A 57,010-nucleotide genomic window follows, 5' to 3' on the forward strand; every position below is an offset into this window, starting at 1 on the left:
GGTAAATTAGAGAGCCATAAAAGCAGTTGAGCCCGATTGAATTTCTTACGAAACACCTCATGCCCATGCTGGTCATGTCCGATACAGTGAAATGTACGTCTACCTAGATCGATGCCAAGAATATGTAAATTGTCCATGATGGAACACCTCAGTGGTTTCGGTTTCCTCAAGCTTAGCCACTGACGTCGCTAGGGGTGAGGTTGGGGCGGACCATATCATTAGAGTACCCAGAAATGCCTTTTGTTCTTTGGTGTGGTCCGGGCGATTGTAGGCGCTCCCGGCACCGACAACCTAAAAATTCGTCCTGAATTTTTCCCTGGGGGAGAGGCAAGCCTCGAACTTCTCATTTCTGCTTTTATAACACACGCCAAAATCTATTTAAACTAATTGTAATTCAATGTCTTACTGTCATTCCCGCGCAGGCGGGAATCCATGCGGCAAGTGCAATTCTGTGGTTTCTCTGTACTGGGTAAGTGACCGATGTCGCTTTTCTCACAAGCGTATGCGTCGCTGACTTTTTGGGGTTAGTCATAAAATACAAGAAAAGTATGACATATCAGTTGGTTAGCAGAAGTAGATTGAGTAGGATACACGACATGGTGTCGTATATTTAACTGATGGGTTTATATGATATGTGCACTTAATTGAATTAAATCAAGTGGTTAGATTAGTTTTGTCTGAAAGGGTTACACGACAGAATTATGTAAAACCATGTCGTTGAATAAAATGTTATGTGACAAGGCTCATATTCTGAGCTTTTGAATCTTTAAGTTCTAATATCTGACCCTCATGTAAGTTATGAACTAAAACACAAAAAAGAGTTTATTATGAGCCAAAAATCAACCGATAATTTAATTCGTCTAGTCAAAGCTGGCGGTAACCTAACAATCGACGTTAGCGATAAATCTACTGACAACGTTATTCGTATAGCTAAAACAGCTGTCGCACAAAAAAACAAAATTACTTTTACTGGTATGGATAATAAGTCTACAGATAACGTAGTAAGAGTAATTAAGGCAGGTGGTGAATTCGTACACATACAGCTGTAAGTATCACATAACAAATAAGGAACGTGTCGCGCAGCCGACACTTCTATCCGGGTGTTGAACAAGCCCGGACAGCCTTAATAACCAAATTGCTCGATTGGGATTCGGTGGAGATTGCGCCCGCGGTTTTCTTCAGGGCGAGCGCAGCCGGGAAGTGACCACGGTGTGTTTCACTTCAATGGGTTACCGCCTGAATTCGGTCTTGCGTTGACATTCTCCTCGTTGATGATGCTACGCCATTCTCCTTATTGTGTTTGCCTTCCGGCTATCCCGGTCGGGTGATGCCGACGCAGTGCATTGCATGCTGGCAGCATGGGCAGTCCCGTGTTGCTTTCAGTGGCTCGGTTTTCACAGGCTGCTGCCATGTTGGCAAGCTGAACAACATCTGTTGGATGGTGAGCCGCAGTGTTCGTGCGCTGCCATGCAGCAAGCCGTAGTCCCGCACCCGTTGCAACCCTTTTGGCAGCACATGCTGCAAGATCAGCCACAGGAACTGCACGACCGGCAGGGTACGTGTTGCCGGTTGCCGGGTCTGGCTGTCGGTATAACGGAAGGTCACCTGACGGTCATTGAACCGGATAATATCCTTGTCGGGCAGAACGCCACGGTAGAGGTAGCGCGACAGGTATTCTGTATAGCCTGGAGATGACGTGTCGAGCGAATGATATCAACCCTTATTACTACTTCCGGCATCTGTTTACAGAGTTGCCAAAACGTTCGGTGGGCGATGATATGTCGGCCTGATGCCTTGGAATGTTGATCTGAGTGGCATCGAGTAGGGCTTCACTGCTTTATTGAGCACTTACGGAAATTGGCAAATGTCGAGAGAACTTTTGAGCGTGATATTGTTTTGTGGATCAACACGTTGCATTGGTGTTCTTCACCGTGGATACTGAAGCTATGTTTGGCTAAATCAATGCCATAGATAGAATGTGACATAGTAGCCTTCGGTAATTTTGTAGTCAGACTTACCTAGTGTGGCAGAGCCTGATGAGGGGGAGTCCATGTCATTCGTTATACGAATAGAGGTAGTCTATGAGCTTTCTGATCTATTTAGATCAAAATACTTTGAGTAACTTACGTCAACGTAAGCTGAAAGAGTCTAAGAACGAACTGCTTGAGTTGTTTAAATATGTATTAGGATCCGAACAAATAACAGTTGTATATTCTCACGTCACCTTGGATGAGATTCTGCAAATATCGAAAACTGAGTATCGACAGGAACATCTCGATGTATTGAATGAATTACAAGCAAAATATATTGAGCCTTTGGGCCGGAGTTTAAGTCCTTATTCTCCTGAAGTAGTTTGGCGAGCACATATTGACAATAAGCAATCGAATATTGACTTGGGCATAACTAATCTAATGGAGGTTAGTCAGCTATCTTCTCGCAAATTTTCTGGACTCCCTGTCGATGAGAGCTTCGCTGATATCAATGAAAAAGTTATATCGAGTTTGGATACGCTACTTAGTAACTGTGAAAATCAGCTTTCATCAATTGATATCGCGAGCTTAGACGAACCTTTCAAAAGTTACTTTTCTAATATGCAGGGTCAAATGGACAAACTCAGAGCTAAAGCTGCCACGTTACAGGCACCAGCTATTGCCAGTGACCAGCAACTTGGACCACAGCCTTTCAGAGACATTCCTGAAGTTAAAGCATTGGAGCTAAAAGCTCTTAATGTTGAAAGTGTTGTAAGTGCGATAGAAGCGACATTTAAAGTTGAGAACAGTAACTTCAATTTGGCTGACTATTTCGAGGATACTCCTCAAACTGCTGTCGCACGAGCTTATAGCTTAATGAATTGGGCTGGCTACTACGCAGACGATTTCACTAAATTAAAAAAGAGTAAAGATCGCTTCAATGCTTCTCACAATGATATGCAGCATGCTGTATCTGCTTTAGGTGTAAGCTTCCTTGTTTCTGATGACAAAAACTTCGTCAAAAAAGCCAAAGCATGTTATGCATATGTGGACTCTTCAACAGTGGTATGCGAGCCAAAGGAGTTCATCGAACAACATTGCAAATTCGTATAACAAACGACTATGGCGTCAATCATTAAAATTATGCTGATTTTGCATCCCATAAAACGTCGCTGCGCACCTTAACGCGGCTACATGGAGTTAATTTGAAACATCAGTCATCTTCGGTTTTAAGTATCGTGATATGTCGAAGAATTCTGTCGCGCTTGAGTTCGGTGCTTCATTCAGCATGGTTTGATGCACGCCAGACATTCATTCGATGTGGTGATTTACTGTTCCAATATTATCTTGCGGGCATAAGGAAAGATGGCTATTCACAGTAATGTTATTCTGAGGAGAGGCGCCTTATCGATAGAAAAGGCGCCTTAGCGGGGCTAGCTGGAGTGTGACTCTAATGCTGGCATTATCACTTCCTGGACAATTTGTGTGCCTTCCGGCGTTGCCCAGCTACCGACCAGTTCAGCAATAAGCTGATTGGTACTGGTGAGGACTACGCCGGCTTTCTCCATCCGCCGCAGCGCCATCTCATCCCCCATCTTGCTGGGGGAGCCGCCTGCATCTGCCACTACCTGAACATCATAGCCTTCAGAAACTAGGGTTAAAGCGGGATATACGGTGCACACGTCATTGGTGACACCGGCAATGATGATTTTCTTGCGACCTGGCGCTTTGGTTGCTCTGGCAAAGTTCTCATCATCCATCGCATTGACAATCCCGAGCCGTTTGATGCGTTCAGCAAAGGCCTGCGGTAATTCTTGCGCCAGTTCTTCCATCAATGGGCCCTGAGCGTGCTCTTCCATGCTTGAGGTGAATACGACAGGCATATTTAGGATTTTTGCAGTTTTAGCTAGCATAAGCGCATTGCGTTTCATTTCCTCTTGTGAAATTGACTGGACCCAGCTCATGGTGCCAACCTGGTGGTCAATGAGCAGCATAGTTGCATTGTCGGCTGTAAAACGTTCGAAACTCATGATGATGTCCTCTTAAGCCTGGAGTGGTTTCCCACTGAAAAACATAACTTTTGCACAGTTGTCGTGTGCGGTTAATGTGATCACTTGTTGTGTTGCTTTTACCGGGAATACAGGAAGCTTTTGATCTTCCAGATGGAATGTTTGCCCATTGACTGAGATGGCTCCGAAAATGGGCATCACAAAGGCATTGTGGCCGCCAGGAACCGGCACCTCAATGGTTGCGCCCTGATCCACCGTGATATCCAACAATGTGACAGCCGTTGGGGTGATCAGCGGTGAGGTGATGTCACCATAGCTTCCTACAGGTACCCGGATGCGGGCGCCGGGTACTTTGACTGACGGCACAGTTTCAGCTTCCAGAATGAAAGGTTGTGGCGCCATGTTCTTTTTATCGTCTGGCAGATCGATAAAAATTTGCAGAGAGTGGACGGTCTTATCGGGTTCTGCCGGGATCTCCTCGTGTACAATGCCGCTGCCGGCGGCCGTCCAGTGCAAGCCGCCTGGTTTTATCAGGTTACGGGTTCCCAGTGAATCCCGGTTATCGATCCCTGTTTCAGAGTCTAAAAAAGGATATGAGACTGCTGATAATCCGGCATGTGTGTGGGGTGGAAATGTAGGCCCACTCATCCAGGCATGGTCCACCCCAATAAACGGGTCGAGCAAATTCGCTTCATCTCGCAATGAATAGGCCCGGAACTGGCTGCCATGGGTGATAAGCCGGGATGATGTAATAACAGGCATGTTGCACTCCTTATTCACTGTACACAGGATAGTCGATATAGCCGCCTTCGTTCCCACCATAATAGGTGCTTCGATCAGCCTCATTCATCGGCCAACCAGCTTGTAACCGCGCCACAAAATCTGGATTGGCCAGAACCATTTCCCCGTAGGATTCTAAGTCCGCCAGGCCGGAGGCGATGTCATCACCGATTTCGTCACGTGGCCGACTGGGACGGTTGACAATCAGGGGGTGCTGCCAAATTTGTCTCAGGGCATGGAGCAGCGGTTCGTTTCCTAAATGCATGATGTGCAGGTAGGCCAGACCCAGTTTATTGAGCTCCCCGACCAAATACCGATAGAGCGCCGGGCCTTCTTCTCCTTCATCGAGTCCCCAGATAGCCGTCCCCGGAGAAAGACGGATGGCGGTACGATCCGCGCCGATTTCCTCAACCACAGCTTTAGCGATCTCAATGGCAAAGCGGGCACGGTTTTCGATAGACCCGCCATATTCGTCGGTACGGGTGTTGGCACTTGGGGCCAGGAACTGCTGAATAAGGTACGCATTGGCGCCGTGGATCTCGATGCCATCTGCACCCGCTTCAATAGCCCGTCGCGCCGCATAGCGAAAGTCTTCAACAGTCTGACGTACCTCGTCGGTGCTCAGAGCTCGCGGGGTTGGGATGGTTTTCATCCCGGTGGCGGTAAACATCTCAGCGCCCGGTGCAATAGCTGAAGGGGCGACGCCTTGACGATGATGAGGTGTATTGTCCGGGTGCGACATCCGACCGGCATGCATCAACTGAATGAAAATCCGGCCGCCCTGGCGATGGACTGCTTGAGTAATTGTTCGCCAGCTGGCGACATGGGCGTCTGTGTAGATCCCCGGTGTGGCTATGTAACCCTGGCCGTCTTCAGAGGGTTGGACCCCTTCACTGACAATCAGGCCGATACTGGCGCGCTGGCTATAGTATTCTGCCGCCAGCTCACCAAGGGTGCCGTCGAATTGGGCGCGGGATCGGGTCATGGGGGCCATGACGAGGCGGTTGGCCAGTTCGTAGCGGCCCACTGTGACAGGCTCAAAGAGTGTGTTCATCAGATTGTCCTTCTTTTATCGATGATATGTGCCGTGTTGGCTGTAACCTGATCGCAAACCAGACACCGCAGAGGGTTAAAAAGAGGTGCAATCAATCGTTGGACATAGTATTGATGAGTGCATAAATGAAATAAATAGGTAAAAATGGAAATGATTGATGCGGTGATGGAGCAATTAATGTGGAACTGCTGAATGATATGGCACTGTTTGTTGAAGTATGCAAAGTGATGAATTTTCGCCGTGCGGCGGAATCTCTGGATATGCAAAGTTCAACATTATCACGTCGGATCAGTAAGTTAGAAAAAGAGATCGGACTTCGCTTATTACACCGGACCACACGCAAAGTAGAGCTGACCGAAGCGGGGCAGATTTACTATGAACGCTGTAAGCGGATCGTCGACGAGGCCAGGATTGCACATGAACAGTTGGGGGAAATGCTGGCTCAGCCAAGTGGCTGGTTGCGAGTGTCGGTGCCGGTCGACTTCGCGACGATTTTTCTAGCGCCTGTACTGGTCGAGTTTGCAAGTGCGTATCCTGGGATCAACATTGAACTGGATATGACGCCCAAGCATGCAGATTTGGTGTCCGATCATGTTGATGTTGCGATTCGTATGGGCGAGCCGCCAGACTCGACCCTGATCGCGCGCAAACTGATGCAGTTTCAATCGCAGCTATTTGCCGCACCGGGGTATCTGGCGCGGGTAGGAGAGCCTGATCACCCGTCACAGTTGGTTCACCACAACTGTGTTGATTTTCCGAAGTCTGAAGGATGGCGGCTGCAAAAAGTCGATGAGGTGGTCGAGGTGAAGGTCGGCGGGCGATTCATGCTGAATAATGTCGGTATGATGAAACGTTTGGCGACCTTAAATCAGGGGATTATCCAGATTCCTGCCTCAGCAATTGCTGAAGAGCTGGAACTGCAACTGTTGGTACCGGTGCTTCCCGACTGGTTCGCAGTACCCTTACCGGTTTATGCTCTGACCGAAACGCGGTTGTTACCGGCGAAAGTTCGGGTATTTCTCGATTTCTTGCGGGACAGGCTTGATAGTGTAGTTGTCTAATGCCCCAGATAACATCAAAGAACAAAAGGTGTTTTCTGGTTACTCTTTGCACCAACAAAGAGTAACTGGCGCGCGTCAGACAATGGCGAGAGAAGCGCCGGACTCAAGCGCGACATACTTACCCAGCCTTAGAAATCGTACTCGCGGTATGGATTCCCGCTTGTCGCGGAAATAACGGGTTGAAAAGTACATGGCTGGCACAATCTCAGGGAAAAATTCAGGACGAATTTTTAGGTTGTCGGCGCTTGGAGCGCCTACAACCGGCCCGAACCACGCCAAAGAACAAAAAGGTGTTTTCTGGTTACTCTTTGCACCCACAAAGAGTAACTGGCGCGCATCAGACAATGTTAAGTGAACCACCAAACTCAAGCGCGACATACTTCTTACCCAGCCTTAGAAATCATACTCGCGGCATGGATTCCCGCTTGTCGAGGCAATGAAGGTGAAACCCTCCCAGTTCCCCAAAGCCTTTACCTCAACCGACTATGCTTATAACTTAAGGACAGGAAAACAGAACGTTTTTTAAAGTGTGCAGACAGGCATGTTTGGCATACCGAACAGACAAGGAGGAGAAATGAAGGTCTTAGTCGCAGGGGGCAATTCGGTGCTCGGATGTTATGTGGTCCGGCACCTGATAGATCACGGTTATCAGGTCTTTGCGCTCAGTCAGCATCCTGAGCAGGATAACCCGCTGGCCATCCCGCTAGCCGTAGAGGATGAATACATGGCCGGGAAGTTTGATGCTGTGATCTGTTGCGCCCGGCCTGTCATGGCACCTTATGCGCAGGAAAAGCAGGCACCGGATTTTTCGGTGTTGATGGACAGCATAGAGCGCTTTGCAAAACCGGATGCCAGAAAGCTGTATACATCGGGTATTGAAGTGTTTGGGTGCGCCGATGAATGTTCACCCGATGAACTCCAGTTTGAGCCTCTGTCGGCGGCAGAAAAAGAGGTACCGGTGCTGGAAAAAGTCATAAAGCTGGGCTGGACGCCGGTTTTTGTGCCTACTCTGGTGTACGGTGGCCACGAATGCCCGATTCATACTTCACTCAACCGTCGCGAAAGCCTTCGCATTCCTGTTCTTATCCCGTCTTCCGGCTTGTATTATGCGGCCCATCTTGATGATCTGGCGGCTTTTCACGTGACCTTAATTGAGAAGGAGACACTGGCACCGTTTTATTTTCTGGCAGAGGAAAAGCGCTACAGCCCTGAAAATCTGGCGGACTTGCTGGTGAAATATGGCTGGGCAGAGGGCGTGAAATGCTTGTCATTGCCCAGTTTTCTCAAACAATACGGCCAAGAGGTGCTGGAGGTGGAAACCATGAATGTGAGCGTGCCGATCAGCCCGGATTTCGAACCGCGCCACAGCCTGTCATCCTACCTGTCGCAAACGCGGATCACGCCTGCCCATGATCACCCATAGTGGCTGTTTCACCCGCGCAGCAAAGTGATGCCGGTGATTTGTAAACACGTGGATTTTTGAGCGCCTGATAGCGGCTTAACAACGGGGAAAGTATTATTGTGTCTTTTGTTACTTGTTGAATTGACTTGATTTAATTTTCTTCTGTCGTAGTGTGTGGGCTTTCGTTTGATGCGGTTAAGAGAGGCCCTATGCGTTATCCTTCCCCACTGGTTCCTGGTTGTACAATAGCAGTAACAGCATTATCGGCAGGAGTATCTGAAGATTTTCATGTGCGCCTTGATCTGGTGATCCAGGGCTTGCGTGACAGAGGCTTTAAAGTGCTGGAAGGGCACTGCTTACGGGAAAATGCCGGTCATGTCAGTGCACCTGCGCCAATGCGGGCCAAAGAGCTGATGGCGTTTTTGCTGGATGATCGCGTCGATGCCATCCTGCCGCCCTGGGGAGGTGAACTGGCGATGGAACTGTTGCCGTTGCTGGATCTGAACTTACTGCGCCATGCCAAACCTAAATGGCTGATTGGCTTTTCAGATATCAGCACCATATCGTCTGTCTTAACGGCTCGCTGCGGTTGGGCCAGCCTGCATTGTGCGAACCTGATGCAGCTTCATCCTGCTGTGGCGGATCCGCTCAATAGCGCGATTTTTTCTTTACTGAGCCTGCCTGCCGGCGAATCTCTTACGTTACAGCAATCGTCCTGTTATGAGGTAGCCTCGGCCAATTACGCTAAGGATCCCGAGGCACAGTTCGCTTTCACTCAGCCAACGCAATGGACGGTTTTATCAGCAAATGATACAGCGGAATCGGTCGTGTTTTCAGGCCGTCTGATTGGTGGCTGTCTGGATACCATGGGCCTGATATCAGGTACTGAATACCTGAATCTGCCGCAGATGAAAGCACAGTATGCTCAGGACGGTTTGATTCTGTTTCTGGAAAACGCCGAGTTATCGCCAACTGCGATGGCCCGCGTGCTGATGGCAATGAAATTCAATGGTGTGTTTGACGCGGTCAACGGGGTGATGTTCGGCCGGGATGGCTCGCCGCTGAGTCACGGCAAATCACTGTCACATTCTCAGGTTATTCAGCAAGTACTGGGCGATCTTTCTGTACCTGTCATTCTGGACGCTGATATCGGCCATCTGGCACCGAACATGCCATTAATGAATGGCGCAGTTGCAGAAGTGCAAATGACCAATGGCAAGGCTTGGGTGCAGCAGACATTGAGATAATACACAAGAGTGGCAAGTGACTGATACTTCGTGGCTAGCCATAGCGTCTATACTCTCAGGAACGGATTTACAGCCAACAGGTAAACCTTGATGCTATGAGAGAAGACAACATGGCCGTGCTGTATCACCATGTGCGCACGGCTTTATCAGACGAACAGTGCCGCGCCCGGTATCTTGAAGAAAAAGCGGCCCGTCTGCTTGGATTGCATTCCGCTGTCATCGCAGGCTTTACCGTTCTGGTATTTATTGCTTCTTCTTTGTTTGTTCCGCCTCAGCATGCCATCGCCTGGCTGGCTGTTATCGCCGTGACCGTGACCTATCTGGGTTTGATATCTGCCTGGAGTTTTCTGTTTCGCCTGCTCAGGCCGGCCGATGTGTATGGTGTGCATTTACCCAACAGCTGGCTGGAAGAAATGAAGCAACAAGGCGCAAATGACAATCTTCACCTGGCCGTGATTCGCTGTTACGAAACATGGCAGTTGTTATATAAGAGCAATCAGCATAAAAACGCGCTGCTGACCAAGGCCTACCATGAAGTTGTGTTCTCAGCCTGGTTAATTGCGATCTCTTTACTGCTTTTACTGGCGGCCAATTATCTGGTTGCTTAAGTTTAAGCCATGGCTTTTGCCTGCAACCTGGCTGCTTTTCTGAAATTTTCGCTTAACGCAGAAAAAGTTAGTGGTAAAGTATCTGCCTGACCGAAGGCAATGAGTGCCGAGTATTGTGAGCATCAGGAGGGATGATGCAGTTTGTTCATTGTACCTATGAAAAACATGGCGAAGCCATTCTGGCTATTTTCAACGATGCCATTCTTAACACCACCGCACTTTACGAATACCAGCCCCGTACGATGGACATCATGCAAACCTGGTTTGCCACCAAAACGGCCAATCAGTTTCCTGTGATTGGTATTGAAAATGATGCCGGTGAGCTGATGGGGTTTGCCAGTTACGGCACCTTCCGCGCATGGGCTGCGTTTAAATATTCTGTTGAACACTCTGTGTACATTCATCCGCAGCATCAGGGTAAAGGCCTGGGGCGCAAGCTGATGGATACCCTGATTGAGGCGGCCCGCGAGCAGAATTACCATGTGCTGGTTGGTGGCATAGATTCGACAAACACCGGCAGCATTGCCTTGCACAAAAAGCTGGGATTCGAATATTCCGGCACGATAAAGCAAGCGGCCTATAAATTTGAGCGCTGGTTGGATCTGGATTTCTACCAGCTGATACTGGATACCCCGAAACAGCCTGTTGCAGGGTAAATCGTGAGATAAGGACATTGGATGTTATTTAACAGCCCACTCAGCCTCGAAAAAGCACATCGACTGATCGACCTACTGAGTCTCCACACTGACAGCCATGTTATTGATATTGGTTGCGGGGAAGGGGAATTTTTACTGCGTCTTGCCAGTGCGACAGGGGCACACTGTCTCGGACTGGATATTTCTGAGACCTGTATTGCCGCCGCGAATGCGAAAGCAGAAGCCTTGGGCTTGGCTGATCGCGTGACATTCGAGGTGGCTGATGCCAACGACTATCCGTTCTCGACACAGTATGACGTGGCTATCTGTATGGGATCGACCCATGCGTTTGGTGAAGGGGATGCGGGTTATCCGGCAGCACTGACTCAAATGCAGCAATGGCTGAAACCTCATGGTCAATTGCTGATTGGCGAAGCATATTGGAAGCAGCCACCGGCCCAGGCGTATCTGGACTTCATTGGTGAGCCGATTGGTATTTATTACGATCACCAGGGCAACATGTTGGTGGCGGAATCTCACGGCCTGGCCACTGTGTATGCGGCCACCAGTAATCAGGACGAGTGGGATCATTTTGAAGGTTGTTTTCGCCTGAAAGCAGAACGTGCTGTGATGGTCAATCCAGAGGATGACAAAGCGCGTCAAAAGCGTGATGCGGTTCGTGAGTGGAACGCTCATTACCACCAGTTTGGCCGCGACACGATGGGGTTCGGTTTCTATTTGTTCATCAAGGACAAGGGTTAATCTGAACCTGTGGTATAAGCACTGGCTGACATTATGGCCAGTCGCTTAGTCAGATCTGGCTTGAGAGGAGAGAGGGATGGCAGTGGCAGAATCACATGCTCTGGTTGTCGAAGGCGGCGCGATGCGCGGTATTTTTGCTGCCGGTGTGCTGGATGGCTTTCTTGAGCAACACTACCGGCCATTTGATTTTTGCATCGGTGTTTCGGCGGGTTCCACCAATCTTGCAGCCTGGCTGGCAAATCAGCATGGCCGTAATTACAAAGTGATCACAGATTACTCCTGCCGTCCTGAGTTTATCAGTTTGCGTAAGTTCATCCGTGGCGGACACTGGCTGGATCTCGACTGGTTGTGGCAGATCACTATCGATGAAATACGCTTGGATCTGGATGCTTTTGACGCGCAACCCATTCCTTTGTACGTGGTCACTACCCAAGTCTCGAGCGGAGAGGCCGTTTATACCCAAGCCACGGCAGATAATCTTGAACAATTGCTAAAAGCTTCTTGCTCTGTGCCGGTCGCGTACCGGGATTATCCGCTGCTGAATGGCGATGCCATGACGGACGGTGGGGTGGCAGATTCTATTCCTGTCATCAAAGCCTATCAAATGGGTGCCAGAGAAATCACGGTGATTTTGTCACGCCCGCTGGGCTACCGGAAGAAAACCAGCAAAACGAGCTGGTTCCTCCGCCGTATGCTGGCAGATACCCCTGAGCTGGCGCGGGTGATGATGAAGCGTGCCGACAATTACAATAGCGCCATTGCGTTTATTGAGAACCCGCCTCAAGACTGCCGTATTCATGTTATAGCACCGCCGGCAGAGTTTGATGTCGGCCGTATTACCACAGACAAAAAACGGTTAGATACCGGCTATCAGATGGGATTAGCGGCGGCACTCGCCGGACGATAAGCCTGTACAGAGCACACAGTTAACAACGACAGGGACATCATGATTTTTAACAACTTTGCACCGGCAACATTAGCGGAACAGTTTCAGCTTTCTTCTCAGGCGGCAGACTGCCTGTCGGCTTATCTGGTGACTTTACCGGAAGCTGAAATACCGGGCATTCCAAGTGTCAGCGCAGATTATTTCTGTGCAGACAAAGACAATGCTGACATTTGTGCCGAACTGGTACGAAAAGGAGAAAAGCAAGCCAGCTGCAGTATGAAATACTGGTATCTGGCTGGTGGTGCAGAAGAGCCGGAGCCAATGCCGCAGGTCGGCCATTTGCAGGTGGTCACGGACTGGGAGGGCGTTCCGGTCGCGATCGTGCAAATTACCCAAGTGGCAGAAGCCCGGTTTAAAGATGTGACCGCTGAGTTCGCGGCGGCTGAAGGAGAAGGTGATAAGTCGCTGCGCTGGTGGCGTGATGCCCACTGGCAGTTTTTCAGCGCCGAGTGCGAAGAGCTGGCTATTGAGATGAGCGAGGACACTGTGCTGGTGCTGGAACATTTTCGAACCGTTTGGGCGAAACCTGCCTGATCGCAGCGGCAAATTGCCTTAAGCCGCGCTGGCATCAAGCCTGATATCAGTGGTTTACTTTTCTGCTCTGCTATCTTTATCACAGCGGGTAGATGTATTTGCCCGCCATTTTTGCCAGCTGATCTCTAGGGTTGTTGCTGATACGCGCACGAGACTGTCTGGCAGGTCAGGTGATTCCACTTCACGGCAGGGCAGGCATGAAAACACACTGGTTAAATCGTTGGGAAGCGGTAAGGAGCAGTTTCTGGTTTGTCCCTGCCATGATGGTGATTATTGCCATCGGACTGGCCCGGATTATCGTTACTCTGGATCATCAGCTGGCGCACTTCTCTCTGGTTTTGCCTGATATCGGTTTCTCGGGAGGCGCAGAGGGAGCACGCAGCGTGCTGTCGACGATTGCAGGGTCCATGGTGACAGTGGCCGGGGTGGCTTTCTCTATCACAATAGTGGCACTGACGCTGGCTTCCTCTCAGTTTGGTCCCCGCTTACTGCGAAATTTCATGCGCGATCCGGGCAATCAGTACGTGCTTGGCACTTTTATAGCGACGTTCATCTATTGTCTGCTGGTCTTAAGCAGTGTAACCCATGCCAACGGCGATGAGTTTGTTCCCCGCATTGCGGTCAATCTGGCTTTGTTACTGGCCCTGTTCAATGTCGCGGTTCTGATTTATTTCATTCACCATGTGGCTACCTCGATTCAGGCGGATAATGTCGTCAATGGGGTGTATGAGGAGCTGAATCAGCACATTGAGCATTTTTTTCCTGATGAGCTCGGTGAATCGGATCCTGAACCTTTGCAGGGCGATAGCCATTCAACCGGTATGTATCATCATGTGGTCGCGGCAGATTGTGAAGGCTACCTGCAAGCCGTAGACAGACAGTGTTTATGCCAGCTTGCGCAGCAGTTTAATTGCCGGATTGTGCTGGGCTACAGAGCCGGGGAGTTTGTCGTCAAAGGGTGTTCAATCGCTGTCGTGCAGTCTGACACTGAGCCGGAAGACGGTCTGGATTCAGAGCTTCTTGATTGCATGATTGTCGGGAAACTGCGTACGCCGGAACAAGATCCTGAATTTGCTGTTCATCAATTGGTGGAAGTGGCGGTCAGAGCATTGTCACCGGGTATCAATGACCCCTTTACTGCCATGACCTGCGTCGACAGGCTCAGTGCTGTACTTTGCACGCTGACTGGCCGGTCATTTCATTCGGCGCGCTGGTATGACGATGACGGCCAGTTGCGGCTGGAAGAACGGCCTTTGACTTTTACCGGGATACTCAACGCCGCTTTTGATCAGATCCGCCAGCATGGCAAATCCGATACGGCAGTGACCATCCGGTTGCTGGAAAGCCTTGGCCGGATTGCCAGTTATTGCAGAACGAGCGAGCAGCAGGATGCCGTTCGTCGTCAGGCAGAGATGATCCTGCGATCCAGTCAGGATAGCCTGAATGAACCACAGGATCTGGCAGACATTGAACAGCGGTTTCAGGCGATACAGGATGAAATGCGTCAATACTGAATAAGGTTATTTCAATGCTGACTCGTTAGCCAACAGCCATTTTCGCAATAATCCCGCTAGCTGGGCCTGCTCGTCTTTATCTAAGGCCGTCAGCATCTGATGCTCATTGGCAACATGGGCAGTGACGGCTTTGTCGACCAGTGCCTGTCCATCTTGTGTTAACGACACCTTACAGCTGCGTCTGTCATCGTCACTCGGCTGCCGGTAGATCAGCCCTCTGTCGGTCAGCTTATCCAGCCGGGCTGTCATCGCCCCGGAAGACAGCATCACAGTGTGATAAAGCTGGGTTGGGGTCAGGGGTTCGCCGGCTCGGCGCAGCGAGGCCAGAATATCAAACTCAACCTGGCTCAGTCCGTAGCCTTTGAACACGTCATTGATACTGTCCGTCATTATTCTGTGGGCCCGATACATGCGGCCAATGATCCCCATAGGAGAACAGTCCAGGTCTGGCCGGTGTTCCTGCCATTGAATCAATAGTTTATCGACATGATCTTGCATAGGGTTGTGTTTGTCCGTTCTTCATTGAGTCAAAAATATGTCATTAACTTTTCGAAAAAGATACTTGATTAAAAGGCAAATAGCCACTAATTTATCTTTATGCAAAGATATTTGATATAAAGATTCTTAAAGGGAAGTGAAATGAACTATCTGCTCGCGTTATTAGTGCCCATGCTGTGGGGCAGCACCTATGCTGCCGTCAGCCTGTTTCTGCAAGATATGTCTCCTTACTGGGTGGCTGTATGGCGGGCTTTACCTGCCGGACTGGTATTGCTGCTGATACGACCTAAGCTGCCACCGCTGAGCTGGAGCCGCATGACCTTGCTGAGCTTTTGCAATATTGCCGCATTCTTTGTGTTACTTTTTATCGCTGCTTATCGTCTGCCTGGCTCTGTCGCCGGCACGTTGGGGGCAACGATGCCGTTGCAGATGATGCTACTGCAGTGGCTGGGTGAAGGTAAAAAACCGGACCCTCGCTCAGTGGCGCTAGCAGTGCTGGGTTTAATCGGGGTGGGCTTATTGCTGAACCCGTCTGCAGATTTGGATCCGATTGGCACCCTGGCCGCTCTGGCTGGCACAGCACTGGTCTCTCAGTCCGCCATCTGGATGAAACGCTGGCCGGTTAACGATGCGCTGAGCTTTGCCGCCTGGCAGCTCGTACTTGGCGGCATGATGCTGATTCCCTTCGCTTGGTTTGTGGCCGGCGCGCCGGTTGCGCTGTCTGTGGATGCTATACCCGGCTTGTTGTGGCTGGTATTGCTCAATACCGCGTTTGGTTACTGGGCTTGGGTACGTTCAGTGAAAAAACTCGGGCCGAATGTGATGTCGATGTTCTCATTGATGAACCCGGTTACTGCGGTCTTGCTGGGTATCGGACTGGTCGGAGAAAGCCTTGGGCTCTTGCAATGGGCGGGTATTGGTTTGATTCTGATGGCATTGCTGTTCATGAAGAAACCCGCCAAGCCAACCCGGACTGCCGTTTCTGCATCGGATGAACAACAAGAAAAGCCTGGCCCGGAGAAGGAAAGTCACCAGCAGAGCAGTCCTTCGGCCTCTGTCAGGCATTAATCGAAAATACGAAAAATCAGGCGGGCAGATAGCAGACTAGGAATAAGAAGCGGCGCTGGCCGCTTCTTTCAGTTTAGTCCCAGCTGGCGACGGTACTCGGCTTCAGTGGCGTAATCGTGCGAGTCAGCGCGATCAAGAAAAACGATGCCGTTTAAGTGGTCCAATTCATGCTGGAATATCCGCGCGATGAAGCCGGATAACTCACAGCGGACTTTTTGCCCATCAAGCTGTTCGTAACCGACACGTATTTGGGTGGAACGCGGTACCAGCGCACGTATACCAGGAATGCTCAGGCAACCTTCCCAGTCTTTTTCTTTCTCTTCGCTCATCCAGTAAATCTCAGGATTGAGCATCAGCGTTGGTGCCATGGCCGGTGCGTTTGGGTAACGGGCATTCGGAGAAGAGGCAACGATAAAAGCACGCAGCGATTCACTGACCTGCGGGGCTGCAATACCCACACCCTGGTGGCTGAGCATCAGGGCTTCCAAGTCCGTAAAAAAGGTGGCGTATTCTTTCCATTGGTCAGTCGACAGGGCTTTCGCCTGCTGGCGTAGTATCGGATTGCCTAACTGCGCGATGATCATCCTTGTTCTCCCTTAGCCGTCTATGGATGGGTTATAGCGTTATCAGCCATGTACTGCAAGTATTCCCTTTTTATATTCCGGAATGACACTAACAGAACGCGGCTAAGCAACTATGCTTATATCTGGGATTCATTTACCTATAATTGTTGGCCGCAACTGTGAGCCACCCACTTTGAGAGAGTATGAGATGGACAGAAAAGCATTTGTAGAAAAGCTCAGCGCACAGATGAAAGAGATCAATGCAGAAATCGACAAGCTGGAAGCAAAAGCTCAGCATTCCAGTGCGGAGCTGAAAGAAAAATACCGCGATGAAATTCAACAGCTGAAAACCAGAAAAGCGGAGGCGGAAAAGAAACTGGACGAAGTGAAACATGCCAGCGAAGAGGCATGGGGAGAATTACGGCAGGGCGCCGAAGAAGCGTTTGATTCAATGAAAAAAGCCTTCAAGGCCGCCTGGGATAAATATAAATAACTTGCCCGACGGGTGCCGGGCAAGTGTAGTTACAGACTGACTTTTTTCAGCGCAACGGCATTCATGCAGTATCGCAGTCCGCTGGGTGCCGGGCCGTCAGGAAAGACATGACCAAGATGGGCATCGCAGACAGCGCAGACGGTTTCAATGCGCTGCATGCCGTGCGAGGTGTCCATCAGGTAATTGATAGCATTGACGTTTACCGGTTGGGTGAAGGATGGCCAGCCTGAACCTGAGTCAAATTTTTCCCCGGCGTCAAACAGCATGTTGCCGCAGCAGACACAGGCGTATTCCCCCGGCTCGAACAATTCACACATTTCCGACTTAAACGGTCTTTCCGTGCCTTTCTGGCGCGTAATGTAATATTCATCGTCAGTCAGTTGCTGGCGCCATTCATCTTCGCTCTTTTCAACGCGGCGGGGAGGCACGATATCGCCTTTGGTTGCGTGTTCAATAACTTTTTCCCAAGTGAGCATGTCGTTCTCCAACTAACTAGATGTGGTTTTATAGATAGGGCCATAGGTCAAAAATTTCAAGATAAACCGCCCTCTAAGGTATAGACCTGAGAAAACCGCATATATTAACCTTATTTTAAATGTGTGTTTAATGCGGCCAGACTTGGCTATAATGCCGCGCTTATTCACTTTTGTATGCCGCCTGTAGGTGCAATCGTAGTAAAAACTGTGAATGACGAGTCTTTTGGCCAACCGGTATCCGCCTGAAAACTGGCTTGCCGGGTATTGCTGCGAGAACCCGTCGCAGGGTCAGCAAACGCTACCCGTTTATGTATAAAACAATGCTCTGGATTTACGATCCAGTCCGCACTGAGGAAAAACGATGTCCCAATACGTAGTTTGTGCACTGTATAAGTTTGTTGCACTGGAAGATTTTGAAGCCCTTCGTGAGCCACTACAGAACCTGATGGAAGAGAATCAGGTTCGCGGTACGTTACTGCTTGCTAAAGAGGGTATTAACGGCACAGTTGCCGGCAAACGCGAAAACATTGACGCCCTGCTGGCCTGGTTTAAGACGGATTCTCGCTTAACAGACATAGTGTACAAAGAGTCATTTGACGATCATCAGCCGTTCAACCGCTCTAAGGTTAAGTTGAAGAAAGAGATAGTGACCATGGGTGTAGAAGGTATTGATCCTCGCCATGTCGTCGGTACCTATGTGAAGCCAAAAGACTGGAACCAGCTGATTGCTGACCCTGACGTTTTCGTCGTTGATACCCGTAATGACTATGAAATTGAAGTGGGTACTTTCAAACGCGCTGTCAACCCGAAGACAGAGACTTTCCGCGAGTTCCCTGAGTACGTGAAAGAGAACCTGGACCCGGCTAAACACAAGAAAGTGGCGATGTTCTGCACCGGCGGTATCCGCTGTGAAAAATCCACCGCTTACCTGAAAGAGCAGGGCTTTGATGAGGTTTATCACCTCGAAGGCGGCATTCTGAAATACCTGGAAGAAGTCCCTGCCGAAGAGAGCTTGTGGGAAGGTGAGTGCTATGTCTTTGATGGCCGTGTCACGGTAAATCACCAGCTGGAAAAAGGCTCTTATGACATGTGTAACGCCTGCCGTTTGCCGATCACAGAGCAGGATATGCAGAGTGTGCAATTTGAAAAAGGCGTTAGCTGCCCGAAATGTTTTGATAAACACTCTGACGAGCAGAAAGCCCGTTTTCGCGAGCGTGAGAAGCAGGTTCAACTGGCAGCAGAACGCGGTGAACAACACGTTGGCGGCGATGCCAAAAGCATTATCGAGGCCCGTCGGCAGGAAAAGCTGACACGCAAGAAACAGCAGCGCGAACATCGTTAACTGCGTTAGAAAAGAACACATCCCCGGGCAGTCCTGCCTGGGGAAAGCCTTTCTCTGGTCTGTAAGACCATAAAGCGCTCATCCGGCCAAACAAAGTACAGTACTGCAACCTCTTTCCTTGCCAGCCTGCTACCCCCCTCAGAGACGACTGTTAATTGCTGCCCGCCAAAGTCAATGCGGCTTAGTATTGTGTTGTACTATCGTGTTGTACTATCGGCAAAAATGGGCTGGCTGCTGCAGCGGGCGCAACATTTGATTACATAAATTGCACAGAGAAATCGGCAAGATGCTGCTGCCGGTGAAACCATTTCGTGCCGGAAGGAGTCCAATAACCAAAGTCGAATGGATAAAGCAGGAGGCGCTGGATGGAAACTGTCGGTCTGGGCGGAAGTTGCCATTGGTGTACCGAAGCTGTGTTTCGGTCGTTGAAAGGCGTTGGCGAAGTAGATCAGGGTTGGTTGTCAGCTCAGGGGCACGAAGAGATGTCCGAAGGAATTTTACTGCGCTTTGACCCTGCCAGGATTGATCTTTATACCCTGATTCAGATCCACCTTTATACCCACAGCTGTACGTCGAACCATGCCTTGCGCCACAGGTACCGCTCGGCTGTTTATGCGTTCAGTCCTGATCAGCAACGTGCCGCGCAGGTTTGTCTCAAAGCCCTTCAACCTGAATTCGAACAACCTATTTTAACCCAGGCCCTGCGCTTTGATGCGTTTCAGCCATCACGGCATGAAATTCAGGATTATTTTTACAGCAACCCGCAGAAGCCGTTTTGTCAGATGCGTATCAGTCCGAAACTCAGCATTTTACTGAGTCAGTTCAGTGATCGCGTTGACGATAAAAAACGGCATGTGCTGGAGCAGTTGCCTGTCGATATCAAGTGACACTAAAAACCGGGCAAAGCACAGATTCAGCCGGTTTGTAATGAGCGGCGCCAAAGGTTTTTTATATATTATTGCTTGACCTCAAGTTAACCTGAGGTTCTATCGTGGCGTTACTTATTTGATGCAACGGAGCGATTAAATGAAAAACCTTATCGATCAATATCTGCAAAGCCTGGCTATTAACGAGCCGCAAATCAGCCTGGAATGGCTGCAATCTCTGTTAGCTGCCCATTTGGCACGTTATCCGTTTTCCAGTACCAATGTCATTCTGAAGCATGATTTAAGTCTGGAACCAGAGGCTTTATTAAAGCGCCTGATAGTGCAACGCCGCGGCGGTTATTGTTTCGAGCACAACAAGGTCTTATTTTTGGTGCTGAAACAGCTGGGCTTTGATGTCCGTCCTCTGATTGGCCGTGTGATGCTTAACGGTAATCCGGACAATGGCCGTTCTCACCGCTTAACCTTACTCACCCTGCGCGATAAGCAGTATCTGATCGATGTCGGGTTCGGGATCATGAACCCAAGACAGATTATTTCCCTGGATACCAACCTGCCTCAGCCTGATGTCAGATACCAGTACAGCGTGGAATCCGACAACCGTGGCGGTATGTTGGTGATGGCCACAAACTCTGATGAAGTGGTAACACTGTATCGTTTTGATTTTGCGGAATACCTGGAATCAGATTGCACAATCAGCCATTTTTACAGTCATCAAGCCCCTGAGGCTGTATTTGTGAATCATCTGGTGGTATCGCGGATTCTTGACAGCCGGCGGTATCTGATCCGAAACCTGACCTACTTTGAATATGATGATAAGACAGGGCAGGAGAGAGCGGTGGATATCAGTGACGCCACCATGCTGTATCAGCTCTTGACCACGCAATTTAACTTGCAGCTAACGGAACAGGATGCTGCCACCTTGTATTCACATCAAAGGGTTAAGATACGTCAGCAGCAGTAACAGCAGCACAAGCAACAAAAGCCGGGGGCAGAATTCCAGATAAAGCTGGCGCATAGCCATGATAGCTTTAGAATGAATGGTTAGAAATTCTTTCAAAAGCCTCAGTCAGGAGAAATGTGTGGGCGCTATTTTGTATTACGTTCATGATCCTATGTGTAGCTGGTGCTGGGGTTATCGTCCTGCTTTTCAGCGGCTCAAAGCTCAGTTACCGGCTGATGTGGAAATTCGTTGTGTGTTGGGTGGTCTGGCTCCCGACAGTGATCAGCCCATGCCGGAAGAGATGCAGCAGATGTTGCAGCTGACCTGGCGCCGGATAGCCAGCCAGCTGGGGACAGAATTTAATCATGACTTCTGGACACAGTGCCAGCCGCGCCGGTCGACGTACCCTGCCTGTCGGGCTGTTATCGCCGCAAAAAAACAGGGACAGGAAAATGCAATGACAGAGGCAATTCAGCAGGCTTATTACCTGCGGGCAATGAACCCTTCTGACTACCAGACCCACGCCAGGCTGGCCGCTGAGCTGGGTTTGGACGTTGCGCGTTTCATGACAGACATCACCAGCGCTGAGGTTGACGCATTACTTCAGGAAGACATAGCACACGCGGCAGCATTGGGTGTGTCTGGCTTTCCTTCTCTGGTTCTGGAAGTGGAAGGCCAGCGCTGGCCGATTGCGGTTGCCTATCAGAATGAACTGACCACACTGAATGACATCAAGGATAAGCTCAAATGGGCAAACGCCAAGTCGGTGATGAAAGGGTGGTTTGTGAAAAAAAGCTAGCCGTTTATGAATCACATGATGGCAGCGCAGGCTGCACATCATGTGCAATGTCATTAAAACGAATAGGCCAGCCCTATACTGTACAGGTTCTGAGTTTCTTCATAAAAATCAATATTAGACGTCAGATTGTCAAACCCAGCCCGGGCAACGGCACTGGCGTTTCGCCAGTTAAACGGGGCCAGGTAGATCAAGGTCGCGGAAAAACCGTATTGGTTGTCATCCCGGACCTGGTTAAAAATGGGATGGGCCTCGTCATAGTCAATCCATGCCGTGCTGGCACCCAGCATCACAATATAGCGGTCGATCCGTTGCCGGGCTGTCAGCTCAATACCATAGCGATTGTTCGCTACTGCACCACCTTCCGCGCTGTCATCGATATAGTGAATTTTCCAGTCAATGCCAAACTGACGATTCAAATCCAGTTTTTGACTCAGTGCAGCATAGAAAAGATCGCCTTCGCGTTTAAGTGTGTCTTGCGACACCGTGCTGTAGGTGGAGCCGCTGCGTTCATCCTCGATTTTCCGTTTACCCGCGGCCAGCTCTAACGACACATTGGTTCCCGCAATGCGGTTGTAGTCGAGAACCGCGCCCCGGATAGAGCGTTTGGTTTCCTGCCTTGGTGTTCCGGTCAGAAAAGGGTCATCCCACACTTTGTTGTCAAAAAAGCCGGGAATAACGCCAATGCCTAAGCTGGAGCCGTCGCTCAAATACTGTGTAAGGCCCGCCTGCATATAGAAACTGCTCGCCATCCCGCCCAGCGCCGATTTGAAATACAGCGCGGTATTTGGCGCAACACCAAGCTGTAAATCCCACATCGGCAGGGGCAGGGTTTTTTCTTCGTTCGTGCCGGATTCGTCCAGCGAATCGAGTACGGATGATTGCTCGGTACTCAGGTGGGAGTCGTTCTTAAACCAGCCCAGGTTAATACTGACATTGCCTGAAAGTCCAGGTTTGACAGTGCTCTGAGCGGAAACGGAAAAAGCAGACAGTGTCCCAAGAATGAGCACTGTCTGTCGAATAGTTCGTAGCATGGCCACTTCCTGTGAAAAGCATCGGTTAATGTTTCTTTTTGTTACGCTTTTTGGTCTTCATTTTATAAAGATCCAAGCGTCGATGCTTTAGGTTAGTGACAGAGCCTTCGTTGTGCAACAGTTTTAATTTTGACAAGTCGACATCGGCGAAAATAATCATTTCGGTATTGGCATTGGCTTCCGTAATGATCGCATCGTGCGGAAAATACACATCGGAGGGAGAAAACACCGCAGACTGGGCATATTGGATGTCGACATTATCAACCCGGGGAAGGTTGCCGACACTGCCTCCCAGCGCGACGTAACATTCGTTTTCAATCGCCCGCGCCTGACCACATATACGTACCCGCAGATAGCCGTTTTTGGTATCTGTCCAGAAAGGGACAAACAGAATCTGGACTCCCTGATCGGCCAGCAGCCTGCCCAGTTCGGGAAACTCGACATCGTAGCAAATCAGAATACCAATCCGCCCGGCATCGGTGTCAAAGACTTTGACTTTATCGCCTCCGTCTATCACCCAGTCTCTGACTTCGTGCGGCGTGATGTGAATTTTATATTGCTCGTCAATGTCCCCGTCTCTGTGCAGCAGGTATGAGACGTTGTACAGCTTGTCTCCTTTCAGGTAAGGCATACTGCCGGCAATGATGTTGATGTTATACGTGACAGCCAGCTGAGAAAATCGCTGACGGATTTCTTCAGTGAACTGGCTCAGGTAGCGAATGGCCTCAACCGAATCTTTGTCTCTGGCTAACCCCATCAGCGGCGCATTAAAAAACTCAGGGAACAATGCAAAATCGGACTGATATTTGGAGAGCGAAGAAACAAAAAACTCGGCCTGATTCATCAGGTCGTCGACCGACACGACCCGACGCATGTGCCACTGCACTATGCCCAGCCTTATCAGTGTTTTTTCGGTTTGATGGATCGAGATATCTTCTTCGTAGAAAATATTGTCCCATTCAAGCAGTGTGGCGTAGCCTTTGGACTTCGCATCTTCAGGCAGATAGCGGTTCATCAGGCGTTTTACGTCGAAATCATTGGCAAGCTGAAACGAGAGTATCGGGTCGTGAATTTCGCGGCGTTTGACCTTGGCAATATACTCAGAAACATGCATTTCATCGGCGTATTTGTGATAACCCGGAATACGTCCGCCGGCAAGTATGGCTTTGAGGTTGTTGGCCCGGCAGAGCTCCTTACGGGCTTCGTATAAGCGGCGCCCTAAGCGAAGGCCGCGATAATCCGGATGGACAAATACGTCCAGCCCATACAGCGCATCCCCGTTCGGGTTGTGGCAGGCCACATTGTTGGCATCGACTATATCCAGATAGGTGTGGTTCAGGGAATAGCGGTTGTAGCTGACTTTAATGGTCAGTGCAGCGGCAATGATCTTTCCCTTGTCCTCAATGCAGATTTGCCCGTCGGGAAAATGTTTGACCAGCCCTTGTATGGTGGATTTTGGCCAGGCACCGCCAACATCAGGAAATACCAGATCTTCCAATGCAGCAAGTTGCTTGAAATCGGAAGGCTCAATGGTGCGCAGATTTAATAAAGTGCTGTTGTTCTCATCCATAACTTATTGTTTTTCATTGTTGAAACCAGTGCTATAAAGTATGGAACATCCGTTAGGATTCGCCAGTGAACCGTATCCTGACAGTGAGTGAACACAATTTTATTAGGGATCGGCCATACTTTAGGTCTGATTCTTCATTCATATCACGACGCTTGGAGGAAATATGAAAGTGAATGTCGTTCGTCGTTATGCCTCGGTGTGTGCACTTGTGGTGTCCATCGGGCTGTTGCCTGGCGTGGCCACTGCGGCCCATCACGAAAAAGAAGAAGCAGTGACATCTGCAGAACAGGTGAACAAAGAGACGCAGGATTTGCTGGAGTCACTGAAAAACTACTCCGCAGAGCAAAAAGACGAAGCCATGAAGGCGACGAAAGAAGGCATCGACAGCCTGGATAAACATATTGAGCAGTTGCAGACCCAGATAGAAGATGACTGGGACAATATGGATCAGGCTGCCCGTGAGAAAGCCAGAGCAAGCCTGAAATCAATGCAGGAACAGCGGGTGAAACTGGCTGAATGGTATGGCAGCATGAAGAGCAGCTCGGCCGGCGCCTGGGATCATGTCAAAGAAGGCTTTTCTGGTGCCTATGACAGCCTGAGTGAAGCCTGGCAAAAGGCCAGCGAAGAATTTTCTAAAGAAGAGAAAGAGTAACATTAGCGCTGCGCCTCTGCGAACGGGGGCGCATTTTTCATTGTGACGTTTTTCCCGTCATTTTTGCCAGAAACCAGAAACCAGAAACCAGTAACCAGAACCAGTAGTAAGTTGCCTTCTGCTATGGGGTCGCAGGCAGGGTGTTGGCTGGCACGGCTTGCAAGCCGGCAGCTGATATGAGAAAGTTCGTCCCGTTGTGGTCATCGGTTTAGCGTAAACCGATACAACCCGCTTCGTATAACCCCACTGATAGGGTGTGGGGGTCTCTACCAGAATCCGTAAAATTCTGATTACGAAGAGTTAAGTCGATTAATCGCTTTTCTCTTTGTCATGGTCAGAATATCCCATTCTCCTTTGCTGCAGAAAAGCTGTTAATCATCCCAGTCAACGTATTGAGAACCTGATTAAGAGCACCTTATGACATCCTTTATTACTGGCTTACCAAAAGTGGAATTACACCTGCATATTGAAGGCTCACTGGAACCTGAGCTGATGTTTGCACTGGCCGAGAGAAACCAGATCGCGATTCCGTTTAACTCACCTGATGAAGTGCGTGCGGCGTACCAGTTCCACAATTTGCAGTCTTTTCTGGATATTTATTACCAGGGCGCAAACGTGCTGATCCACGAGCAGGATTTTTACGATTTAACCTGGGCCTACCTGCTGCGCTGTAAAGCCGATAACGTGGTGCACACAGAGATCTTCTTTGATCCGCAAACCCATACCGGGCGTGGTATTGCCTTCGATACTGTGGTGCTGGGCATTCATCGCGCACTGGAGCAGGGCAGGGAAACTCTGGGTATTTCCAGCCAGCTGATCATGTGTTTCCTGCGCCATCTCGATCAGGACTCAGCGTTTGCCACGCTCAGTCAGGCGCTGCCGCATAAAGACAAAATCGTGGGCGTGGGGCTGGATTCCTCTGAGCAGGGCAATCCGCCGGAGAAATTCCATGCGGTCTTTCAGCAAGCGTTGGCAGAAGGTTTTCTGACCGTAGCCCATGCCGGTGAGGAAGGGCCATCGGAAAATATCACCCATACCCTGGATCTGCTGGGGGCGACCCGGGTGGATCACGGTGTCCGTTGTGTTGAAGATGCTGCGCTGGTTGAGCGTTTAGTGCAGGAGCAGGTACCGTTAACCGTGTGCCCGCTGTCGAACTTAAAACTCAAGGTGTTCGAGGAGATGAAAGATCACAATATTGTCGAGCTGTTGCGCAAAGGTTTGTGCGTCACCATCAATTCGGATGACCCGGCGTATTTCGGCGGTTATATGACCGATAATTTTCAGGCGGTGGCCGATGCACACCCAATGACGCAGGAAGAGATCGCCCAGTTTACCCTCAATGCGATTCAGGCCAGTTTTATCTGCGAGGAAGAGAAGCAGCGTTTAACCCGAATGACACTGGATTACCTTCAAAGCGAAAAATCATCCGATAACAGCCAGTCATAATATCACTATGGCCAAGTGGCTCCCTGCGCTGGTAATGCAGCGGTTGGGAGCCGCTTTTCAATTAGCGGACTAACTCGCCGGATAGCCAGCTTAAGATTTCGCGCAGCTTGTCATCGCTCAGGTTGAGCAGGTTGTCACCGACATACCATTCGAGGAACGATTGCTCAGATAAGGCGGCTTGTTGCGGATTTCCCAGCCAGATTTTCTGCTCTGTCGCCAGCCTGTCACGAATGGCTTTGGCCTTGTCGGCGCTGACCGGCAGGTACAGATGCAGCATATTGGCCTGAGGCGCTGTCGGATTGGGCGTTAACAGCGGGTAATCTTTCAATAGGCGGTAGAGTTGCTGAGTCCGCTCGAATAAGGCTGGCATCAGCGCCAGGCGCTGATCAAACTGCATAGCCGCGGAGACAGAGTAAGGCGTACGATGATATACGTTACCGCCCTGGCGCCGCATCCAGAGGCGAGCCTTTTCAATGAATTTTCTATCGCCCAGCAGCATAGAGCCGCCTAATCCGCCAATGCCTTTGTATAAAGAGACATAAGCTGAATCGAAACCTTCTGCAATCTCGCTATACTCACGGCCATACCAGGCTTTGGCTTCCCACAATCTGGCACCGTCCATGTGCAGATGAATACCCTGCTCGCGACAATGGGCTTTGATAGCGTTTAAATCATCCCATTCAGGCAGCTGACCGCCAATTTCGCGCATGGGAAGTTCATACAGTACGGCTGCTACATCGTCCGGCCATTCCTGCAGATCGGCCAAAGACCAGGTTTGATAAGGGTTACCGACAGGCAGAACGGTAAAGCGTTGCTGCAGCAGATAGCCTTGCGCTTCATGCAGGTAAATATGACTGGAGGGATGCATGGCCACAATAGGGTTTTTGCGTGCGATACAGGCCAGTTGCAGTGCGGTAGGTTGGGTCATCGTGCCCGTGATAACGAACAGACCGTCTTCGTAGCCCAGAAGATCGGCGATTTTGGTTTCAAACTGCTGCAGATCATCGCCCTGACCGTAAATATCATGTTTGACCTGATTGTCCTGACACCAGTCTGCCATTTGCCGGAAGATCTCGGCCGGAGACATTTCATGGTTGCCGGGGACAGACAGAGTGCATTGAGAGCGTAATTCCGTGCTCATAATAATCCTTGAAATAAGCCACTTAATTTTAATTCGTTGTCAGGAGTTTATGGTGGCTGATTCCCGTGCGCAACAGATTTCATTGACAGTTATGATGGCGCTCCGCGCCGGGAGCCTTATTAGCCTGTTTAATATTCAAAACGGGAAAATTCGCTTTCAATCGATGCATACAACTCAGATATCCAGGCCGGGGAGGTGTCGGATACAGGGCGGATCGGGTTTTTACGCGGATCATGCGGGGCGATCACCACTTCGACATTGTCTTTGCCGATTTTCTCCACCAGGGTAAACAGCTCTTCCACCGCACTGTCTCCGATAGCAAGACAACCAATGGAGTCGGCTTTGCCATGAATGAAAATATTGGAGCCCGGTGATTGCCGGCCTTCGAGTGCGGCGTATTTCAGATCGAAGTCGTTGGGATAGTTAAGCTTCATCGACAAGTGGAAACGACTGTTCGGGTTGAGGCCGATGATTTTGTAGATCCCCTCCGGCACCTGACGGTCGCCTTCCTTGAGCTTTGGTCCCGCTTTGCCGCTGGCTGCCGTGACAGGGTAACTGTAGACAAAATGGCGCCGGCCTTGCTGATCATACGCCCATAGCTCCAGTGCTTTTTCTTCTTTCAGGCCAAGCAGCGCAATTTTCTCAGGCGGATAACTCACACTGGCCTGGCGAAATCTGTATTTAAGCCGCATTTCCGACAAGTGGCCGTAAGTGGCTAATACATCATCAACGGTTCGCTTACCCAGTGCAGAGGGAGCGACAGAGCTTGAAACGGACTGTCCATGAGCATGAGAGATCATCAGTAAATATACAGTGGCAAACAGGGCTGAAAATTTAAGAGTGCGCATAATTCCCCAACGTCATATCTCGTCCGTTAAACGAAAAAATGTTGATTACATTATCAGCAGTGAGCTGTCAGTGTGTCAGATCACAGCGGCTGGAAAGTAAAATCCTCAATAACGCCATTGATGTCTGCATTCAGCACGTAATCAAGGTGCATGTTCCCTTTTTGCTGATAGAAGCTGATTCGGTAACCTTTATCGCCGTGGTTATTATCCACACGGTAATGGCTGGTCACCCGGGTACTGATCGCATCGCCCCGGACAATGCCGTTTACTGCCGGAGACGTGGCAATGATGTACGTCAGCTGATTTTCTTCTAAGTTATTGAATTTTATATAGGCGTAAGTTTTCTTTTTTACCAGTTGGCCATTTTCCAGAACATTGCCGTTGCTCTCTGAAAAATAGTAACCTTTCAGGTTAACTGTAGACTCAAACCCGATCTCAGGATCTGGCTGGCCCATAGATGCACAGCCTGATAACGATGAGAGAAGAATAATAGAGAGTGCCTTTTTCATACTCACCTTGATTTTTATAATGATGCAAAAGGGTCAGAAACCCTCAACCAATGACAGTATCTAATGGCGTCAGAACGCTGTGTGTCATTAACTGGTTATTGCAAAATGACAGGTAAGCGGAAGGTTTAAGCGGGGAACCGGTATCAGCGTACTCTTGGCAGGCAATAAGCGGCAGGCAACAAACGGCAGGAACAGCAGGCAGATACTGTCAGCTGTATATATACAAAGCAGCGAATATTGCCCTCAGTGCTTCTCAGCCAGCACAGGCTAAAGCAGCATATCTTTCGCACAATAAATGCTGTTGATACCGGGTGCGCTGTAGCAGCTCAGTTTGTCTTGTAATATGGCTGAAGGTAATGCGAATCCGGTTTGACCGTTTACCTTAATGGTGGTTTTGTTCGCGTTGATGTGATGCGAGATTTCAGAACCGTTACTGAGTGTCCAATAGGTATCAAAATCGCTGGTATTGGCACAGACCGATATGGAGCAACTGACCGGGGTTGTCTCACCGTGCTCAAACACAATGCATTGCGCTTGCATTTCACCGCAGCCAGCATTTGCCGTTGCTGATACCATAAAGCCACACATCAGGGTGAGGGATAAACAGGTAAAGCCTTTCATAATCCACCTTACTTCGCTTCGTCATTAGTCTGTTCTTGGGGCGTGTTACTGAGGCGACCAAAGTGACGAGAGGATGCAGGTTTTTTCGGCTGGCGCTGATTTGCGCCTAATCCGGGTGCTGAAGACAGGTGATTTATACGCCTGTCTTCAGAAGCGGTGTTGACAGAAAAATGATCGCAGCTGTGAGAAATTATCGCTGGAAATTACGATGCTCCACATCGCAGCGGATGACAGATTGTTCGTCGATCAAACCGGCTAAGTGCTTGCGGCTTTCCAGGTAATGCGGTGTCAGTTTGTGCGCCGCAAGTGCGTCTTCACTGGTATAGATTTCATACAGGTAGAAGCAGTGATCGTTGTCCTGAGCTGACAGCACATCGAACACCAGGCAGCCTTCTTCATTCTCTACCGAAGCCCTGGCATTTTCCTTCATGATCGAGAGATATTGGTCTCGAAACCCTGCTTTGACTGAATTTTTCACAACAATACAAAACATAGAGTGCACTTCCTTTTTGTCGGTTTGAGGAACAACTCGTTCTTCGTTTGAATATCTTGCTCTATATTGTATACAATGAATTAAATTATTGCACACGGAGCGGCTGGATATGAATGAGAGACCAACACCTTTGAACGGATTACGACATTTAGCACTGGCGGTGTATCCCTTTGAGGATTGTATCCGTTTCTATACCGAGATACTGGGTATGGAAGTGCTCAGAAAAGCGAGCGATAACCTGATTTACCTGACCTGCGGTAATGATAATTTGTCGCTGAGCAGGGCGTATGAACCACAGGAGAACCACAATCAGTCACTGGATCATTTCGGGTTCATAGTGGACAGCAAGGAAGAATTGCAAACCTGGTTCGAATTTCTCAAAGCCAAAGGCGTACCGTTATTGGATACACCGCATGATCACAGTGATGGTGCGCGCAGTTTTCATTGTACTGATCCGGCCGGCAATGTTGTTCAACCGATTTATCATCCTGCCATTTCAGGTCAGCGCCTGCGCTAGAAAAGCGATTTACCCGGCGCAATCGGTATGATCGCGTCGGGTGGAGGGGTTATTTTTGATTCAGTAAATAATCCAAAATTTCAACAATTTGCGCTGGATCTGTCGCCCAGGCGTTGGCGCTGGCATCCACTTCTTTGAGCGGGTGGACAATGTCTTCGCTGTGCAGTGTGATGTAGGGCTTATTCAGTGCAGCACAGTATCCGGCGTCAAACGCGGCATTCCACTGCTTGTATTTATCACCGAAACGGATAACAGCCACGTCGCATTGTTTGATCAGTTTCTGTATCCGGATGGCATTGACCTTGGCCGATTTATGGTCGCGCCAGAAGCTGTCAGATTCTGCCCCTAAACCATCACCTGCCGCGTCACTGCTGTCGTGATCGGTAACGGCTGAAGTAAACACAATATTGAGATCTTTCGCCTCACAGCCTTTAATGATTTGTTCCCGCCAGTCGGTGTGGATTTCACCAGAAAGATAGACATTCCAGGTCATTGCTTACCCCTTTTTCTTTATTACATGTCTCAGCCAATCAATGTATACACGACATAGAGACAGATACATGAGTGTTTAGTTGATATATTGTACACAATTGTGGGGTTTATTGCACATGTGTTGTGAGCTGAGAATTCACCGCCCCCCAGGTGTCGTAGCCCGTCATATACAGTGCGTCCATCTCGAACTCAGTGGCTGGTCTGATTTGCATCCGTTTTCGTTCTGTTAACTGTTGGTCTGATAATTACTGATCACCGAAAGCAGAACTCCGCCCAGCGACTCAGGCCAGCGGTGACCGAACCAAAATAATCACCGGCCACGATCGGCACACCGGGCAGGCGTTGCTCGATAAGCTGGCGTAGCATGGGGGAGCGGGCACTGCCGCCTGTCATAAAGATAACGTCCGGTGCGCATTCAGCCTGAGACAAAGCTTCATTGATCAGACTGCTGATCTTCTCCGCGTTGCTGTTGACCGCCTCTGCCAGTTCATGACTGGTGCAGCTGATCGGCAGTGTTTCCTGTCCGATGCGGATCTCAGTGCCGGCACTGGCTGAATCGGACAATGCGATTTTCAGCAGTTCGGCTTCACGCACCAACTGATGACCTAAGGTATGGTGATAGACCTGCAGCAGCCTTTGCAGCAAAACAGGCTCTGCGGAGTCCCGCACGAGCTGTTGCAGTACGGCTAAGTTCGCGCTGGCGTAAAAATCACTTTGTGCGGCCACATTGTTGATCGCCACCGGGTTCCAGAACTGGCTGATCGGCGCTGCCAGTCCGCGCTGGTTGGTGCTGTGCTTGCCAAATAAAGGCATGATACGCTCGAAGGCGAGGGCGATATCCAGATCGTTACCGCCGACGCGGCTGCCACTGTGGGCCAGCAAACCTTCTGTTCTGTCTGCTTTATTTAACCAGCCCGGTCCCATTTGCAGCACGGAGCAGTCGGTGGTACCGCCACCAATATCGACCACCAGGACGGTTTTGTCTTCTTGCAGCTGGCTTTCGTATTCCAGACCGGCAGCCACAGGTTCAAACTGGAATTCTATCGCTTTGAAGCCAGCACGCGTTGCCGCCCGGCGCAGAATACTCTCGGCCTGCTGGTTGGCCTTACTTCCGCCTGTACCCTGAAAGTTGACAGGGCGCCCGATAACAGCATGGGTGATACTCTCACCGCACTGGCTTTCACTGCGGTGTTTGATGTTTGCCATCATGGCGCAGACCAGATCTTCAAACAGGCTCAGTTGGATGTCATGTAAACCGGAAGCGCCAAGGAAGGACTTTGGCGATTTGACGTAATATACTTCATCAGGATCATTGAGGTAGGTGTCCAGCGCCTGCTGACCAAATTGTAAGGCGTGTGCATCAACGATGATGTCATCGTCTTTGTTGGCAGCGATCGAACGGCGCAGTAATTGCTCTCCAATCTTATCAGCGGGTTTGATGTCATAGTGACGAAATAGCGCCTCGCTGACGGCCTCGCGGCTTGGTGCCGCCAGTGTTGAAGGAATGAAAAAGCTCTCGCCTTCAAGGGGAAGCAATTTTGGCTGACCATTCTCCATAACAGCAACAGCGCAGTTGGCTGTGCCGTAGTCGAAACCTATGTACATACTTCCTCCTGACAACTAAAAAGCCGACCAGTGTACGAAAATTTCGGCCTAAGACAAGAAAAGGAAGCGCAGAGCGCGAGAATTGCATTGCGTCTCGCAGAACTGCTTTTAGCGATAAAGCTTACGGAAGAATTTTGACGTGAGCGTGTAGTCGTAACGGAGCTGGATCAGCGAATAAATTAATGTCGAGCCGGCCACTGTTCCCCAGGGGTAGAAGAAAAAGAGGATGCAGCCAAACAACATAGTGGCTTTTTCAGCCCAGGGGTGGCGGATCAAGAGTCCGTATCCGGCAGTGAGGTGAAGCACTATCATCAACACAGCCAGCAGCACCATAGCGAAATTGTTGGTTTCTATGTTCATGATGCCGTCGATGGCGGCCTGAAACCCTGAAACGATTCCCCATATCAGCCAGATAATCGCGTAAAGGGCATGAAAACCTATCGCCAGCCTGAATTTGAGTGAGTATTTCGAGCGCAGAGCATCGTGAGACTGCGATTGTTCGCCCTCAGTACATTTTTTACACATTTCTACCGGAGTACCGTCAGGTTTATCCAGCGTTCGAACACCGCATTGTACGCAGTACATTATTTACGCACCACTTGCCTGTTTATCGCACCGCATTTTATTACGATAGCTGTAGTTGCCAATTTACAGATACAAAGCTTCATGAGTTAACGACATTTCCCAACAAATATAATTTCATATAATGCCGTGTTCTTTAACATTTTCATGTCAGTTTTTCGCTTTTATAGTGTTTGAAATGATGAAATTGCTGTGGGGGTCTCATTTTGATGAATTAAATGTACTGTTACATAAGATTATGAAATTTAAGGTTTATGTAAATTAGGGTTCCATGAAGTAAATGTGGCGACCGTCGGCAATATACTTTCTGACTTTTCCATGTTTAATGGAAAAGCAAGTGACTGCTTATATTTTGTTGACGAGAGCATTGAATAGATTTGATGAATCTGTTTCTCTGCGGATCTTATTCAGGCCACTTGTTTTTCAAATCAAGTAATTCTGACTGGCAACGCGCAAAGGCCTCTACAAGAACCGGGTCGAAGTGAGTACCGCTATTTTTACAGATATAGTCAGAAGCCTCTTCAATGCTCCAGGCCGGCTTGTAAGGGCGTTTACTGGTCAGGGCATCAAATACATCGGCAATGGCTGTTATACGCGCCTCAACGGGAATAGCTTCTGCCTGTAAACCGTAGGGGTAGCCTGTACCATCCCATTTTTCATGATGATAGACGGCGATATTTCTGGCCATCTGCATCAGTTCGGAGGGGTCATTGCCCAGAATTTCTGCCCCTATCAGGGTATGGCGCTGCATAATTTGCCACTCTTCATCAGACAGTGCCCCTTTCTTTTGCAGAATATGATCCGGGATACCAATTTTGCCGATATCATGCATGGGTGATGCGTGCAGCAGGGTTTCTGACCATGCCGGGCTGTAACCTGCGGCTCTTGCAATGGTGTGGGCATAATGACTCATACGGATAACGTGATGGCCCGTTTCGTTATCTTTATATTCTGTCGCTCTGCTCAGTTTTTGTACTACGGAAAGCCGCGTTGATTTCAGCTCGTCCATTTTGACCAGCGACAGCTGATTTTTCACCCGGGCCCGGACAACGGGCGGGCTGACGGGTTTGGTGATGAAATCGACGGCACCTAATGCAAAACCTTGTGTTTCATCTTTGGTGTCTGACAGTGCGGTCACGAAGATCACCGGAATGTGTTTGGTGTCGGGTACGGTTGAAAGCTGCTCAATAACCTCATAGCCGGACAGGCCTGGCATCATAATATCCAGCAGGATCAGATCGGGTTTTTCTGTGTTAGCCAGCGCAATCGCGCGGCTGCCGTCCCGGGCGAATAGCAGACGGTAATCCGATGCCAGAATATTTTTCAGCACTTGCAAATTGGCAGGTTCATCATCCACGACCAGAAGGGTTTTACGTTCATCCATGTTATGCCTCTACAGTTTGCTGGCTGATGAGATAGTTATTCAGCAGCGTGGCTGCCAGGTCCAATTCAAAATCGCTCATGGCGGATTCCACTTCCATAGCCAGTTCTGCGGGTAGCTGGGATTTAACCGCCGCAAAAGCACAATCCGGCATTTCGCCCTGTTCCAGCTGCTGAATGATTTTGCTTATATCGTCAAGGTTGAGCACATCAGCTGTCTGATGCTCAGGCTCCGCAGAGAAATCCTCTACTGAAGTGAGCAGCAGCGTAATGGCATTAAACATTTCGCGGTATTGAGTAAATAACGGAACGGTATTTTCGTCACGCTGTAATGCCTGTTCCAGCTTTTTCATGCAGTGATGAGTACTTGGCATACACAGGTTGCCAGTCACGCCTTTCAGGCGGTGTACATGCGACAGGGCTTTTGTCTGACCGCCACTGAGCAAGCGAGCCATAAAGTCCGGGTGGTGCTGTGGCTGGCTGATGAATTTCTGTATGGCGGCGAGCTGCGATTGTTCATTGCCCCAGAGCAGGCGTCCTTTCTCCAGATCGATCAGGGTATCCTGATTGTCGTCTTGTTTCTCAGGGTGAACCGGGGCCTGGGTGATAATCCCTTTCAGGTAAGCCATTTCCGCTTTCAGCGCAGAGATATCTATTGGCTTGACGGCAAATCCATTCATGCCGGCGGCGAGAGCGTTACGTCTGTCTTTTTCGAGCACACTTGCCGTTAAAGCAATAATAGGCACTTCTTTTCGTTGCTGTTCCTTTTCATATGCCCGGATGGCTTTGCTGGCTTCCAGACCATTCAGCTCAGGCATCTGAACATCCATGAGAACGATATCAATGTGCCTGGATTTATATTGTTCTATGGCTTCTGTTCCGGTTCTGGCCGTGATTAACTGATGATTATCTCTTTTTAATAATCCTGTCATCAGCTCCAGGTTTTGCTCGACATCGTCTGCCACCAGTATGGTCATCGGTGGTATATGCACATTGTCTGTTGTGCTGTTATCAATCTGAGCAGACTGACCCGGTAGTAATGGCAGATCGACACGGAAGGTCGATCCCTGACCGGGCTGGCTGTAGACGGCGATTTTACCGCCCATCAGTTCAATCAGCTGTTTGGCTATGGTCGTCCCCAGACCTGTGCCGCCAAAGCGGCGCGACATAGTGCTGTCTGCCTGCGAGAAAGGGGCGAAGATGCTATCCAGTCTGTCCGGCGCAATGCCAATCCCCGTGTCTTCGACCAGAATAGTGACGCCTTTGGTACGGCTGGAAGTGATGTCCAGCCTGACATAACCCCGCTCGGTGAACTTTACCGCGTTACTCAGTAAGTTCAGGATAATTTGCTGAACGCGGAGCGGATCACCCTGGAAATATTCACTGAGCTGCGGGTCATAGCGCATTGTCAGCTCTATGCCTTTTTTGTTGGCTAACAGAGATTGGGTGGCAATCAATTGCTCACAGATTTGGCGAAGAGAGAAATGGCGGCATTCAAGCTGTGTGGTGCCGCTCTCCAGCTTGGCAGAATCCAGTACATCATTAAGCAGGTTGAGCAGGGTTTTTGCCGAGTGCCGGATAATGCCAAGGTGTCTTTGCTGTTCGGTGCTCATCTTACCGTCCAGCATGAGTTCGGAAAAACCGATAATAGCATTCATTGGTGTTCGCAATTCATGACTCATGTTGGCCAGAAAGGTACTTTTTGCCTGAGCCGCAATTTCAGCTTCTTCTTTGGAGCGGCGCAGATCGGCTTCCATTTGTTTTTGCTTGCTGATGTCTGTGATCACGCCGACAAAGGTGCTGACGCCATTGAGTCTGGATTCGCCGATAGACAAACGAATCGGCTTCATCAGGCCATTCTTGTGCAGTGCCGTGACTTCTCTGCCAATGCCGATAATGCGCGCTGTCCCGGTTTTGCGGTAATTCTCCAGGTAGGAATCGTGTGCACTTTGATAAGGTTCTGGCATCAGCATGCTGATGTTCCTGCCAATGACTTCACTCTCGTGATAACCAAAAATACGTTCTGCAGAGGCATTGAATGAGAGGATAATGCCGCGGTGAGACATTTTAATAATGCCGTCGACGGCGGTATCTATGGTGGCTTTCAGCTCTGCAGCGGTCTCTTCACTGTGCTGGAGTAATGAGCGGTAGCGGGTCAGGGCGTTAACAGCCGCAATGATCAGGCTCAGGGATACGGTGACAATCGAAATGGTAATGGCCAGTAAGTAATGACGCTGGCTGCCGGGGATAAATGCCGGATCGGGCTGGCCGACAAAACGGGTCGCTTCCATGGCGGTATAGTGCATGCCTGCAATGGCCAGCCCCATGACCACGCTGGCAATGAGCTGAACCTGATAACCTGCCATTGATCGGTGTTTACGCAGACCAAAACTGATCCATAACGCCAGAGTGGCTAATGAGGCGGCGACAAAAATGGAGAGTGCGAATAAAGCCGGGTCATATTTTAGCGCAGGACCCAGTACCATCGCCGCCATGCCTATGTAGTGCATTGAGCCAATACCCAGGCCGACGGTTATACCACACAGTATCAGTCGTGCATTACTGACAGCCCGTTTCGTCAGTAAATGGAGCGTTACCCAGGAAGCCAGAAAACTGGGTATGACGGAAAGCAGGGTAATGCTGATGTCGTAATCCACTGTGGTACACAGTTCGAAGGCCAGCATACCAATGAAATGCATGGCCCAGACACCCACCCCTAACGACGCTGCACCTGTCAGTATATGCAGGCGGCGCAGTAAGCGGCTGCGGCTCTGTTTAGCCGACTCGGCTAAAGAAAGCGCCAGTAAAGAGGCACCCACAGAGATAAGCAAAGAAATGGTAATCAGTGAAAAGTTATATTCACCAGAGACCAGAAGGCTTGGATCTGTGCTGTCGGAGATAAAAAAGCGCGAAAAGAGATCTGCAATCATGATTCATCAAAGACCAGCTATCCGCCACCTGATACGTGATAACCGGTTAGGTAAATGAGTGTTGTATTTTTATGTCAATGGCCGCTCACATTATCCTGTCGGTCAGGAAGAGTAAACCATTGAAACGTTAGTAAGTGCTAATAATCAACACAATATCAATAAACAGTGATTACCTTATGAACTGATATTCTTATTATTGTTGAAGACAAATTTGTACAAGATTGAAAAACTGTTTTGGCGTAAAGTGACTGTTTTCGTATTGTGGATAGTGGTAAGGCAATGAAAGAAAAAGAAATACCAAAGGAAACGTCTGCCGTTTTACTGACTGGCAAGGAGAAACGGCGGTTGTTCAAGCAAGGTGCACTCGCTGTGATGCCTTTATGTGTAGCCGTTATTCCCTGGGGGTTACTTGCCGGTTCCTTTGCTATTGATGCCGGACTGGACGTGTTTCAGAGTGTGGCCATGTCAGCGATAGTGTTTGCCGGGGCGGCGCAGCTGGTAGCAACCGGGTTACTGAAAGCCGGGATCGGTATTGTGACTATCTTACTGACCACCTTTTTTATTACCTCGAGGCATTTGTTGTACAGCATCACGATGCGAAACGTGATCAGCCCGCTTCCGCTTCGCTGGCGGCTGGGTTTGGGTTTTCTTCTGACCGATGAGCTTTTTGCCTTGTGTGGTAATCAGTCCCCGCAGCGTTTTCAGCCCTGGTATGCACTGGGTGCCGGGCTTTGGTTTTATATCAGCTGGAACATTGCCACATTAGCAGGCATTTTCGCGGGAAAATTTATCCCGAATCTGGACAGCCTGGGCCTGGATTTTGCCATTGCCGCCACTTTTATCGCTATCGTCGTACCCAGTATCCAGCGCTGGCCGGTGTTGATCACAGTACTGATTGCCCTGGTGATGTCAGTGTTAATGGCAGCTCTGAACATAGAAGGCGGGCTGATGATAGCCAGCTTAACCGCGATGTTAGGCGGATATATGTCTGAACGCTTGATGGGAAATAAATCAATTCACAGTGAAGTAACAGAAAAACAGCAGGAAGAAAAATGATGATCTGGCTAACTATATTGACAATGACGCTGATTATTTTCGCAAGTCGATATCTGTTTTTAGACCCCCGATTGCCTATAAAACTGAACTATCAAACTCAGCGGTTTTTAAGTTATTCTAGCCCGGCAGTGTTGACGGCAATTTGGGCGCCTATTGTTTTTTTGCCCGAGGAGAATACTATTAACATCACGTTTAGTAATCCATATTTAATTGGCGCTGCTGTTGCCATTATAATCGCTTTGAAAACAAAGAATGTTTTATTAACAGCTGTGATAAGCATGGTGGTGTTTTTTTGCGTGTCATTTTTTATAAAATGAGAAATTGTTGTTTATATTTTTGATTTAAATGGCTTTCTCTTTTTTGAGAAATGCGGATTTATAAACTTAAGTTATAGTTGGTTAATCAAGCCTTATCGCTCTCAGAGCTGCCCGGTTTTATCGGGTGGCTGATTTGTGCGTGGAAAAAAGAAGAGGTTAACCATGGCTATGCAAGCATCAAAAGGCAGGCAGCCTGATAAAGTCAGTGCATCTTTAAAATCGACGAAAATAATCGGAACATCCGTTCTGGTTATTTCAATGCTGTTTTCATTTAACTCACAAGCTAAAAATGGCAATGAGAATGACTACGATTTACAACCTATAGAGGAATTAGGAAAAAGATTATTTTTTGAAAATATCTCTGATCCTAATCGAATGTCTTGTGCGACTTGCCACGCGCCAAGCACGGGCGGTACGTACAATGTCTCTGGTGTGAATTTACATCAGGTCGCAGTTACCGGGGCAAGGCCACATTTAAGACCACAAGATTTAGAAGAAGGGCAAGAAAAAACGACGGTGAAAAATGCCGGGGGGCTGAAGCCGCCGACAAATCAATATGTCAGTTTCCTGCATAACGAAGAAGCCAAAGGTCTGCAAAAACTCCAACTTGCGGGTCAAGGTCCATGTGGTATTTTTCCTTGTGGCGGTGCGTTTTGGAACGGACGCGCTAATGGTGACATTGTCGAAAATACCAACTTGGTTTTTGATGCTAACGACGCCAGCTGGCAGAAAAAAACATCTTACTCAAAATACCTTGGTCCCCTCGCTGATCAGGCCTTTGCCAGCCCGTTTTTGAACCCTGTTGAGCAAAACCATAAGAGTAAAGAAGATGTATGCCTCCAGGTGGAATCCACCAGATGGGGTAAAGAGTTGTATTATCAGTCATGGGGTGTGAGTTTATCTTGTCAGTCTGAAGATGAATCGGCCACGGCATTTGCACGCTTTGCTGTTGCTCTGGCGGCATGGCAAATGTCTGAAGATAACAATCGCTTTAACTCAAAACGGGATATTGCTCTTGCAGAAGACGACAATCAACAATTCCCGTTAGCTGGATTCACCGACCTGGAAAACGAAGGACATGACCTGTTCTATGGCCAGGCTGGGTGTGTTATTTGCCATAACAGCAACGGTGCCAATGGGACGCATCCCCTTGAACGGTATACCGATGACAGCTATCACGCGATTGGTGTGCCAAGAAACTATGAGTTACCGGGTTCACCATTACCGGATATCGGGTTACATCCCACATTGTTAAACCTGGGGTTGAACCCGAATGCCAATTTACCATTTCCTCCGTTTTTTATTCAGAATGCCTTTATTGGCGCCCACAAAACACCCACATTGCGCAATGTCGATAAACGTCCGGGGAAAGGATTTACCAAAGCATATGCCCACAATGGCTGGTTTAAGAGTCTGGAAAGTATTGTGCATTTCTACAATACCTCAGATGTTGACGGTCAGACCGCATTAGATTTTGGTGTGACACGCTGCCCCGCGAGTATCGTGACTGAAAAAGAGGCGCTGGCGAATAATTGCTGGCCTGCACCTGAAGTGCCCGATGCACCGTTATTGACCATTGGTGGTGTAACAGGTGATCTGGGATTAACGGCTCATGAAGAAGCGGCTCTCGTTGCTTACCTGAAAACGCTCACAGATACCACGACAGTGGTGGCACCTAAACCATACAAAAGCTCCGGCAACCCATCGAAAAATGGGAAGTAATAACAAGAACGATAAAAAGAAAAGCGAGATGATGATCTCGCTTTTGGTTGTCACCCCTAAACCACCGCCTATGGCGGTGGTGATCGTTTTGTCTTACTTCCTTGGCCCCACTGGCACCATGATGTGTTCATAGGGGGTGCCTTTCCACATCACATATGGCCCGCCGTTATTGGGATCGGTGGGAAGCGAATCGAGTAAGGTTTTGTCTGGTGTGATAATCATTAAATGTGGTCCTTCAACCACCCATTGGTTATCTGCCGTTTTACCTTCCGCATAAGGGTCGATATTGCTTGCGCCGCCGTCACCAGCCAGCATGTAAGAAATACCTATGCTTTTAATTTCAACGGGTTCTTTTTTCATCCAGGCTTGTGCCCATTCCATCCAGGGGCCATCCATACACATAGGGGCTGTCCCTTTCAGCTGAGGAGGTGTTGGAAAGCAAGTGTAGGTACTGGAGCCTTTTTGTAAGACATTGTTATCCCAGTCCATTACGGTGACTTTCTCTCTGAGTGTGGGAGGAGCTGCACTCAATGCATCATCCAGCATTGCTTGTTTGTCATCGGCACTGACGATAGCAGGGATCCCTGCTGTCACAAGCACTACCAGAGGCAGATATCTGGCAAATTTCATACCGTTATCCTTAGTCGAATGACGGTGCTGAGCAGGTAACGAGTAAAGTATAGTCGGCTGGCTGCCAGGCAGTTAATCATTTATTCAGTGACAAAAAGACCACAAAAACGAGTGCTTATAGCGGCCTGACTAACTATATTGACGTAAGTATCCGCATCTTCAAGACGTGTTCATAACGATAACAACATAAGGCATGGCGATGACAGACAGGCAAAACCGGTTTCTCGAAGGTCCCATCAACAAAGTACTTATCTCGCTGGCGGTTCCCATTATTTTGACCAATATTCTTCAGTCGGCCTATCAGCTGACAGATGCATTTTGGGTGGGACGCTTGGGCGCATCTGAAGTGGCGGCGGTGTCTGTCAGCATGCCCGTTACCTTTCTGGTGATCGCGTTAGGTTCAGGGTTAGCCATGGCGGGCGCAACGCTATCGGCACAATACATGGGAGCAGGACGCCGGGACAAAGTGAACCATGTCGCCGCTCAGACCATGCTGATGGTCGCGGTCACGTCCGTGGTGCTGGGGTTAACCGGCTATTTGCTATCGCCCTATTTCCTGACGTTACTGGGCGTGAGCGAAAAGGTCTATGGCGATGCGCTCAAGTTCATGCACGTGTCGTTTATCGGGGTGATTTTTGTCTTTTTATTTGCCATGTTTCAGTCGCTGATGCGGGGGATCGGGCAGATAAAGATCCCGCTGATGATTGTCTTCGGCACTGTGATCCTCAACTTTTTTCTGGACCCTTTGTTTATTTTTGGCCTTGGCAGTTTTGAAGGACTGGGTGTAATGGGGGCGGCGCTGGCGACACTGGTCACTCAGTCAATGGCTGCAATACTGGGTCTTATGGTGTTCATGCGGGGCAGACACGGCATACAGCTGGAATGGCACAACTTCAAGCCCGATTTTGCCTATATCAAACAAGCTTTTTTTCTTGGTGTCCCTGGCTCAGTAGAGCTGTCTGCCCGCGCATTGGGGATGATCATTCTGTCGTTTCTGGTGGCGAGTTTCGGGACAGTGACGATTGCCTCTTATGGCGTGGGTTCCAACTTGCTGCAGTTTGTCATGATTCCGGCCATGGGGCTGTCGATGGCAGTGTCGACCTTGGTGGGGCAGAACATAGGTGCTAACCAGATTGATCGGGCTGAAAAAATCACCTTGCTGGGCACGCTGTGGGGCTTTCTCGGTCTGACGGTGATCGGCATCCTATTCTATGTTTTCGCTCCTCATCTTATCGCTGTATTTATCCCGGATGATCCTGAGGTGATCAAAGAAGGTGCCCACTTTTTGCGTACTATGTGCCTGACATGGGGCGGTATTGGGATACAGCTTTGCGTCGTCTCCGCGTTTCGGGCCTCAGGCAATATGCAGAACGCCATGATGGTTGCACTGGTGTCGCAATGGATGGTGCAGTTTCCGCTGGCCTATGTGTTGTCAAAACATACAGCGTTGCAGGATAACGGTATCTGGTGGTCGTTTGCCGTTACCAATGTGGTGGTCGCTATTTTTGCGTTTTGCTGGTTTAAGCGCGGGACATGGAAAAAGACCCGCCTGACTGAAGAAGAGCAACAGATAGTGCACATCACGGATGAAGCCTTAATTGAAAAAGGCAATCAGTAGCTCAGTTGCGTGCAGTTACTCTATAGTGCGCTGATGCTTAAACTGCTGCGGGGTCAGTTTGAAAGCCAGCCGGAACGCTTCAATGAAAGCGGAAACAGACTGGTAGCCGATTTCGTGGGCCACATCCTGCACCGGTAAACCCTGCTCAAGCAGCGTCATTGCCGTCATGAGCCGCAGGCGCTGCCGCCACTGCGGAAACGTCAGTTGAATTTCTTTCTGAAACACCCGGGACAATGTCCGTTCGGTTGCGCCGGTCTGACGGGCCCATTGCGCCAGAGTTTTTGTGCTGCCGGGATGACTCAGCAGCTCATCGACGATAGGCGCAAGCCGACGGTCTTGCGGCATGGGCAGCTCCAGTGAACTGTCTTTGTCTGCGCTTAACTCGTCTTCCAGTACTGCCAGCAGGCGCAAGATGCCAGGTGGTTGCTGTTGATCGCGCAAAACGGATTGCCTGAGTTTCAGGATCAGTTCGCGGAAAAACGGCGTCACTTCAATCGGCTGGCTGGACGCCGGTATGCGGGTTAAGGACTCTGGGTTCAGGTACACGGCGATAAATGTGGTGTCCTGCAGCGCCCTGGACTCGTGCCGGGTGTGTGCCGGGATAAACAATGCCCTGTGGTGCGGGATATAGAACTGATGTGTGTCAGTGCTGCATTTCAATAATCCCCTGGATGGAAAAATAATCTGATGCCATGCGTGCTGATGCGGTTTGTCGTGAAAGCCTTTGGCCATGTTCAGGGTGTTGATCAGAAGAGGCTGGCACGAATAGGTCGCGATCAGTGTATTGCCATCAGGTGTTGCATATGTCTTTTTATCGGTATTTTTTGTCATATTGTCGCTACCTGACCGGATCGTTTCGCGCATAGTATGGGTTGTATCATCAAAACTCAAAGACAAAACGCAAAGGAAAAGCAATGAAAGTACATTTTGTTATGCATGAAGCGTTTGAAGGACCAGGCGCTTTATTACAGTGGATTGATCAACGTAACTATTCGACGTCATATTCGCGTGTTTATCTGGGCGAGGTACTACCAGAACGCGGTGATGATATGGATCTGTTGATTGTATTGGGTGGCCCGCAAAGTCCGGCAACCACCAGAGAAGAGTGTCCGCATTTTGATGCCGCAGCGGAAATTACGCTGATCAAAAAAGCTGTCGCGAGCAAAACGCCCGTGGTCGGGTTCTGCCTGGGGGCACAACTTCTCGGGGAAGCGTTAGGTGCGCCGCATAGCCGGAGTCTGGAACCGGAAGTGGGCTGCTTTCCTGTTGTGCTTAACAAACACGCAAGGCTGGATCGCAAGTTTGAAGGGTTTCCGCCTGAACTGGTTGTTGGTCACTGGCATAATGACATGCCGGGGCTGACACCTGAATGCCAGGTACTGGCAACCAGCCTGGGCTGCCCGCGTCAGATTGTGCGTTATACCCCGTTAGCCTATGGCTTTCAGTGCCACCCCGAATTTACCCGCGACTCGGTGGAAGGTCTCATCAGACATTCTGGCGACGATCTCAACAATCACGAAAATAAGCCTTTCATTCAGACGGCCGAGCAGCTACGCAATGCCGATTACAGTGAAATGAACCGCGCCTTATTCAGCTTTTTGGATGCGCTGGTGGCTGAGTCGCGCCGTGATCTGATATAAAGCTGCTGTTATTTTCGATAGTGTGTAATCGCTGTTTTGTTGGATGTACCCGAGGCACTTATTCAGGCTGATACGAAAAGCCACCTGTCACCAGGTGGCTTAGACAATCAGACTTATTGATCAGAAATTTTCCCTACACGCCATTGAGTCAGTCTGGCAGCCAAAAAGGTGTTACCGGATTTGAGCAGAATAATGAGCACACCCGCCAGAATCATGGCTGCAGATATGACCTGTAAAGCACCGACATGCTCACCGTAAAAGAGATAGCCGCCGAGCAAGCCGAACACTGACACCATCAGATTGACCGGTGCGACCGTACTGAGCGGATACTTCACCAGCATACGATTCCATACCCAGTAGCCAAATACCGTGGTCGGATAGGCCTGAAATAGGACTGAGAAAGTGGTGTAGCCATTCCAGCTATTAATCGTGGTGGTGATGATATCTGTACCATTTAGCGAGAGTGCAAAGAGCAGCAATGGCAGAGGCGCAAATGCCATGCCCCAGATACTGAAGGCAAAGGGTTGTCGGGTGCCTGATTTCTTCACCAGGGTGCTGACCAGACTCCAGGATAATGCTGATATCATCACTAAAGCCACACCTTTTAATGTGATGGTGCCGTCAGTGGCCATCAGGGATAAAGCCAGCCCGGTAAACGCAAACAGCGCACCAATGAGTTTGTGTATTGTGAATCTGTCGTGAAAAACCAGATAGCCGATAAACAGACCAAAAATGACATTGGTCTGCAGTAATACTGATGTCATTCCCGCAGACAGTCCGGCGGTGATTGACCAGGATGCCATTCCCCATACACCCACTCCAAACAGCACGCCGTAACTCACCAGATAACGCCAGGCGACATCCGGTTTCCGAACAAAGAAGATCAGTGGCATTGTCGCGAGTGTGAATCGAATCGCAGTCATCAGCAGGGGATCAGCCTGACTGACGCCCAGTTTGATCACAGAAAAATTGATGCCCCAAATGAACATCACGAATAAGCCCAGGCAGGCATCTTTAAATGTCATGCGTTGTACTCCATTGTTGATTTAATCAACATTGTGGATTTCTTTCGCAGAAAGGTGCAGATACAATTTCTAACAATAAAAAGAGCACAGTTTATGATTCAAGCAGGAAAGGGTACGCCATGAGGTATAAACAATTAGCCGAGCAGTATATTGCCGATATTCAATCAGGTCTGCTGGCTGCTCAAGTTCGCATGCCCTCACTGCGGCAGTTTGCACAATTACATCAGGTAAGCATGACCACTACCTTGAATTGTTATCAGCATCTGGAATCTCAGGGCTGGATTGTCGCTAAACCGCAATCCGGGTATTACGTAGCACAGCGCTCAACCCTGCGGCTACCGGATCTGGCGCAGTTTGAAAGTCAGCTGGCATCGGCATCTGACTATTCGCTGGGCAAGGGAAATACGCCAGACAGCCAGTTCGCCGGACCGCTGGGTTATTCACGTTTTGAAGTCAGTAATAAACTGACCAGCCAGATGGAACAGAGCTTCCGGCGTGCAAACCGGCGCCTTGGTGAAAGGTTGAACTTTTACCCCATCCGGCAGGGTGAGGCTATGTTGCGCAGTGTCCTGTCTGCACATTTTGCAAATTACAGTTTTCATTTCACCGCTGAGCAGTTGACGATAACAAACGGTTGCATGGATGCCATTCGTACTGCTATTGAAGTCTGTACTCAACCTGATGATGCCATTGCTGTCAGCTCGCCATGTTTCAACGGACTGTTAACCTTATTGCGGGAAATGTCGCGCAATATCGTGGAGATTCCGTCTGTGGACAGCGGCATAGATCTGGATCAGTTAGAGCATCATATGCAGCAGGGGACGGTTCAAGCCGGTCTCTTTTGTACGACTCATATGAATCCGCAGGGTATTACGATGTCACCGGCACAAAAGCAGCGACTGGCGGAGATGGCTTCCCGTTATGAAATTCCTGTGATTGAAGATGATGTGTACATGGAATTACCCCACGGCAATACAGTGCCATTACCTGCAAAGTATTACGACAAAAGCGGATATATACTCTGGTGCGGTTCTGTATCCAAAACGTTGGCCGCCAGCTATCGCCTTGGCTGGTGTTTGCCGGGACGCTATCTGAATCAGTATCTGAGCAAACATGCGGCAGGCTGTTTTGGTGTATCGCTGCCGATACAGTTGGCCGTCGCTGATTTTATCGATAGTGGCCAGTATGTGCGGCATTTGAAAACACAAAGGTTTGATTTGTTGCTCCATAAACGGCGCTATCGAGAATATTTGCAGCAGCATCTGCCGGAAACAGTTCGTATCAGTGATCCTGCTGGTGGGCTAGTACTTTGGTTACAGATACCTGGCATGGACGAGGCAAAAATTAAGTCCTTGTTGATTGAGGCTAAGCTGGATATCCGGCTGGGTGAGTGTTTCACTCTGCGGGATCTGTACCGGGACAGCCTGCGGATTAATATCGGCTACGCGCTGCCCGAACCGGGAGAACCGGATAACGAGGCCAAATGCGCGCTGGACACATTGATTGCAGTGATTAACAGGGCAATCACTGACGAATAACCACATGGATCTGCGCTTATAACATGCCAAACAGTGACATTGCGGAGACAATGTCACGATAAGCATTGTGTATGATCGCGCATTATTTTTTCTGAGAGAGTTAAATGGTCAGGAATGCATTGCTTCCGCTGTTATTAGTGGCCTTGCCTGTATGCGGGCAGCCGGAAACATATCTGGCCCATCAACAATGGCAGGCATTTTCTGATCGTATTGCGACAGTGCAGGGCGAGGCTCAAATCAGCCAGCAGTCGTTGAATCAGTATCCCCAGGAATTGCTGTTACCTGTCAGCCAGTACCCAGATTTAAAACGGTTCAGCTGGGCGCAGATAGAAAGACTTTATCACATTCATAACCACTGCTCTGAAGACGACAATGTGTTGAGTGACAGTGCGGATTGGCGCAGAGCGGTGCAATTTGAACTGATCTTGTGCCGCGACGGTAAACTTCCATCGCAATGGAGTCAGCACCTGTCCGAGAGACACCCAGCCGGCGGCAGCTATGCAGACAGGTATGTGAACTACCTGAAAGATCATCATGAAGAAAGCGACGCGAATGCATTTCTTCAACAGCATGCCAACAGCCTGACTCTTGCCCATCCGCTGCATCCGTTACACGGTATATTCGCCGCACTTTCTGATACGGGTCAGTCGGCCATTCTGGGCGGCTCGCGGTATTTTCTGACGAAAAGTGGCCGCTTGTGGCGCAACACTCTGACTGGCATTGATGTGTTAAGCCCGGAGCAATGGCAACCGATAGCAGACAAGGCGGGTATCAGAATCACCCGCTCTACTGACCAGATCAGCGAGAGTTGTCGCTTTCAGTACAGTAACTTATGTATTGAGCCTCGTCGTACCAATGTGCTTTGGTGGCAGGGCGGCATGCTTATTTTGCTGGTCATTATTCTGGGGCTGATTTTCAGGCTGGGGCTGGAGCGACGACGGGAAATGAAAGAGCGACAGTTTATCCTGCAATTGCTGACGCACGAATTGCGAACACCCATTACCAGCCTTGGTTTTACGGTGGAGCAGTTCAGAGATGAATATGATCACTTGAACGAGCAAAGTCAGCATGCGTTTTACCGGCTGCTGGGCGACTACCAGCGCCTCTACCGGCTGACAGAAACCAGCAAAGGGTTTCTCAGTGGACGCCGGGAAGAAGGGCTTGATAAGCAAGACGCTCAGTTTTCAGAGTGGCTGGAGAGCATAGCCAGCCAGTATGACTTGCACTGCCATATCGACGGAGACTGCAGGGTGTCGCTGCCTTATTACTGGCTGGGCGTGTGCTTGGATAATCTTCTGCGCAATGCCGTTTTACATGGCAAACCGCCGATATACCTTGATGCCCAAATCTCTGACAGCCTGCTTATTGAGGTGAGGGATCAGGGAGCATCGCCTGCGCGCTGGGAAAAGTGGTTACTTACTGATAAAGGGGACGGTATGGGGATTGGGCTGATGATAGTCAACCGCATCATGCGCCGGATTGGCGGGCGCTTGACGCATTTACGGCATCCAACCAGGTACATTCTGGAGTTGCCACTATGAGCCGGGTTTTGCTGGTTGAGGACGATGTGTTGCTGGGTGAAGGTCTTTCGATGTATTTGAGCAAAAACGGTTATCGCTGTGATTGGGTCAAAAAAATATCGGATGTGGAAAAACATTGGATTCAGGCCGATCTGGTCGTACTGGACCGCCAGTTACCTGAAGGTGACAGTGTGAAATGGCTGCCTGGCTGGCTGTCAGTGAAAGCACTCCCGGTGATCATTTTAACGGCGAAAACCGATGTCGATCACCGTATTGAAGGGTTAAGTGCCGGCGCGAAAGATTATGTCATCAAACCGTTTTCACATCAGGAGCTGCTGGCCCGGATTCAGGCGCAACTTCGCCCGTTAGGGGAGGTTGAGATCCAATATAGCAACCTTGTGGTGAACCTGTCTTATCAGACTGTCATGATGGAACAGCAAAATGTACCTCTGAAACCTAAAGAATTTCAGCTGCTTGCGTTGCTTGTTCAGAATCCGGGACGGGTTTATCACCGGGATGAACTTTTGAATAAGGTGTGGGGGTATCAGGCATTTCCCTCTACCCGGACAGTCGATAATCATGTTCTGCATTTGCGGCAGAAATTTCCTTCTTTGGCAATCGATACAGTCCGCAGCGTTGGCTACCGGTTAAGAAAGGAGTAATCCGTGCGATTTTTTAGCACTAAAGCCATGGTATTTTCCCTGTTGCTCGCCGCTTCTGTATGTCGTCCTGCATTAGCCTCTGATCAGGTGCAGACCGACAGTACCGCAGCCAGTGGCTGGTTTATGCCCACGCCATTACAGCGGGTTTATCAGGCTCTGGCCGATCACAATATGCTGCTGGCGTGGCAGGAGTTACAGCTAGTTCTGCAGCAGGGGACAGAACAGGTTGCCCCGGACTTATGGCAACCTGTTTTTCGGCAGCTGATTAATCAGTCAGATTGTGGACGCAGGCTGACTGAGTATCCGGGAACACTATCAGATTGGGTTGACCAGCCCCGTATTTCATTGTCAATACAAGATAAAGTGAATCTCAGCCAGAGGGTGTATCAGCTTAAACTCTCGATTGATGGCGCCGGACATGCAATGGAAGTGAGCCTGACGGATTCGCGGGGCAACCAATGGCTCTCTGGGGCGACATCAACGCCAGAAGCGGGCTATAGCGAACTGGAAAGCCGGGAATGGTTTCAATCCGTGCCCGACGGTTACTATCAGTTGAATATTGGGGAGAAACATTATCCCTTGATCCTGACTTCACTGCAGGAAACAGCAAGGGCTCCAGCGATTGAGTTACAGCAGACAGCAAAGAATACTGCTGGGGTCTTCGTGTTTTCACCTGATCTTTCTGCGGATCGAAATGCCTGCCACAGGCTGAGATTGCAGTGGCAATGGTTCGACAGTGACTATCAGCTGGCAGCACCTGCTGAAACCATAACATTGGATGCCAAGGGGCATGGCGTGCCGCCCCGTGACAGGCCTGATAATGCGAATTGGCTAAGTGCGGTAGTGGCAGACAGTTATTTTCAAGGGGCGATTAAAATTGAAAACGTGCATCGGCTGACCGTGCCTGTCAGGTACATGCTGACAGACTAATCCCTCTTCCTGCCCATTTGCCCGAATGAAGACATAGGGGTGACAATGTGGTGTCCGGTACCAGGTGTAATACCCGTGTTTATTAACCCAAGGTATTAGGATGAAGAACTCCATGTTATTGAAAGCTGCTGCTGTGACGGGCCAGCGAGCGCACTTGCAGCCATGTAAAGCGATATTACTTTCAGCTATTTTGCTAATGCCTGTTGGCAAAGTGGCTGCCGACACTATTTCACTGCGTGATAACCATCAGCGAGTCGAGATTGATCCCGAATCGCTCGCGATTGCCTGGCATACCGACGGGCTGATTTACGATCTCAATCAGGCCGCTGCCACGGTAAATGGCGAAAAGCAACGTGTCAGCCAACAGCAGAATTCTCAGCGTGATAAAGCGTCATGGCTGTGGCAACCCGGTAATATCAGGGTGACAGCGCAATTAGAATCAGACGATCTGAAGCTTCAGTTTCAGCTGCTTTCTGGTGCCAGTATCACTCGTAGTCACCCCATGGTCTTGAACTGGTTTGATTTGCCGGAAACATCCACTACCGAGCTGTTGTTACCGTTTAATGAAGGGATCAGAGTGCCTGTTAATCACAGGCTCTGGGCGAGGTATTTGCAGGATGAATATGCAGGCAGCAATTCCACTCAGGATCTGAAAATGCCGTTCTGGACTCAGAAAGTCCGGCAACGTGCTGACAGTCAGATGCACACAGACAACGAAAATGAGCGTGATAATCCGGCCAGATACTTTTCTTACCTGTTAGTCAACCCATTTAACAATGCCTTGGCATTTAAAGAGGTAACGGCAAAGGCGGCGAAAACTTCACCTGCTGTTGATATGGTCTCCAGCCACGCTTTTACTCCTCTGAACTGGAATAAGCCTTTTCAGGTCATGATTCACAGCGGGCAAGACAGGCTGTCTGGCGCCATCCGTTACCGGCGCTGGCGAGACGAGCAGGGTGAGAGAGAAAGTTTGCGGGATAAGGCTGCCCGCAACCCGGATGTCAGCAAAATTATTGGCGCGAGCCATGTGTACTTGTTCGGTAGTGACGGTATCTCGCAAAGCGATGTGACCGACTGGACTGGGTTGCTGAAATGGTACTTTCATCAGTCAGATCTGAGCGCGTTCGCGAGCCGTGAAGCCCAGACACAATTGCTGCCACTGACAACAGCTAATCAGCCTGTCAGCTTGGATCGCTATCAACAACGCCTTTTGGTCGAGGCTGTTAATCACTCTTTGTCCGCGCTTTTTCCTTTTAGCGAAGATGTGGGGCCATGGGAGCAAATTACCGGCCAGTTTACTGCGATTCAAAAAAGGAAAGCGTATTTAGCACGTCATGCGGCGCCATTTCTGATTGCTCCTGACAAATGGGGACAAAGCCTGTCTGCGCCTGTACTTGAAACACTCAAGCAAGCAGGACTGCAGAAATTGTGGCTGGGGCTGGACAACTGGTTACCCGCTTTTTATCAACCCGAGGTGATTGATCAGGCAAAGGCGGCGGGATATCTGGTCGCGACGTATGATTCTTATAATACGGCTATTGATAAAACGGATAACGAGAGCTGGTTGACGGCGCACATTCCAGAAGCAATCAGAACACGCTGTGCTATTGAACGTGCCGATGGGCAGCATCAGGCGGGGTTTCGCGGGCAAGGTAATTACCTCAACCCCGGCTGTGAAACTGATTATGCCAAACAGCGCATCTCACGCATTCTGGATCTGGGGCAGTTTAACAGCCTGTTTCTGGATGTTGATGCAACAGGCATGGTGCGTGAAGATTACTCTGAGAAAAGCCGCTTGGCTGCACCCGGGGATGAAAGTGCTGCGACCGGCGGTATGTCTCAGCGGGCAATGGCGCAGGCCTTCAACAACCGGCTAGAGTGGGTGAGTAGGCAAGGGGTGCTGCTGGGTTCGGAAGATGGCAACAGTATCACCACCCGGGGTATGGTGTTTGCCCATGGCATGGAAACCACAGGATTTGGCTGGACGGATAAAGAAATGAAGCATAACCGTCAGTCACCCTATTACCTTGGCGCCTGGTACCCGGATAATAAGCCGGCCTTCTTTTTCAAGCCGGCAATAGTGAAGGAACCGTACCGAACCCTGTTTTTCTCGCCGGCTTTTAAAGTGCCCTTATACCAGGCGGTGTTTCATGACGAGCTGATCAATAACCATCACTGGCATATGGATAGCCTGAAGTTTTCTGATGTGAAAGGCATCCGGGATCTGATCAGCATGCTGTATAACACGCCGCCCATGGTGCATTTAACCCGTGATGAGGCAGCCTCTGCGACGTCACCCAGAATCAAAGCATTACAAGATTACCAGCAGGGATTCATGCCATTGCATCAGGCTCTTTGGGATAAGGCATTAGTGGGATTTGACTGGCTGAACAGTGATGGCTCTTTGCAACGGACAAGATTCAGCGATGGCAGTCAGATAGTGGCTAATTTCAGCCATAATGCGACTCAAGTTCACCTAGCCAGCCAGCTTGTGACATTGCCCGCCATGAGTATCCGGGCAGAGATATCGCAGGCTAACGGTAAGCCTTCTGAGGTTATTATCTGGCAATCTCAGTGAGTCACTGTGAGCGCGTCGAATAGTGTGGCAGCCGAACGGGCTGCCACACAGGCTGGATCAGCGGATTATTGCTGTTTCAGAATATACTCCAGTGCCCCTACAATCGCCGCGACTTGTGCGTTGTTACATTCGCTTGGCGTGACGAGCGGGCTGTCCGGATACACTTCCGTGGTGGAGCTGTACTGACAGTCTGACAGACCGGCACACAGACCGAGTTTCTTCAGCGGATAATCAATCACGCCTTCCTGGGAAACCGGAGAACCTATGATGTTTCCTTCGTCATCAGGCGGGGCAATATGGGTGACTTTACGCACTTCATCAATGATGGCTTTCTGGAAAGCATCATGCGGATTGTCGGTATCGCCCACCACGTAGAAACCGTCAGGAATGCTGCCGGGTTTGTACTCAATACCATCACGCGCTGCTAAAGCCGGGCGGAACTCGGTTTCGTCGCTGTCTGTGGTTTCATGCAGATCGATGTGAGCCAGGATCTCTGCGCCTTGATCTTTAACCATTTTCATCAGCGCCGCCGATTCTTCCGCCGGGCTGTTGTCGTAAAAAGAGCGGTTCGGATCGATCGCATGGGGGTTCCAGCGGTTAATCGTCTCGTAACCCCAGGGACTGACACAAGGGGCAACCAGAATATTGAAAAACTGGCTATAGTGCTGCGCTTTTTCATCGACAAACTGCAGCGCACCATGAACACCGCTGGTCTCATAGCCGTGCACGCCACCGGTGACCAGAATGGTCGGTTTTTGCGCATTCCAGTGACGGGATTTGATGACGAATAGCGGGTACTTTTCTGTGTCATACGACAGAGCGCCATACTGCGAGACATCAAAACGATCTTTCAGCGCGTCGATTTTAGTGACCACTTCGTCCAGATAGGAACGCTTGATGGTGAGCCGGGCCAGCCACTCTGCCTTTTCTTTCATGGTCCATTTCTGGCCAGGAGTGCCAATCGGGTAGGTACGCTTACTGCTCATAGCTGTCCTTATTTAATGATGTGTTTTCAGGCGTCAGAAGCTTACTCCTCCTGAAGCGCGTGTTCAATCATCTGGCCGCGGAAGATATTTTTCATTGAGAACAACAGCTAAATCATTCATCCGGTGCTTTTGCGGCAGTCAGTATTGACATAAATATAGCTGGAACCCCAGTGCATTGCCGTACCGGAGAGAAGAGACAGAAAAGGAGTGTGAGCAGGGCAGGACTGGAGTGAAAAAAAGCCCCTGCAAGTCAGGGGCAAACGTACACATGCATTTCCCAAAAACATGGAGAGCTCCACTTTATCTTGTGTGACAAAAAGCGGCTTGATGCAGATCAATCGAATCTGCTTATCTGTATTTCCTGCTCTAAAACCCAATTGACGAAGGTTCTGGCATTGGGATGCTGACTTGTTTCAGAAATACTGAGAAAAAAGGCGTTGTTGTCGCACTCCACTGGCTCAGTCAGCGCGATCAGTTGTCCTTCTTCGATTAATGTGCGGACATGCCAGTCCCAGGCCAGAGCAATACCGGCATCGCTGAGCGCGGCCTGAATGATAGAGACCTGCTCTTCCATCTGAATCACATTGGTCGGCTCCTGGTAGGGGATACCATAACGATCAGCCCAGGTTTGCCAACCTTCCCAAAAGGACTGGGTATCCTTGAGCATAAGAATGGGTTGTTGCCAGATGGTATGGATATCCCTGCACTCCGGGCGCTTTGCAACAAACGCTGGGCTACAGACCAGCAGCATGCGTTCGGCAAAGAGCAAATGGTTATTTTTGTTGAGCGTATCGATCGCAGAGTAGAAGAAAGCGATGTCGTAGTCATCGTTATCGCCAATGTGCCTTTCATTGTTGATGATCAGATTGAGAGGAATATCCGGATAGCGTTCGCGAAAACCATCCAACCGGGGGATCAGCCAGAAGTGCGAAAAGCAGGCCCCAATTTCAATCGTCAGTGGTGCTGTCTGATTGCCGTTATTGAATTTTGCTGTTTCACGGGCAAGGATCTCAAGTACCCCGGTGACGGTTGCCAGATAGTTTTTTCCGTTTTCCGTCAGTTCCAGACCCGTTTTCCGGCGAATAAACAGGCTGGTTTGCAAAAAGGACTCAAGCTGTTTGATCTGCTTACTGACGGCTGTAACGGAAACACAGAGCTCAGTGGCGGCTTTCGTGAAACTGCCTGACCGGGCCGATGCTTCAAAAGAGATCAGGTTGCTTATCGGCGGTATGGCTTTGTTGTTAATTGGCATCAGGGAAAGCTATCTTTAACTTTTAGTTCAGGTAAGGTTAACAAAATAACGATTTACTCACAAACGGCTGTCTTTAACATGGGTTGTCCGACGTCATTGACTTAAGGACATTATGCAAAAGATACGTGAAATCCATCATGACATGCTGACGCTGCCGGATGGTACTCAACTGGCCTACCGGGCGTGGTTACCAGACAATGCTGAATCTGTCCCGGTTCCCGCCATTTTAGAATTCCTGCCATATCGTAAAAACGACGGTACTATCATCCGTGATGAAATCACCATGGCCCAGACGGCGGCACAGGGTTACGTCTGTGTTCGCGTCGACCTGCGCGGTTGCGGTGAATCTGAGGGTTTCATGACGGATGAATATTCCCAGCAGGAATTACAGGATGGTTACGATGTCATTGACTGGCTGGCCAGACAGTCATGGTGCGATGGCAATGTCGGCATGGTCGGTATCTCCTGGGGTGGGTTTAACGCGCTTCAGGTCGCGGCAATGAACCCGCCCGCGCTGAAAGCCATCATTACTCAGTGTTCGACGGATGATCGCTATCGGGACGACATTCATTTCAGCGGAGGCTGTCTGCTGAATGACAATATGGACTGGGCGGCATTTTTCTGGGCATACGCTCAGGCCCGCTCGCCGGATCCTGCCTTGATCGGGGAAAAGTGGAAATCGGTCTGGCTGGATCGTTTACAGGCTATGCCCTTTCTGGCCAAACCCTGGCTGACAGAGCAAACCCGTTCGGATTACTGGAAACACGGCTCGGTCTGTGAAAACTACGATGACATCAAGGTGCCCGTTTATGCCATGAGCGGCTGGGCCGATGGTTATCGTAATACCGTATTTACCCTGCTGGAAAACCTCAATGTGCCTTGTAAGGGCCTGGTTGGCCCCTGGGCACATAAATACCCGAATATTGCCTATCCCAACCCAAAAGTTGACTATGTGGCTGAGTCTGTCCGCTGGTGGGATCACTGGTTGAAAGGCACCGACAACGGCATGATGGATGAACCTGCACTGCATTATTATTTGCAGGAGAGTGTACGGCCGCAAACGGACTATGAGTTTCGTCCCGGAGAGTGGATGTCCGAGCCTGGCTGGCCATCTTCGGATATTCGCCCGCACACGTTTTATCTGGGCAAGCACGGGTTATCTGAATCTCTGAATGAGCACGTCACATCTTATTCTGTGTGTTCACCTGAAACAGTCGGTCTGGACGGTGGCCGGTTCTGCGTCGGTATTCGTCTGGACATGGAGCACCCGGCGGATCAGCGCATTGATGACGCCGGCTCTCTGGTCTTTGACTCCGATGTGCTGGAGGACGATTTTGCTGTCGTCGGACAGGTGGTGGCCAAGCTGGCGCTGGTGTCTGACTCACCGTCGGCGAATGTCATTGTCCGTGTCTCCGATGTGCACCCGGACGGGCAGGTGACAAAAATAAGTCACGGTATACTGAATCTGACCCATCGTAACAGCCACGAATGTCCTGAAGCGCTTAATCCGGGCGAAATTTATGAAGTCGAGGTACCGGTTAATCATATCGCCTACACAGTACCGAAAGGGCACAAACTGCGTATTGCCATCTCGACGGCATACTGGCCACTTATCTGGCCTTCTGCGGATAACGCCACCCTGACTATCCTGCCTAAAGACAGTGTGATAGAGATCCCCCGTAAATCTTCATCCGGCAAGGCCAATCCGCTAACCGCGTACGATCAGCCTGTTACTTTTGCAGGGAAAACACTGCGCCCGGGCGACAGCAAGCGCGTGACACACCGCGATTACAAGACCGGTCTGGTGACGCTGGAAACCTATGAAGATTTTGGTCGTCAGTATTACGACTCATGTAATACAGAGATTGATTTCAAGATAGGGCAGGCAATGCGCATTCATCCCGGTGACCCGCTCAGTGCTGAAAACGAGATTGATCTGACCGTGGAAATGGGCCGGGATGGTTGGTGGACTAAGATTCACAGTCATTATCATATGACCTGTGATCATGAGTATTTTTATATTAAAGCGCGCTGGGAAGCGTTTCATGCAGATATGTTGATCTTTGAAAAAGAGTTTGACGAGAAGATTAAACGTAACTACATGTAAAACAATAAATTAGGGAAAGTATAA

The 57,010-nt window shown here is 49.7% G+C and carries 56 protein-coding genes, 2 pseudogenes and 1 riboswitch (1 of these 59 cut by a window edge); of the genes and pseudogenes, 33 read left to right on the top strand and 25 right to left on the bottom strand.

Annotated elements, in window-relative coordinates; all coding sequences use genetic code 11:
- Positions 1-827: 827 nt before the first annotated feature.
- Positions 828-1,049, top strand: coding sequence for a hypothetical protein (locus tag H511_RS0103130; RefSeq protein ID WP_027250996.1), 222 nt, complete (start codon positions 828-830; stop codon positions 1,047-1,049).
- Positions 1,050-1,311: 262 nt separating this feature from the next.
- Here H511_RS0103130 and H511_RS22415 read toward each other — a convergent pair.
- Positions 1,312-1,677, bottom strand: a pseudogene (locus tag H511_RS22415) (transposase); the annotation flags it as partial.
- On the opposite strand from H511_RS22415, the pseudogene H511_RS24290 reads away from it, so the two are divergent.
- Both H511_RS24290 and H511_RS0103140 read left to right on the top strand, forming a co-directional pair.
- Positions 1,665-1,825, top strand: a pseudogene (locus tag H511_RS24290) (transposase domain-containing protein); the annotation flags it as partial. The pseudogenes H511_RS22415 and H511_RS24290 overlap by 13 nt on opposite strands.
- Before the next feature lie 256 nt (positions 1,826-2,081).
- Complete coding sequence (locus H511_RS0103140; RefSeq protein ID WP_027250997.1) at positions 2,082-3,083, top strand: hypothetical protein; 1,002 nt, start codon at positions 2,082-2,084, stop codon at positions 3,081-3,083.
- 320 nt (positions 3,084-3,403) lie between these two features.
- On the opposite strand, the gene H511_RS0103145 is transcribed toward H511_RS0103140, so the two are convergent.
- From H511_RS0103145 to H511_RS0103155, 3 genes are read right to left on the bottom strand one after another with little or no spacing between them, the layout of a single operon-like run.
- A complete protein-coding gene (locus tag H511_RS0103145) occupies positions 3,404-4,000 on the bottom strand; it encodes an isochorismatase family protein (RefSeq protein WP_027250998.1) in 597 nt (198 codons plus the stop codon).
- Between the two features lie 12 nt (positions 4,001-4,012).
- Positions 4,013-4,741 carry a pirin family protein gene (locus H511_RS0103150; protein WP_027250999.1) on the bottom strand — a complete coding sequence of 243 codons (729 nt, stop codon included), beginning with the start codon at positions 4,739-4,741 and terminating at the stop codon, positions 4,013-4,015.
- A 10-nt stretch (positions 4,742-4,751) separates the two neighbouring features.
- A complete protein-coding gene (locus H511_RS0103155) occupies positions 4,752-5,813 on the bottom strand; it encodes an alkene reductase (RefSeq protein WP_027251000.1) in 1,062 nt (353 codons plus the stop codon).
- Positions 5,814-5,992: 179 nt separating this feature from the next.
- Between H511_RS0103155 and H511_RS0103160 the strand changes: the two genes are divergently transcribed.
- Positions 5,993-6,874: a LysR family transcriptional regulator gene (locus H511_RS0103160; RefSeq protein WP_027251001.1), complete on the top strand. Its 882-nt coding sequence runs from the start codon at positions 5,993-5,995 to the stop codon at positions 6,872-6,874.
- A gap of 75 nt (positions 6,875-6,949) precedes the next feature.
- Here the strand turns inward: H511_RS0103160 and H511_RS0103165 are convergent, their stop codons facing one another.
- The gene (locus H511_RS0103165; protein ID WP_027251002.1) at positions 6,950-7,252 is read right to left on the bottom strand and encodes a hypothetical protein; all 303 of its coding nucleotides are present in this window, start codon (positions 7,250-7,252) and stop codon (positions 6,950-6,952) included.
- A gap of 196 nt (positions 7,253-7,448) precedes the next feature.
- On the opposite strand from H511_RS0103165, the gene H511_RS0103170 reads away from it, so the two are divergent.
- The 8 genes from H511_RS0103170 to H511_RS0103205 all read left to right on the top strand — a co-directional run bounded on the left by H511_RS0103170 (position 7,449) and on the right by H511_RS0103205 (position 14,522).
- Positions 7,449-8,297, top strand: a complete 849-nt coding sequence (locus tag H511_RS0103170) for an NAD-dependent epimerase/dehydratase family protein (protein ID WP_027251003.1) — start codon at positions 7,449-7,451, stop codon at positions 8,295-8,297.
- 188 nt (positions 8,298-8,485) lie between these two features.
- Complete coding sequence (locus H511_RS0103175) at positions 8,486-9,523, top strand: S66 family peptidase (RefSeq protein WP_027251004.1); 1,038 nt, start codon at positions 8,486-8,488, stop codon at positions 9,521-9,523.
- 95 nt (positions 9,524-9,618) lie between these two features.
- Complete coding sequence (locus H511_RS0103180) at positions 9,619-10,131, top strand: hypothetical protein (protein ID WP_027251005.1); 513 nt, start codon at positions 9,619-9,621, stop codon at positions 10,129-10,131.
- A 134-nt stretch (positions 10,132-10,265) separates the two neighbouring features.
- Positions 10,266-10,787: a GNAT family N-acetyltransferase gene (locus H511_RS0103185; RefSeq protein WP_027251006.1), complete on the top strand. Its 522-nt coding sequence runs from the start codon at positions 10,266-10,268 to the stop codon at positions 10,785-10,787.
- Positions 10,788-10,808: 21 nt separating this feature from the next.
- The gene (locus tag H511_RS0103190) at positions 10,809-11,528 is read left to right on the top strand and encodes an SAM-dependent methyltransferase (RefSeq protein WP_027251007.1); all 720 of its coding nucleotides are present in this window, start codon (positions 10,809-10,811) and stop codon (positions 11,526-11,528) included.
- A 76-nt stretch (positions 11,529-11,604) separates the two neighbouring features.
- Positions 11,605-12,435, top strand: a complete 831-nt coding sequence (locus H511_RS0103195) for a patatin-like phospholipase family protein (RefSeq protein ID WP_027251008.1) — start codon at positions 11,605-11,607, stop codon at positions 12,433-12,435.
- Positions 12,436-12,474: 39 nt separating this feature from the next.
- The gene (locus H511_RS0103200; RefSeq protein WP_081669171.1) at positions 12,475-13,008 is read left to right on the top strand and encodes an ASCH domain-containing protein; all 534 of its coding nucleotides are present in this window, start codon (positions 12,475-12,477) and stop codon (positions 13,006-13,008) included.
- Between the two features lie 197 nt (positions 13,009-13,205).
- Positions 13,206-14,522, top strand: a complete 1,317-nt coding sequence (locus H511_RS0103205) for a DUF2254 domain-containing protein (protein WP_027251010.1) — start codon at positions 13,206-13,208, stop codon at positions 14,520-14,522.
- Positions 14,523-14,528: 6 nt separating this feature from the next.
- Here the strand turns inward: H511_RS0103205 and H511_RS0103210 are convergent, their stop codons facing one another.
- Positions 14,529-15,020, bottom strand: a complete 492-nt coding sequence (locus H511_RS0103210; RefSeq protein ID WP_027251011.1) for a MarR family winged helix-turn-helix transcriptional regulator — start codon at positions 15,018-15,020, stop codon at positions 14,529-14,531.
- 141 nt (positions 15,021-15,161) lie between these two features.
- Between H511_RS0103210 and H511_RS22420 the strand changes: the two genes are divergently transcribed.
- Positions 15,162-16,088, top strand: a complete 927-nt coding sequence (locus H511_RS22420; RefSeq protein ID WP_081669172.1) for a DMT family transporter — start codon at positions 15,162-15,164, stop codon at positions 16,086-16,088.
- Between the two features lie 68 nt (positions 16,089-16,156).
- Here H511_RS22420 and def read toward each other — a convergent pair whose 3' ends face one another.
- Positions 16,157-16,672, bottom strand: coding sequence for a peptide deformylase (gene def / locus H511_RS0103220; protein WP_027251012.1), 516 nt, complete (start codon positions 16,670-16,672; stop codon positions 16,157-16,159).
- Positions 16,673-16,859: 187 nt separating this feature from the next.
- Between def and H511_RS0103225 the strand changes: the two genes are divergently transcribed.
- Positions 16,860-17,144 (top strand): sll1863 family stress response protein, encoded by a 285-nt coding sequence (locus H511_RS0103225; protein WP_051287782.1) that lies wholly within the window; start codon positions 16,860-16,862, stop codon positions 17,142-17,144.
- A gap of 29 nt (positions 17,145-17,173) precedes the next feature.
- Here H511_RS0103225 and msrB read toward each other — a convergent pair whose 3' ends face one another.
- On the bottom strand, positions 17,174-17,620 hold the full coding sequence (gene msrB, locus H511_RS0103230) for a peptide-methionine (R)-S-oxide reductase MsrB (protein WP_027251014.1): 447 nt from the start codon (positions 17,618-17,620) through the stop codon (positions 17,174-17,176).
- 361 nt (positions 17,621-17,981) lie between these two features.
- Here msrB and trhO point away from each other — a divergent pair, with 361 nt between their 5' ends.
- The 4 genes from trhO to H511_RS0103250 all read left to right on the top strand — a co-directional run bounded on the left by trhO (position 17,982) and on the right by H511_RS0103250 (position 21,588).
- On the top strand, positions 17,982-18,962 hold the full coding sequence (gene trhO / locus H511_RS0103235) for an oxygen-dependent tRNA uridine(34) hydroxylase TrhO (protein ID WP_027251015.1): 981 nt from the start codon (positions 17,982-17,984) through the stop codon (positions 18,960-18,962).
- A gap of 365 nt (positions 18,963-19,327) precedes the next feature.
- Complete coding sequence (locus tag H511_RS0103240) at positions 19,328-19,849, top strand: peptide-methionine (S)-S-oxide reductase (protein WP_027251016.1); 522 nt, start codon at positions 19,328-19,330, stop codon at positions 19,847-19,849.
- Between the two features lie 139 nt (positions 19,850-19,988).
- The gene (locus H511_RS0103245; RefSeq protein WP_027251017.1) at positions 19,989-20,810 is read left to right on the top strand and encodes an arylamine N-acetyltransferase family protein; all 822 of its coding nucleotides are present in this window, start codon (positions 19,989-19,991) and stop codon (positions 20,808-20,810) included.
- Positions 20,811-20,928: 118 nt separating this feature from the next.
- Complete coding sequence (locus H511_RS0103250) at positions 20,929-21,588, top strand: DsbA family protein (RefSeq protein WP_027251018.1); 660 nt, start codon at positions 20,929-20,931, stop codon at positions 21,586-21,588.
- Positions 21,589-21,641: 53 nt separating this feature from the next.
- On the opposite strand, the gene H511_RS22425 is transcribed toward H511_RS0103250, so the two are convergent.
- Both H511_RS22425 and H511_RS0103260 read right to left on the bottom strand, forming a co-directional pair.
- Positions 21,642-22,619 carry a DUF2860 family protein gene (locus H511_RS22425; RefSeq protein ID WP_081669173.1) on the bottom strand — a complete coding sequence of 326 codons (978 nt, stop codon included), beginning with the start codon at positions 22,617-22,619 and terminating at the stop codon, positions 21,642-21,644.
- A 25-nt stretch (positions 22,620-22,644) separates the two neighbouring features.
- Entirely contained in the window at positions 22,645-24,189 is a 1,545-nt protein-coding gene (locus H511_RS0103260; RefSeq protein ID WP_027251019.1) for a bifunctional GNAT family N-acetyltransferase/carbon-nitrogen hydrolase family protein, read from the bottom strand.
- 163 nt (positions 24,190-24,352) lie between these two features.
- On the opposite strand from H511_RS0103260, the gene H511_RS0103265 reads away from it, so the two are divergent.
- Positions 24,353-24,841, top strand: a complete 489-nt coding sequence (locus H511_RS0103265; RefSeq protein WP_036758623.1) for a sll1863 family stress response protein — start codon at positions 24,353-24,355, stop codon at positions 24,839-24,841.
- 213 nt (positions 24,842-25,054) lie between these two features.
- A riboswitch (purine riboswitch) is annotated at positions 25,055-25,154 on the top strand.
- 104 nt (positions 25,155-25,258) lie between these two features.
- Positions 25,259-26,287, top strand: coding sequence for an adenosine deaminase (locus H511_RS0103270; RefSeq protein WP_027251021.1), 1,029 nt, complete (start codon positions 25,259-25,261; stop codon positions 26,285-26,287).
- Between the two features lie 61 nt (positions 26,288-26,348).
- Here the strand turns inward: H511_RS0103270 and H511_RS0103275 are convergent, their stop codons facing one another.
- The 5 genes from H511_RS0103275 to H511_RS0103295 all read right to left on the bottom strand — a co-directional run bounded on the left by H511_RS0103275 (position 26,349) and on the right by H511_RS0103295 (position 29,899).
- On the bottom strand, positions 26,349-27,428 hold the full coding sequence (locus H511_RS0103275; protein ID WP_027251022.1) for a threonine aldolase family protein: 1,080 nt from the start codon (positions 27,426-27,428) through the stop codon (positions 26,349-26,351).
- A 128-nt stretch (positions 27,429-27,556) separates the two neighbouring features.
- Positions 27,557-28,276 (bottom strand): L,D-transpeptidase family protein, encoded by a 720-nt coding sequence (locus H511_RS22430; RefSeq protein WP_036758624.1) that lies wholly within the window; start codon positions 28,274-28,276, stop codon positions 27,557-27,559.
- Positions 28,277-28,356: 80 nt separating this feature from the next.
- Positions 28,357-28,785 carry a hypothetical protein gene (locus tag H511_RS0103285; protein WP_155804787.1) on the bottom strand — a complete coding sequence of 143 codons (429 nt, stop codon included), beginning with the start codon at positions 28,783-28,785 and terminating at the stop codon, positions 28,357-28,359.
- 267 nt (positions 28,786-29,052) lie between these two features.
- Entirely contained in the window at positions 29,053-29,406 is a 354-nt protein-coding gene (locus H511_RS0103290) for a hypothetical protein (protein ID WP_036758626.1), read from the bottom strand.
- A gap of 190 nt (positions 29,407-29,596) precedes the next feature.
- Entirely contained in the window at positions 29,597-29,899 is a 303-nt protein-coding gene (locus tag H511_RS0103295; protein ID WP_027251025.1) for a putative quinol monooxygenase, read from the bottom strand.
- Positions 29,900-30,008: 109 nt separating this feature from the next.
- Between H511_RS0103295 and H511_RS0103300 the strand changes: the two genes are divergently transcribed.
- The gene (locus tag H511_RS0103300; RefSeq protein ID WP_027251026.1) at positions 30,009-30,416 is read left to right on the top strand and encodes a VOC family protein; all 408 of its coding nucleotides are present in this window, start codon (positions 30,009-30,011) and stop codon (positions 30,414-30,416) included.
- A gap of 49 nt (positions 30,417-30,465) precedes the next feature.
- Here H511_RS0103300 and H511_RS0103305 read toward each other — a convergent pair whose 3' ends face one another.
- From H511_RS0103305 to H511_RS0103325, 5 genes are all read right to left on the bottom strand, one after another.
- Entirely contained in the window at positions 30,466-30,909 is a 444-nt protein-coding gene (locus H511_RS0103305; protein ID WP_027251027.1) for a YtoQ family protein, read from the bottom strand.
- A 251-nt stretch (positions 30,910-31,160) separates the two neighbouring features.
- Positions 31,161-32,513: a molecular chaperone gene (gene yegD / locus H511_RS0103310; protein ID WP_027251028.1), complete on the bottom strand. Its 1,353-nt coding sequence runs from the start codon at positions 32,511-32,513 to the stop codon at positions 31,161-31,163.
- A gap of 108 nt (positions 32,514-32,621) precedes the next feature.
- A complete protein-coding gene (locus tag H511_RS0103315) occupies positions 32,622-33,098 on the bottom strand; it encodes a hypothetical protein (protein WP_027251029.1) in 477 nt (158 codons plus the stop codon).
- Positions 33,099-33,498: 400 nt separating this feature from the next.
- Positions 33,499-34,479: an HD domain-containing phosphohydrolase gene (locus H511_RS0103320; RefSeq protein WP_027251030.1), complete on the bottom strand. Its 981-nt coding sequence runs from the start codon at positions 34,477-34,479 to the stop codon at positions 33,499-33,501.
- A 1-nt stretch (position 34,480) separates the two neighbouring features.
- Entirely contained in the window at positions 34,481-37,405 is a 2,925-nt protein-coding gene (locus tag H511_RS0103325) for an MHYT domain-containing protein (protein WP_155804788.1), read from the bottom strand.
- A gap of 279 nt (positions 37,406-37,684) precedes the next feature.
- Between H511_RS0103325 and H511_RS22435 the strand changes: the two genes are divergently transcribed.
- The 3 genes from H511_RS22435 to H511_RS0103340 all read left to right on the top strand — a co-directional run bounded on the left by H511_RS22435 (position 37,685) and on the right by H511_RS0103340 (position 40,500).
- Positions 37,685-38,461, top strand: coding sequence for an AzlC family ABC transporter permease (locus H511_RS22435; RefSeq protein ID WP_081669174.1), 777 nt, complete (start codon positions 37,685-37,687; stop codon positions 38,459-38,461).
- Positions 38,461-38,778, top strand: coding sequence for an AzlD domain-containing protein (locus H511_RS0103335; RefSeq protein WP_027251032.1), 318 nt, complete (start codon positions 38,461-38,463; stop codon positions 38,776-38,778). Before H511_RS22435 ends, H511_RS0103335 begins: the two co-directional genes overlap by 1 nt.
- Before the next feature lie 162 nt (positions 38,779-38,940).
- Positions 38,941-40,500, top strand: coding sequence for a cytochrome-c peroxidase (locus H511_RS0103340; protein ID WP_027251033.1), 1,560 nt, complete (start codon positions 38,941-38,943; stop codon positions 40,498-40,500).
- Positions 40,501-40,593: 93 nt separating this feature from the next.
- Here H511_RS0103340 and H511_RS0103345 read toward each other — a convergent pair whose 3' ends face one another.
- On the bottom strand, positions 40,594-41,130 hold the full coding sequence (locus H511_RS0103345) for a hypothetical protein (protein WP_027251034.1): 537 nt from the start codon (positions 41,128-41,130) through the stop codon (positions 40,594-40,596).
- Positions 41,131-41,329: 199 nt separating this feature from the next.
- On the opposite strand from H511_RS0103345, the gene H511_RS0103350 reads away from it, so the two are divergent.
- Positions 41,330-42,748: an MATE family efflux transporter gene (locus H511_RS0103350; RefSeq protein WP_027251035.1), complete on the top strand. Its 1,419-nt coding sequence runs from the start codon at positions 41,330-41,332 to the stop codon at positions 42,746-42,748.
- Between the two features lie 15 nt (positions 42,749-42,763).
- Here H511_RS0103350 and H511_RS0103355 read toward each other — a convergent pair whose 3' ends face one another.
- Positions 42,764-43,579, bottom strand: a complete 816-nt coding sequence (locus tag H511_RS0103355; RefSeq protein WP_051287788.1) for an AraC family transcriptional regulator — start codon at positions 43,577-43,579, stop codon at positions 42,764-42,766.
- 83 nt (positions 43,580-43,662) lie between these two features.
- On the opposite strand from H511_RS0103355, the gene H511_RS0103360 reads away from it, so the two are divergent.
- Positions 43,663-44,388 (top strand): glutamine amidotransferase-related protein, encoded by a 726-nt coding sequence (locus H511_RS0103360; RefSeq protein ID WP_027251037.1) that lies wholly within the window; start codon positions 43,663-43,665, stop codon positions 44,386-44,388.
- 113 nt (positions 44,389-44,501) lie between these two features.
- Here the strand turns inward: H511_RS0103360 and H511_RS0103365 are convergent, their stop codons facing one another.
- Positions 44,502-45,413 carry an EamA family transporter gene (locus tag H511_RS0103365; protein ID WP_027251038.1) on the bottom strand — a complete coding sequence of 304 codons (912 nt, stop codon included), beginning with the start codon at positions 45,411-45,413 and terminating at the stop codon, positions 44,502-44,504.
- A 119-nt stretch (positions 45,414-45,532) separates the two neighbouring features.
- Between H511_RS0103365 and H511_RS0103370 the strand changes: the two genes are divergently transcribed.
- From H511_RS0103370 to H511_RS0103390, 5 genes are all read left to right on the top strand, one after another.
- Positions 45,533-46,951 (top strand): aminotransferase-like domain-containing protein, encoded by a 1,419-nt coding sequence (locus H511_RS0103370; protein WP_027251039.1) that lies wholly within the window; start codon positions 45,533-45,535, stop codon positions 46,949-46,951.
- A gap of 104 nt (positions 46,952-47,055) precedes the next feature.
- Positions 47,056-48,492, top strand: coding sequence for an ATP-binding protein (locus H511_RS0103375; RefSeq protein WP_027251040.1), 1,437 nt, complete (start codon positions 47,056-47,058; stop codon positions 48,490-48,492).
- Positions 48,489-49,133, top strand: coding sequence for a response regulator transcription factor (locus tag H511_RS0103380; RefSeq protein ID WP_027251041.1), 645 nt, complete (start codon positions 48,489-48,491; stop codon positions 49,131-49,133). Before H511_RS0103375 ends, H511_RS0103380 begins: the two co-directional genes overlap by 4 nt.
- Before the next feature lie 3 nt (positions 49,134-49,136).
- Entirely contained in the window at positions 49,137-50,063 is a 927-nt protein-coding gene (locus tag H511_RS0103385) for a DUF2861 family protein (protein WP_155804789.1), read from the top strand.
- A 112-nt stretch (positions 50,064-50,175) separates the two neighbouring features.
- Positions 50,176-52,641 carry a glycoside hydrolase gene (locus H511_RS0103390; RefSeq protein WP_248616566.1) on the top strand — a complete coding sequence of 822 codons (2,466 nt, stop codon included), beginning with the start codon at positions 50,176-50,178 and terminating at the stop codon, positions 52,639-52,641.
- Between the two features lie 65 nt (positions 52,642-52,706).
- On the opposite strand, the gene H511_RS0103395 is transcribed toward H511_RS0103390, so the two are convergent.
- Entirely contained in the window at positions 52,707-53,627 is a 921-nt protein-coding gene (locus H511_RS0103395) for a M14 family metallopeptidase (RefSeq protein WP_027251044.1), read from the bottom strand.
- Between the two features lie 334 nt (positions 53,628-53,961).
- Positions 53,962-54,879, bottom strand: a complete 918-nt coding sequence (locus tag H511_RS0103400) for a LysR substrate-binding domain-containing protein (RefSeq protein ID WP_027251045.1) — start codon at positions 54,877-54,879, stop codon at positions 53,962-53,964.
- Between the two features lie 112 nt (positions 54,880-54,991).
- Between H511_RS0103400 and H511_RS0103405 the strand changes: the two genes are divergently transcribed.
- Positions 54,992-56,986: a CocE/NonD family hydrolase gene (locus tag H511_RS0103405; RefSeq protein WP_027251046.1), complete on the top strand. Its 1,995-nt coding sequence runs from the start codon at positions 54,992-54,994 to the stop codon at positions 56,984-56,986.
- Between the two features lie 23 nt (positions 56,987-57,009).
- Position 57,010: a 1-nt sliver of a BCCT family transporter gene (locus H511_RS22440; protein WP_036758628.1), read on the top strand. Its footprint extends 1,526 nt past the window's final position; only 1 of the gene's 1,527 nt is visible here; only part of the start codon is in view: it crosses the right edge, with 1 base visible at position 57,010; its stop codon lies beyond the right edge, outside the window.

The sequence above is a fragment of the Photobacterium halotolerans DSM 18316 genome, assembly GCF_000425165.1.
Lineage (GTDB): Bacteria > Pseudomonadota > Gammaproteobacteria > Enterobacterales > Vibrionaceae > Photobacterium > Photobacterium halotolerans.

Bases quoted from the DNA above. Each gene is read 5' to 3' on its own strand.
- H511_RS0103260 (WP_027251019.1), bottom strand. From the start codon at position 24,189: ATGGATGAGAACAACAGCACTTTATTAAATCTGCGCACCATTGAGCCT.
- H511_RS0103290 (WP_036758626.1), bottom strand. From the start codon at position 29,406: ATGAAAGGCTTTACCTGTTTATCCCTCACCCTGATGTGTGGCTTTATG.
- H511_RS0103400 (WP_027251045.1), bottom strand. From the start codon at position 54,879: ATGCCAATTAACAACAAAGCCATACCGCCGATAAGCAACCTGATCTCT.
- H511_RS0103305 (WP_027251027.1), bottom strand. From the start codon at position 30,909: ATGACCTGGAATGTCTATCTTTCTGGTGAAATCCACACCGACTGGCGG.
- H511_RS0103225 (WP_051287782.1), top strand. From the start codon at position 16,860: ATGGACAGAAAAGCATTTGTAGAAAAGCTCAGCGCACAGATGAAAGAG.
- H511_RS0103340 (WP_027251033.1), top strand. From the start codon at position 38,941: ATGGCTATGCAAGCATCAAAAGGCAGGCAGCCTGATAAAGTCAGTGCA.
- H511_RS0103150 (WP_027250999.1), bottom strand. From the start codon at position 4,741: ATGCCTGTTATTACATCATCCCGGCTTATCACCCATGGCAGCCAGTTC.
- H511_RS0103270 (WP_027251021.1), top strand. From the start codon at position 25,259: ATGACATCCTTTATTACTGGCTTACCAAAAGTGGAATTACACCTGCAT.
- H511_RS0103300 (WP_027251026.1), top strand. From the start codon at position 30,009: ATGAATGAGAGACCAACACCTTTGAACGGATTACGACATTTAGCACTG.
- H511_RS0103200 (WP_081669171.1), top strand. From the start codon at position 12,475: ATGATTTTTAACAACTTTGCACCGGCAACATTAGCGGAACAGTTTCAG.
- H511_RS0103335 (WP_027251032.1), top strand. From the start codon at position 38,461: ATGATCTGGCTAACTATATTGACAATGACGCTGATTATTTTCGCAAGT.
- H511_RS22435 (WP_081669174.1), top strand. From the start codon at position 37,685: ATGAAAGAAAAAGAAATACCAAAGGAAACGTCTGCCGTTTTACTGACT.
- def (WP_027251012.1), bottom strand. From the start codon at position 16,672: ATGATCATCGCGCAGTTAGGCAATCCGATACTACGCCAGCAGGCGAAA.
- H511_RS0103130 (WP_027250996.1), top strand. From the start codon at position 828: ATGAGCCAAAAATCAACCGATAATTTAATTCGTCTAGTCAAAGCTGGC.
- H511_RS0103165 (WP_027251002.1), bottom strand. From the start codon at position 7,252: ATGTCGCGCTTGAGTTTGGTGGTTCACTTAACATTGTCTGATGCGCGC.
- H511_RS0103380 (WP_027251041.1), top strand. From the start codon at position 48,489: ATGAGCCGGGTTTTGCTGGTTGAGGACGATGTGTTGCTGGGTGAAGGT.
- H511_RS0103360 (WP_027251037.1), top strand. From the start codon at position 43,663: ATGAAAGTACATTTTGTTATGCATGAAGCGTTTGAAGGACCAGGCGCT.
- H511_RS0103375 (WP_027251040.1), top strand. From the start codon at position 47,056: ATGGTCAGGAATGCATTGCTTCCGCTGTTATTAGTGGCCTTGCCTGTA.
- H511_RS0103295 (WP_027251025.1), bottom strand. From the start codon at position 29,899: ATGTTTTGTATTGTTGTGAAAAATTCAGTCAAAGCAGGGTTTCGAGAC.
- H511_RS0103155 (WP_027251000.1), bottom strand. From the start codon at position 5,813: ATGAACACACTCTTTGAGCCTGTCACAGTGGGCCGCTACGAACTGGCC.
- H511_RS0103245 (WP_027251017.1), top strand. From the start codon at position 19,989: ATGAAAAACCTTATCGATCAATATCTGCAAAGCCTGGCTATTAACGAG.
- msrB (WP_027251014.1), bottom strand. From the start codon at position 17,620: ATGCTCACTTGGGAAAAAGTTATTGAACACGCAACCAAAGGCGATATC.
- H511_RS0103315 (WP_027251029.1), bottom strand. From the start codon at position 33,098: ATGTACTGCGTACAATGCGGTGTTCGAACGCTGGATAAACCTGACGGT.
- H511_RS0103345 (WP_027251034.1), bottom strand. From the start codon at position 41,130: ATGAAATTTGCCAGATATCTGCCTCTGGTAGTGCTTGTGACAGCAGGG.
- H511_RS0103180 (WP_027251005.1), top strand. From the start codon at position 9,619: ATGAGAGAAGACAACATGGCCGTGCTGTATCACCATGTGCGCACGGCT.
- H511_RS0103405 (WP_027251046.1), top strand. From the start codon at position 54,992: ATGCAAAAGATACGTGAAATCCATCATGACATGCTGACGCTGCCGGAT.
- H511_RS0103365 (WP_027251038.1), bottom strand. From the start codon at position 45,413: ATGACATTTAAAGATGCCTGCCTGGGCTTATTCGTGATGTTCATTTGG.
- H511_RS0103350 (WP_027251035.1), top strand. From the start codon at position 41,330: ATGACAGACAGGCAAAACCGGTTTCTCGAAGGTCCCATCAACAAAGTA.
- H511_RS22420 (WP_081669172.1), top strand. From the start codon at position 15,162: ATGAACTATCTGCTCGCGTTATTAGTGCCCATGCTGTGGGGCAGCACC.
- H511_RS0103175 (WP_027251004.1), top strand. From the start codon at position 8,486: ATGCGTTATCCTTCCCCACTGGTTCCTGGTTGTACAATAGCAGTAACA.
- H511_RS22425 (WP_081669173.1), bottom strand. From the start codon at position 22,619: ATGCTACGAACTATTCGACAGACAGTGCTCATTCTTGGGACACTGTCT.
- H511_RS0103325 (WP_155804788.1), bottom strand. From the start codon at position 37,405: ATGATTGCAGATCTCTTTTCGCGCTTTTTTATCTCCGACAGCACAGAT.
- H511_RS22430 (WP_036758624.1), bottom strand. From the start codon at position 28,276: ATGCGCACTCTTAAATTTTCAGCCCTGTTTGCCACTGTATATTTACTG.
- H511_RS0103140 (WP_027250997.1), top strand. From the start codon at position 2,082: ATGAGCTTTCTGATCTATTTAGATCAAAATACTTTGAGTAACTTACGT.
- H511_RS0103170 (WP_027251003.1), top strand. From the start codon at position 7,449: ATGAAGGTCTTAGTCGCAGGGGGCAATTCGGTGCTCGGATGTTATGTG.
- H511_RS0103275 (WP_027251022.1), bottom strand. From the start codon at position 27,428: ATGAGCACGGAATTACGCTCTCAATGCACTCTGTCTGTCCCCGGCAAC.
- H511_RS0103240 (WP_027251016.1), top strand. From the start codon at position 19,328: ATGGAAACTGTCGGTCTGGGCGGAAGTTGCCATTGGTGTACCGAAGCT.
- H511_RS0103370 (WP_027251039.1), top strand. From the start codon at position 45,533: ATGAGGTATAAACAATTAGCCGAGCAGTATATTGCCGATATTCAATCA.
- H511_RS0103190 (WP_027251007.1), top strand. From the start codon at position 10,809: ATGTTATTTAACAGCCCACTCAGCCTCGAAAAAGCACATCGACTGATC.
- H511_RS0103355 (WP_051287788.1), bottom strand. From the start codon at position 43,579: ATGACAAAAAATACCGATAAAAAGACATATGCAACACCTGATGGCAAT.
- H511_RS0103145 (WP_027250998.1), bottom strand. From the start codon at position 4,000: ATGAGTTTCGAACGTTTTACAGCCGACAATGCAACTATGCTGCTCATT.
- H511_RS0103195 (WP_027251008.1), top strand. From the start codon at position 11,605: ATGGCAGTGGCAGAATCACATGCTCTGGTTGTCGAAGGCGGCGCGATG.
- H511_RS0103265 (WP_036758623.1), top strand. From the start codon at position 24,353: ATGAAAGTGAATGTCGTTCGTCGTTATGCCTCGGTGTGTGCACTTGTG.
- yegD (WP_027251028.1), bottom strand. From the start codon at position 32,513: ATGTACATAGGTTTCGACTACGGCACAGCCAACTGCGCTGTTGCTGTT.
- H511_RS0103320 (WP_027251030.1), bottom strand. From the start codon at position 34,479: ATGGATGAACGTAAAACCCTTCTGGTCGTGGATGATGAACCTGCCAAT.
- H511_RS0103390 (WP_248616566.1), top strand. From the start codon at position 50,176: ATGTTATTGAAAGCTGCTGCTGTGACGGGCCAGCGAGCGCACTTGCAG.
- H511_RS0103185 (WP_027251006.1), top strand. From the start codon at position 10,266: ATGCAGTTTGTTCATTGTACCTATGAAAAACATGGCGAAGCCATTCTG.
- H511_RS0103205 (WP_027251010.1), top strand. From the start codon at position 13,206: ATGAAAACACACTGGTTAAATCGTTGGGAAGCGGTAAGGAGCAGTTTC.
- H511_RS0103395 (WP_027251044.1), bottom strand. From the start codon at position 53,627: ATGAGCAGTAAGCGTACCTACCCGATTGGCACTCCTGGCCAGAAATGG.
- trhO (WP_027251015.1), top strand. From the start codon at position 17,982: ATGTCCCAATACGTAGTTTGTGCACTGTATAAGTTTGTTGCACTGGAA.
- H511_RS0103210 (WP_027251011.1), bottom strand. From the start codon at position 15,020: ATGCAAGATCATGTCGATAAACTATTGATTCAATGGCAGGAACACCGG.
- H511_RS0103285 (WP_155804787.1), bottom strand. From the start codon at position 28,785: ATGAAAAAGGCACTCTCTATTATTCTTCTCTCATCGTTATCAGGCTGT.